Below are 57,671 nucleotides of genomic sequence, written 5' to 3' on the forward strand. Positions count from 1 at the left end.
CGCCGGATGAAAATTCAGTGGCAGGTCACTTCTTCCATCCCTTGGTGTCCACCTATTTTGGTGGACACCTCATGCCAAAGCTCACTCAATTGCAGAAGGTGCGGGGAAAATCGCGCTTACGATCGTTCAGAAAACATTGCCTGTTTTTGGAGGCGCAGGCGGTGTTTCGCCATGCCATTAACCAAGTACCGGTTTTGAGGCATTCTCTCACTCAACTCACCCAGCTTCACCGCCAAAACTGCATACGTTGGAACTCGACCACTGCCCAATGTGGTCATTGATTTGCGGCCCATTCAGAGCGCCAAGACAGCGCCCTTTTGCGTGACAGTTAAACTCAAACGGATGTCGGTGGCCGAGAACCCAGCCATCACTGCAAATTCCCCCGCCTCTATCCGCCAACGCCGCTCGGTCGTGTCGAAGAAGGCAAATGTTCGGGCGTCAAGTATGAAACGCAACCTTCGTTTCTCACCGGGTTCCAGGGCAATTTTCGAGAAGGCTTTCAGCTCTTTAACCGGTCTGGGTATAGATGCTTCAACATCGCCGACATAGATTTGCACCACTGCCGAACCTGGCCGCTCGCTGATGTTGGTCAATTCCAGTGTCACTGTCACCGCGCCGGCAGCGTCTGGTAGCCCTACCGTCAGGTCCGACATCGCAAAGCTTGAATAACCGAGACCATGACCGAACGGGAACAGCGGCTTAATGCCGTGGCGGTCGTAGTGCCGATAACCGACGAACACACCTTCGTCATATCGCACATGGCCGTCCTTACCTGGATAGACCGCGTCATCCTCAGTATGTGTGGGGTTGTCAGCCCAGCGCACGGGGAAGGTCTGTGCCAGTCGGCCCGAGGGCTCGGCCTTGCCGAGGAGCACATCGGCGATCGCGTTGCCAGCCTCCTGTCCGGGATACCAGCATTGCAGTACTGCACGAGCACCGGAAAGCCAGGGCATTTCCACCGGTCCACCGGTTTGTAGTACGACGATCGTGTTCGGATTGGCCGCAATTACCGCCTCAACAAGCTGGTTCTGCAGACCGGGAAGTGCAATACCGCGAAGATCGGAGCCCTCGGTATCCCAGTCGCCCGTTCTGCCCACGAAGACTACCGCATGATCAGCCTTTGCCGCGACGGCTGCTGCCTCGGCAATCTCCGCTTCGGCCGAAAATCTGCCTATTCCTACCCGAATTGCGGCGATATAGAGGTTGACGTGGTCGTGCCGGGCGTACTCGGCGACGACCTCGTATGTACGGCCGGCTTCGAGCGTGATTTCACCCACGACCTCTTCGCAGCCTTCTTCAAAGAATGTGGTACCACGTATCCAGGAAGCCCAAGCGTCCACCACAAGTCTGCCGTCCACATAGACCCGGCCAAGCCCGGCCGAGGTTAGTCCGACGCGATAGACGCCGGCTTCCGAGGCTGTGAAGATGGTGCGCATTCTAGCCGAAAAGCGAAGGGGATCGACAAAGCCCTCGGCCACGGGGGGCAACCATACACCAAGGCTCGACGGTTCCTCGACGACCTTCACCGGTTCGCCAGCTAGCTCCCTTCCTTGGAAAAACTCGAAGGTTGTGGGGTTTTCGATTAGCGGCTGAAACCGATAATTGTTGCAGCCCTGAGCGTAGCACAGATTCTCCTCACCCAGCGCGTCCACCAGCCCCTGCCACGGACTGATGACATAGTGAGGGTTCAACTGCGCCGAGCCGCCTCCCATCACCTGCGCGACCTTGGCATTGGGTCCAATGATGGCGACCATACCTTGCTGAGCCAATGGCAGGATCCCGTCATTCTGTAGCAGAACTGCGCTTTCCGCTCCCGCGCGCCTGATCAATGCCCTATGTTTCGGTTGATCAATGGCGTACTCCTTAAACTCGCGATGATCGTTGATAGCGCCGGTGCGTTCCATCAAAGTCAGGATATTGCGCACACAGGCGCGGATCGTCTCGACACTAACCTCGCCGCCTTCGACCGCAGCCAGTAGCTTGGAGCCGCGATCGCGAGTCGGGCCCGGCATCTCCAGATCCAGCCCGGCATTCACGGTGGGTGCGGTCGAACGCGAGCCGAACCAGTCCGACATCACCACGCCGTTAAAACCCCAGTCACCGCGCAGAACCTCGTTCAACAGCCAATGGCTTTCCGCCGTGTAAGTACCGTTTAGCTTGTTATACGAAGACATCACGGCCCAGACCTTTGCCCGCTTCACCGCCGTCTCAAAGGGTATCAGGTAGACTTCGCGCAGCGTGCGTTCATCGATATCTGAAGAGATGGTTGTACGTTCAATCTCGGACTCGTTGCCGACGAAATGTTTTATCGTGGCACCGACTTTCGTGGACTGCAGACCTTCGATATAGCCGACTGCAAGTTCCGCCGTCAGGATCGGATCCTCAGAGAAGCACTCAAAGTTGCGGCCGTTTGTGACGCTACGCTGGATGTTAACGGTGGGGGCTAACGAGACGTGGGCACCTTTTGAAAGAACCTCGTCACCTAGGGCACTGCCGATTTCCTTGGCTAGATCCGGGTTCCAACTCGCTCCGATGGCGATGCCCACCGGGAAAGCCGCTGCAGTCACACCTCCGACAAAAGACCCCGCCCCGCGGGCGCCGTTGGGGCCGTCGGTCAAGCGCAATCTCCCTATCCCTAGGCGGTCGATGGGCGGTAAAGACCAGAACGTATCGCCGGAAAGTAGCGAGACCTGCTCCGCCAAGGTCATATTATCGAGCAATGCTTTCTTATCAATCATCTTCTCTGCTTCTTGAATCTCAATACTTACCTGTCCCAGATCAACATCTCAAGATGCATATCGGGGAAGCTGGTGATCTCGGCGCCATGGAGCCGTCCATCCATAAAAAGGACGCCCGTTTGTTCATCAAGGCGTCGCGTCCCGCCGTCGCGAGGACGACGACATGTTCGAAGCCTTCACATAGCCGAGATGCGGTCACCGCTTTCCATTGAAAACAAGGAACATCGCGGCAATCGATTTCAGCAGTGAAAGTTGTGCCGGCTGCGGCAGCGCCGGTTCTGTTACGGAGTTATTCCTCCGCAAGTTTGTGAGACAGTTCGAACATTAGCAAGCTTTATCAGACAATCTGTTGACAGACAACCTCGGTCGCGCAGCTTTCGTGTCGTCATTGATGATTCGATGCTTCCCTCGGAGGCGGATCCCGATTGATGAAGTTTCTTCACCGCCTATGGACAAGGATCGACCACAATGGACAGGCTGTTGTCCCGTTTCCGGCTACAGAGTAATCATTTTCGTACTGTCTTTCATAATCAGCATTTGCGCGGTGGGGTTTTCGGGGCACTACGCCGCGGGTCTCCTACAAGGCCGCCTGGAAACCTCGAGCGAGGTGATGCAGGTGCTCTCGGGTTTCCGTGACGTCTCCGCCTCGTCCGTCTGCATCGCCCTCACGCCGTGCTTGAATCCTCCCTACATATGCAGGCATTCCCGGTTGATATCGATCCAGATTGTCTGAGAGCTACCAGTATTCGTTGATCCTGCCGTTATAGCTTTGCCTGCTCGTCTGCACAAATTTAGATATCGAGAGATCAAAAACGGGCGCCTGGAGGAGAGCCGTGGCAGTACCGCATTCGTACCGGCTGGTCGTGTCAGACAGCCGAAGACTTGCGGATTCTCTACCATCATGGATGGCCTCGGCTCAGAGAGGGATCGGAGGCTGTCACGTATTTTTTTCCGCTTTCGGCATGTTAAAGGATGCCAGGCGATCTTGCTGCCAATTATTTTTCTGGCTGCGAGCGACCGCTTTCTGCCGGCACTCAAATTCCCCTGGTGAAGCAGGGCTATCGCATATGAGCGATGATAGAGATGAGGAACTGATCGTCCCACCCTGCCTTCTTGATCTTTCGACGAATGGAGGCCTTATCTGGATGGGCCCGGATGAGGTTGAGGGCAATCTTTCGTAACAGAGCAATGTTTGCCGGTCCGTGATCCTTACGGTTTCTGGCGGCATCCTCGCGGAACTGGACGTCGAGCACCCAGTGCAGTTTGTTTTCGATCTGCCAATGAGTTCTGGTTACCTCGATCAGGGCGGCAGCCGACATGACGGTGGAGAGCAGGAAGTAGCGGACATGGCTGGTCAGACGGCCATCGGCATGACGGCTTGTGGCCTCGACGGAGCCGATGGCCTGCAGGCCGGGGAAGTCGATGTCATTGACGGCGACGATGCAGGCACGGCGTCTTTCGCAGCGGTCATGGTCATTCTCGGCGGCGGTCTGGACGCCGAGTGGCTCGACGTCGTCCAGACGAGCAATCGTCTGTGCCAGGAGGCCGGGCTGATTGGCCTTCAACGCCAGGGCATAGTCGCCGCCGGCGGAAAGGATGGCATGAGCGGTATCGGCGCGGCAATGCAGGGCATCGGCGGTGACGATGGCACCTTCCAGCGACAAAAGCGCAAGCGCATCGAGCGCCCCTTGGACCTCGTTGCGGCCCGGCGCGGTCTGTTGGCCGATGACCAGGCCGCAACCGGCAGCCCAGACCTTGACGAGGGGCAGCGGCGTCGCCTCGTACCGCCTTGCCGTCGACCGCCACCACGCCTTCCATGCCCTTTGCAAAGGCTTCGGTAAAGCGGCTTCGAAGGCAACCTGATTGAGGCAGCGGAAAACGGTGGAGAAGGTGCCATGGCCGGCGATGCCATAGGGCAGCGGCACGATCGTCTTGAGCCACTTCTTTTTGGAAACGCCGAATCGGCCATGTCGGCGCAGCTTTCGGCGCCGCAAACGATCGCGGCAATGGCAATGAACAGGATCGACATCAGCGGATGACGTGTGTTGCGCCCCGAGGGTCGGGCAGATCTTTAAAACAGGTGGCAAATCGATTCATCCGTACCTCCAAATTATCGGAGAGTTCTTGAGTCGATTTGCCTCAGCAAAACAACTCCTTACCATCCATATGCGATTCTCCTGCCTGGTGAAGCTGTCTCGTCTGGCCGTCACTTCAATCGCCCGCAACCGGCGCCTTAAGGTAGTCGAGAAACGTCCGGAGAGCGGACGGCACCTGTCGATGCGAAACGTAGTATGCATGAAAACCCGGCCCGGTAGAGGTCCAGTCCGGCAGCACGACTTCGAGTGAACCGGCCGCAAGTTTGTCCTCGACCCGGGCCTGCAGGCAATAAAAGAGACCGCCTCCCTCCTCCGCCATGCGGATAGATAGTTCCGAATCTCCGAGCGTGAGAAGTCCCGGAACGTCGAGAGAAACCATGCGATCGCCGTCGCCAAGTTCCCATTTGCAGAGGTGATCCGTACCGGTTCGGATCCGGATGCACTCGTGCGTCAAGAGATCTTCCGGCCGCGCGGGCCGCCCTCGTTCGTTGAGATAGGCCGGAGAACCGACTACGATCCATTCGAGTTCGGATGTCAGACGCGACGCGATCATCCCCTCGGGAACCGTTCCCCCATAACGGATGCCCGCGTCAAAACCTTCGGCGACCATATCGATGAAGCGATCCTCGACGCTGACTTCGACCTCGACATCTGGGTAGCTCTTGCGAAAACTGTGCAGTCGAGGAGCGATCAGCAGCTCGGCGGCGTCACGCAGGGTGGTCACTCTCACTCTGCCCGTAGGCCCGCTCCTGAAACTGTCTAGGAGATCCATCGCAGCTTGAATGCCGAGGAAACGGGGCTCCAGTTCGGCAAGCAGCACTTCGCCGGCGGCGGTGAGACTGATGCTCCTGCTTGTCCGATGAAACAGACGGACGCCCAGACGGGCCTCCAAACCCCTGATCGAGTGGCTGAGGGCAGACCCGGAAACGCCGCGAAGCGCGGCGGCCTTTCGGAACCCCCCCGCACGCGCGATCGCGACGAAAGTTTCAAGGTCGGCCAGATCGGCCCGCGTTGATACCATGAGTTATGGATACTCGCACTTGTACTGAAAAAGATCGCCCTTGCCGGCGCCGACCTTGCTTCAGGCCGGCCGGCACCTTCAATCCTTATTTAACTGGCCCTGTATTTGGTATGTGATGGCCGAGGAAGCAGTCAAAAATTTGACCTAGTGATCCATGTTGGATCCTGCGAAGGACGGCGGAGATGGCCCGGTCGCTGAAAAACGAAAACGTCCGGGATTAGATCGTCATGCAATGAAGATCTTCGTGTCCACAGCCACGAGAGACGGCACCGGTTGGTTCCGCGAGGCGGTCTAACAGTCCCGGAGGTTCTAGTTCTGAGCTCTCGAAAACGCGGGCTACCAGTCCTGCCGGGTTGGATGGACGAAATGTCGTTGATCGTGATCTCCGGGGGCTGGTCTAGTGCATAGACCACGGCTTCAGCCACCGACGACGGCGGAATACCCTGCTTGTTGAGCTCTCCGGCGATCTTTCTGCCCGTCTCGTCATGAACCTTGTCGGCCCAGCCGGTATCGATCACGCCAGGGCTGATCATAGACACTTGGATCCCGCTACCCACGCCCACCTCCTTCCTGAGGCTTTCGGTAATACCGCGTATGAAGAACTTCGTGGCTCCGTAAACCCCTGCCGCCTCGCCGACATGAACGCCGGCGATAGAGCTCATATTCAGGATGCGGCCGGACCGGCGCTCCAACATCGACGGCAGCACCGCGGCGATCGCATGCAGATAGCCACGCAGGTTGGTATCGATCATCTTGTTCCAATCGCCGACGGCGGCATCCTTCCAATAGGAAAAGAGCATGAGGCCGGCATTGTTGACCAATATATCGACCGGGCCGTACGTCGTTGTGGCGAACGCGACGAGGGCCTTGGTACTCTCAAAATCCGTGGCATCAGCAACCTTGTAGCTGGCAATACCTCCCGAACCGGTGATGTCTTCGACGATCTGACTGAGGCGTTCCTCATTGCGGCCGGCAAGGACGACGCGCGCACCTTTTTCCGCCAATCCTCTGGCGGTCGCCGCTCCAATGCCCGAGGAAGCCCCTGTGACGATGGCGACCTTGTTTTTCAGATGTGACATGACGTGCTCCTTCACTGCGGTTGGGTCAATTCGGCTTGCCGCGCGGCTTTGACGGGCTCGGGGGTCGTCCGGTTTTCCAACACCTGCCGCTTGGTTTTCTGATCTCCGCCGACGATATGGTCGATGCCGTTCATGAGGGCCTCGAAGCCCTGCTTGGCGACGAGCGTCTTGTCGTTTTTTTGTTGGCCACCGAGCTTCGTACCGCCCATTCCAGCGTTCGCGTGGAAGTCGCTGTTGGTGGCGCCCGGAAGGAGTGCCGTCACCGTGACCCCGGTCGAGCGCAACTCCTCGCGCAGAGATTCCGCGACCATGTAACCGAATGCCTTCGACGGGCCGTAAACGGTTTCGTATGGCGTGGGCAGGGTCGCCGAAACCGAGGAGGTGATGAGAATCCTGCCGCGGCCGTTCTTGACCATATGTTGGACGACGCGTTTGGCCATATGGACGGTCCCGGTTACATTGATCGCAAGCAGGCGAAGCTCATCCTCGAGATCGTTATCGACAAAGGCGCCGCCAATACCGATACCGACGTTCAGAGCCGCGGCTTCCAAGGGGCGCCCCAGCCCCTGCGTAAAGGTCCAGAACCTCTCGACGCCATCGTACGTCGAGGCATCCGCTTTGAACGGATATGCTTCGGCATCAAGGCTTCGTAGCGCATCGGCGGCCTCGTTCACCTTGTCGCTTGAGCCTGAAATGGCGACATCGAATCCATTCTTGGCGAATTGTTTGGCAAGCTCGAAGCCTATTCCAGATGAGCCGCCCGTGATCATTGCGAGTGGTTTATTCCCTGTCATGATTTCACTCCTTTGGTTTGGTCAGCACCACGATCGTCTCGAGGCGCTGGTGACCAAATGCCCGTGGAGCCGATTGGTTACATGAGCAAAATTGATCGGGGCGGCGAGTGAAAATCATCCACCGATCTGGCAGGGACCAGGAGTGCGTTACCTTTTTGGTCCCGTCCGCGGTCGAACTGGCCAGGCATTCCCTACGTCACGAAGGCCCTTGAGTGAACACGGCTCATCGGTGCGTGCGATCCCGCTCACTTCAAGTAGCCGTCGCGCTACCCTATTCTTATAGTGCGATCGAACGGTCGTTCGCAGCCCGCGGATATGATCCGACGACCCAAGCGCCCGAGTAGCGTTGATGGACTTCTCTGCGCTGGTGCCATCGGCCGGCACGCTTCTCGGAGAAAAATTCCACGGCGACGGCTTGTCCGGCACACCTTCCAGCGGTGACGGTCCAATGACGGGAAAGACAAAAAATGAGCGAGAGAATGAACAGCGTCGTTGCTCCTGGCCGCGTTGCGGTCATCACGGGAGCTGCGAAGGGCATCGGCTTGGCAATCGCGAGGGCTCTCGCGGCCCGCGGCATGAAGCTCGCGCTGCTGGATCTCGACGCCGACGCACTTGAGGATGTTACTTCGACACTCGACACGGACATCCTGATCGTGAGCGGCGACGTATCAGATTTGTCGGCACTGACCAGGTTGCGGGACGAAACGATTTCGCGGTTTGGCGACGTGGCCGTCCTAGTAAACAACGCGGGCATAACGCAAGGAGCCGGCCCTTGGGACAATCCTGCAAAGTGGCGACGCCAGATCGATGTAAACTTCGGAGGTGTTCTGGCCGCGCAACACGTCTTCGTGCCCTACATGATCGAAGCCGGTCGCCAGTCGGCCGTTGTCAACCTCGGCTCCAAGGAAGGTATTACGACTCCTCCAGGTAACGCCGCATATTCGGTGGCAAAGGCAGCTGTCAAAGTCCTGACCGAACAGCTGTCGCACGAGCTTCTGAAGGAGACGGGAGGTCGTGTTTCGGCTCATCTCCTCGTCCCTGGCTACACGTGGACACCCATGAACATCGCACTCAAGCCGCAGGGCATTGCGAAACCCGATGAGGCATGGACCGCAGAGCAACTGGTGGAATACTTCCTGGTCCGTCTGCTCGACGAGAATTTTTACATCATCTGTCCGGATAACGCGGTTACGTCTGCGATAGATGCCAGACGGATCCGCTGGGCGGCCGATGACATGATTCTGAACCGACCCGCGCTTTCACGTTGGCACCCCGACTGGATGGATAAATTCGCAGCCTGGTTGAAGGCAGGCCACTGACGGTGGAATGTTTGTAGAGGAGAGTAATCCAATGCCCAGACCCTATGTAATCTGTCACATGATGTCGCCGCTGGATGGCCGATTGATCGTCAATGATTGGGCCGAGGCAACCGGCCATTCGGTCGATGAGCTCGTGAAGATCTATGACGGCCTGCATGAGAAGATCGGTGCCGACGCCTGGCTTTCGGGAAGAGCGACGGGAGAAGAGTTCGCGGACGCCGTCGACCGCCCCTATCAAGCAACCGGCACAGCCGCGCGACCGATCCATATCGCCAACCCGGACGCCGGCGAGTTCGCTGTCATCGTGGATAAGGACGGTCGGCTACGCTGGGACAAGAGCGACATTGAGGGAGCTCACCTTGTGGTCCTGACAGGATCTGACGTGGATGATGCTTACCTGGCGGGCCTCACCCAGGCTGGCGTTTCCTATATCGTCTCGGAGAAAGATGGCGTCGATCTGAAAAACGCGCTTGACCTTCTTGGAACCGAGTTCGGTGTGAAGCGCTTGATGCTGGAAGGCGGGGCGCAAACCAATGGCCATTTCTTGAAGGCGGGTCTTGTTGACGAGGTCAGCCTGGTCATCTTCCCTGCGATCGGAGGCAAGTCGAATACACCGGCCATATTCGAGGGCGGCGAGGATGGGCTTGCCGGCAGGGCGAGGCTCACGTTTATCAGCGCCGAAGCCGCTGGCCTCGGCTCCGTGCATCTGAGATATCGCGTTGGACGTCCATAAGAGACGTCCGTAGGAGAAGATTGTGGAAGGGCTCCCTCCTGCCGTCGTCGAAATGATCGTCGAGGAGCAGGGCGCGATACTCCTGAGCAAGCAACCTTGTTTCGAGATCATCGCGCAGCGCAGAGAGCCGGAAGAACTGGCGTAGTCTGCCCGTGGTGTCTCTCCGATTAGGCGGTGTGATGAACGGTATGTGACGCCGACATTAATGCCCGCGGCGGTGACCGCGATATGAGCGTCAAGGCGTTGCTCGAGTGCAGCTCGACAAACAAACAAGGTGAGACGCGTATTGCCGCACGTAACGATGCTCCCCACAAAAATGTCGGGCCTACTACACCTGCTGTCAGGTTTGTCAGGTGCGCGCCATGGTGCTGTTCCGCCCGACTTCCTACCGCGCTCTCGTGGAAGTCCTTGAAGCATAGGCACAAGATTCCTTCTGAGGCTCGATCCGGCCAGAGTGGCATGAGTCTTGAAACTTTCTCGTCGCGCGGCGGCAGCTGTCTTCTCCCGAGAAAGCGCGCGAGTCAAAGTCGAATTGCAGGTGAACGCATGGTGACGCAGTAGAACTTTGTGGATGCGGTTCGACCCGGGGAGAACAAAACTCCGGGCAGAGGTTTGGGAGGGTTGTTTGTCTGTGTCTGACAAAATTGCGATCTTCGGTATGGCGAGCGTTTTTTCGGTCACCCATGCGCTATTCGCAGTCGCTCAAGAGGCCAGGGCCGTGACTAACCCCCTGGCCTATATGCTGCAACCTATCACAAAATCCCAGGGGATGCTGAAAACCTTCGAACAAAGCCGGGAGACATTTCCGGGCGAGGTTCTGCTCGATATGAACGCTACCTATCTCGACCGACAGATCTACAATCCGGCCACGGCGCGCTACGACCACGTTAAACTGCGCGGCTATCAAGACGCCCGCCAGACCGGCTTATCCGGTGCCGACACGCCATTGGTTGGACCGACCATCGATCTACGGCCCGGTCAGACGGTGCGGGTAACGCTTCACAACCTGTTCCCTCAGGATTCCACCTGCGGCATCGGCGGTGGCAGTGCCAATACCCCCCATTGCTTCAACGGTACCAACCTGCATTCGCACGGTCTCTGGGTAAATCCGTCTGGCAATGGCGATAATGTGCTGATCTCAATCCGTCCCGGCGTTTCGTTCCAATATGAATACAACATCGCCGTTGAGCATCCCGCCGGCACCTTCTGGTATCACCCACACCTACACGGATCAACCGCATTGCAGGTGTCGAGTGGCATGTCCGGGGCGTTGATCATCCGTGGCGATCGCATGCCGACACCGACCGAGACTGGCGATATCGACCGCCTATTGAAGCAGCCGGGCGGCTCCGATATCGCCGAACGGGTTTTGGTGCTACAGCAGATTCAATATGCTTGCACCGATAACAATGGCGACATCACTTATGATTGCCAGCCAGGACAGGTGGGCGGCATCGAAAGCTACGATCAGTTCGGACCTGGCAGTTGGCCGGCTTCGGGCCGCTTCACCAGCGTCAACGGCCAGGTGCTTGGTCAGTTGGCATTAGCGGAGGCTGGCTCGGTCGAGCGGTGGCGGATGATACACGCCGGGGTTCGCGACACCATCAATTTCGAAATCCGGCGCAAGACCGGGACGACCGCGTTCCGCACGCTTGCGGCAGCGGACACCGACAGATGGATCGATCAGAATTGCGGCAAGGATACTATTCCGTATGGGGTGGTGGCCCAGGACGGGCTGACAATGGCGCAGGTGCAGATGCGGCAGCAAGCGATCCTGCAACCGGGCTACCGCGTTGACGCGCTGGTGGTGTTGCCAGGAGCGGGTGACTACTGCATCATCGATGGCGCCGCACCGGCAGCGGCCAGCGTCAACCAGGAGGCTCCAAGCCGACGGCTTCTCGGCATAGTCACTGCAGTAGGCGGCCATGCCGTCAATGGCGAGATCGGCACCTATCTGCAGGATTGGCTGATTTCGGCGGCTGAGCGCACGATGTCACAGAATGTCGCCGGCAAGGTTATCGATGACCTCAAGAACGAGATGTCGCTCTCAAGCTTTATTCCCCATCCGGACATCGACGCGGGCGAGGTCACCGGCGAGCAGCAACTGGTGTTTAACATCGATGTGAAACAGCCGGGTGCCACCTTCTTCGAGGTTGACGGCAAACCTTATGATCCCAACCGCATCGACCGGACGTTGCCGCTGAGCGGAGTCGACGAATGGACGCTCCGCTCGGATTTCGTCAGCCACCCATTCCATATCCATGTCAATCCGTTTCAGATCATCAAAATTGTCGATGCGGCCGGCAACGATGTCAGCGCGCTTGGCGCCGATGACGACGGCGATCCGCAATATCCAGGCTTGAAAAATGTCTGGAAGGACACGCTGTGGATCAAGAATCCCGGCACCGATCCGTCGGCGCGCTACACGATCACCGTGCGGACGCACTACCAGCGCTATATCGGCGAGTTCGTTCTGCATTGCCACATCCTCGATCATGAGGACCAGGGCATGATGCAGAACATCAGGATCACCCTGCCGGACGGCCAGGGTGGCACCGTTTCCGGCCATCATTAGGGCGTCGATCGCCATTGGGAGGAACTATGAGCTTCACTGGCACTTGGAGTTATCGCAGCCTGATCAACAATCCCGATTTATCGGTTGATTTCAATGCACTGGAATTTGGCCAGGGAACGCTGGTGCTGACCGAGTTGGCTCGGCGCAAGGTCGGCGGAACCATTGGTGGGCCCGGGTGGTCGCTGGAATTGACCGGTACGGTGCGTCCGGGAGACCCTGTCGAGCTGCAATTCACTGGAAAGGGCGATGTGGCCGGCGAGACCTGGATCTACAGCTATCGCGGCTACATCGTGCCGAACTGGCCGAATGGCGTCGATCAAAGGGACGCCATTGTCGGTAGCATCGTCCGCGACGTCCCGCATTCGCATGGGGTCGCCGCAGCCGGCTACGTTGCCTCCTGGTATGCCGTGCGACAGTGATGCTCCAGCATTTGCCGCAGCTCGAAGACATTCGGATCAACATTCACCGGCCAGGGTCTGGGTCGACGGACCGATGCCTCACATTTGAACCGCGTGCTCTGGCGGTTCAGCGGGATGTGCTGCCCGAACTTGTCGAACACGATCGTCGCCAGCAACTGAGGGCCGATGAAGCCGCGCGGGCGTCGCATGGAACGGTGCGGGAGCCTGACTGATCGCCTCGCAATCGCGGCAGGTAAATTTCTCGCGCACCGTCTCGATCACCTTGAATCGGCGCGGGATATCCTCCAGCGTTTCCGTCACGTCCTCGCCCAGCTTCGACAGCCGCGAGCCGCCACAGCAGGCACATGCCGTCGGCGCTTCGATGACGATGCGTGCGCGCTCGACGTCTTTGGGCCACGCCTTGCGCACTGGACGCTTGCGGGCGAAGGCGCGCACGGACTGCGTTCTGGCCGCGGCCTCTTGGACGCTCAGTTCGTCCTCGGCGGCCTACGCCACGAGCTCTTCGAGCTGCAAATTCCAACTGATCGATCAGCCGCTGCGTGCGCTCGCGGCGCGGCCCGTGCTTCTCGCGCTCCAGCTTGCCGATCAGCAACTGCAAATGCACGTTGAGCGCCTCAATGTTCGACAGCCGCGCCTTCGCGTTGGCCGCTTCCGCCTCAGCTTGCAGCCGCGCAGCAGGTTCGGCCAGCAGCGCCGGATGAGCGCTGGCAAGGTCCGATGGCAGGGTAAGCGGCGGCAATGTCATAACGACATTGAATCAGATTTCTCAACAATCTCAATGTAAAAATTCAGTCAAACCCGGCTGGGGCGCCAGGTTTCCTGCCGTGCGCGCCAGTCAATTCCCTCCAGCGACAACGGATGTTGATGCCCCTCCTGGTGAGGCTGAATGATTCTCAGATCGAGTTGATGAATGGTACGGTTGCGAAGGTCGCGAACCGCGTTGACGACCGCCGGGGAATTTTGGAACAAATATGCTCCGGTTGATTGCTGGTCGATGAGCAGGCGCTTCCGCCTGATTTGAACGTAAATCCAATTGACGGGAATATCGAGCCTGGCGGCAAGTTGTACGGCGCTGAGCAAACTAGGTTCGTGTGTCCATCTGTTGCGCTGTGCCTTTACCTAGATGCCCGCTGCAAGGCGGAGGCGTTGCACAGTGATTGGCAAAACCTTCTCCTCACAATTGGGCGAATGGTGTCCTTTGCGCGTCAGTATTTCAGGCTTCGACATATCCCTGTGTCGCAGACACGGGTATCAGCAAGGTCGATCCACCACGATGTTCAACCTCATACGACGGCGCGAAGTTGCCGCCTCTACGTCCCACCTCACGGATCACATTAAAGGAGCGTCCAAATAACGGATGGCTCGGATCCAGCACCTCGATCTTGTCCGGTGATGATTCGTCAGACTCACAAGCAGGGATATTTCTGTAGACCTTCGAGCAGATAACCGAGCTGCGCCGGTGTGATCACCACCGTGCCGTCAGCGGCTGACGGCCAGATGAAGCGGCCGCGCTCCAGCTTCTTCGTGAACAGACAAGCGCCCTGGCCGTCACGCTAGATAAACCTTCCTCGCTCCAATTTTTTCGTGAACAGGCAGGCCCCCTGGCCATCGTGCCAAACGACCTTGATCAGATCGCCGCGTTTGCCCCAAGGCGGCGCATCCTCGGATGCTTACTTTTGTCCGGAAAGCTTGCCGTTTTGGCCGCATTGAACTCATCAAATAAGGATTTGCGCCGCGCGGACGAGCACGCGGCGCTTTTATTCGGCAGGGAAAGCAGCTTCGTCTAAGCCTTTGGCCATATTCGATGAATTCTTGCTCCACAATCTCTGACGGGCCAGCGCCGGCAGGGCAGAGGAGATTAATCCTTCAAGAGGCTTTTGTTCTCAGTCGTCGGCACGTACTGGAAAGTGTCTTGTCCTTGCTCAATGGCCGGACCGGAGCCGCCTTCGTAAGCGAGGTTCCAGCTCGTGACTATCTCAGTGTTGTTGCCGTTGACCTGTGCGTAGCCGGTCCATCCGGTTGCGGAATTGCAGTTCTCCGTCGAATTGTTCCAGCCGACCGAAAATGCGATGAACGTCCCGTTTACCCTTCCTGTTAGCGGATAGGGCGAGTTCTGGCATCCGGTGCCCTGGGCTCTGTTTACATATTGGCCGGAGACGTTTCCGAACGAGTCGACTTGAATGATCATCGTCGAGCCGGACTGGTTCTGCCAACTGCTGGAAGCCGATGCGATGCTTGAAAAATCCTTGAAGTTGCTTGCATCGAAAGCAAGAGCTGAGGTTGCTACAGCAAACACAAGTGCTGCAACTGCATTAGTACGGATCATGGTTTTTCCTCCTGATGTGCGCCGACCGTCGGCGATCGTACCGAAGGTTGCATATAAACTCGTAATAATCAATCAATCCGAGTAGCAATTTCCCGGGTTGAGAAAACCGAAAGACGGGCCGCGCGTTGCGTGGCGCGGCCCGAGAACGAGCATCAGGAGTGAAGACTTACACGATGCAAATTACGAACGGGATAGCGCAACGCTAATATCTTGACCATCATTGGAACGGACAAACTGCATGGCCGCAACCCCGAGAGCTACCTCACGGACGTCCTAACCCAGATCAAAGATTAACCGGTAGATAGGCTTGAAGACCTGTTGCCGTGGAATATGCTTCCGACGGTCTCCACTGCGCAAAAGGCCGCCTGATGGCTCGTTCGATGCATATCTGCACGATCGAAGACGTGGCCACCATGACCGGCGAGAACCTCGAACTGCTCAGAGAGATCGTATCCATCCGAGCAGGGCCGCGGGATTTTGGGCGCCGCGCGTAGTAACTTCGGTTCATGGAGATCGGATCGAACTGCACGGAGATCGGGTGAGAATCGGCGCCGACGGTACGCCATCACATGACCGCGACAGACCCGATCATCCGCCAACACTTGCCGATCGTGCATGAGGCGATGCATCACGTCACCCATATGACCGTGCGCAACCGCGGCACCTTCGGCGGCAGCGTCGCGCATGCGGATCCAGCGACCGAGATGCCGATGATGACACGGTTCCTCGGTGGGACGGTCATCGCCTCCTCTCAGCGCGGCAGACGCGAAATACCTGCAGCCGATTTTTTTGTCGGATCGCTGGTCAACTCGTTGGAACCGGACGAGTTTGTAATTCGCGTCGAGCTCGACGCGATGAGACCGGATGCCGGATGGGGATTTGAGGAGTTTGCAAAACGCCACGGGGACTTCGCACTCGCTTGCTTTGCGACGACGCTGCATTGTGTAGATGGCAGGGCGTCTGACGTTCGCGTTGGCATGATGGGCGTTGGTGAAACCCCGCTGCGGCTTGAAGAGATCGAGGGCATCATCGAGGGGACGGATGTTTCCGAGCCGGTTCTCGATACGGTGGCGGATCGCCTGGCTGGAATCCTCACGCCCAACACGGATATCCATGCCTCTGCAGATTACCGCAGGCATCTCTCAGGCGTCCTTGCCAAACGGGCCCTTCGCGCCGCCTGGAGCCGCGCGAACCACGAAAGGCTTCAAGCAAGATGAGTGAGAAGACGATCACCGTCAGCGTCAACGAAGCGTATATGACGCGCACGATCGAAGCACGAACGCTGCTGAGCCACTTCCTGCGCCAGGATCCTTTGCCTGACCGGAACCCATGTCGGGTGCGAACATGGCGTTTGCGGTGCCTGCACCGTCATTCTCGATGGAAGGAGCGCACGCTCCTGTCTGATGCTTGCAGTGCAGGCAGACGGGAGCGAAATCGAAACCATGGCCAGGGAAGCGTCGATACTCGGACGAATCCAAGAAGCGTTCCGCCAGCATCATGGCCTGCAATGCGAATTTGTAGGCCCAGTTTCATCGTTGGCGATCATCGACCTTCTTCGCCACCATCCGCTGGAAACCGATGATAAGATCAGGGAAGCGCTCTCAGGAAACATCTGTCGTTGTACGGGCTATGAAAACATCGTCAACGCCGTCCGCGAACTGGCTAGCAAGAGAGGACCTTTAAGATGAAGATGCATTTTCTCGAGGCCGGCCGGCTTCGTATGCGCCGGTCCATTTACGTCCCTGGGGCGCTGAAGGAAGAAGCGATTGAATTGCCGGTTCACGCCACCCTGATGCGCCATCCCCAAGGCAACGCGCTGTTCGATAGCGGATGCAATCCAGAGGCCGCCATCGATCCAGGCGCGCGATGGGGTGGGTTAAGCAAGGTTATGACCCCGATCTTTTCGCCAGAGCGGACGGTCGTTCATCAGTTGAAGACTCTTGCTCTCGATCCCGAGGACATAGATGTTGTGATCTGTTCACATCTGCATCCCGATCATTGCGGCTGCAACGCGTACTTTCGGCGCGCAACGATCCTCTGCCACGAAGCGGAGGCGCAGGCCGCCACGGCAAGCGGTGCAGAAAATCAAGGCTATCTTCGAGGAGAATGGGACCAGCCCCAGGGTTTCCAGACCTTCAATGCCGAGCATGACGTCTTTGGCGACGGGCGCATCGTCTTGCTGCCCATGCCGGGTCATACCCCCGGAATGACCGTCGCCCGTGTCGAGCTGGAAAAAGATGGTTCATTTATACTCGCTTCAGATGCTGCCCCGCTCCAGGCGAGCGTCGACACCGGTATCGCTCCGAGAAATACTTGGAACATCGAACTCGCCGCAGAGGCACTCGCTCGCCTGAAAGCTCTTCGGGAGCGGGGAGCTTCTATCATTTTCGGCCACGACGACGCGCAATGGCAAGAGTTGCGAAAGGGTGTGGAGTTCTACGAATGAGCCAGCAGGACCATTCCGTCGAGCTGCGGCCCAAACTTGTCGGCAAGCGGGACAAGCGCACCGAAGATCCACGTCTGCTGACGGGTGTTGGTCAGTATGTCGATACATGGCGCCGCGGTATGTTGCATATCGCATTGCGACGCTCCGACCAGCCACATGCCCGAATCCTGAACATCGATGTCGGCGATGCGTTCTCGGTGCCCGGCGTCGTCGCGATCTATGACGCGAGCGACCTGGAAGGAGAGATCAAACCTGCCATACCGACCTCGCGTATGCCTGGTTATTACGCCACCCCCATATGGCCACTTGCACGCGGGAAAAGGTGGCCGTTCTACTGGATCGTGTCCCAGTACGTGGCGTAGGTGACGGTAGGGAGTAAAGCCGAGCGCCCGCGCGTTTCATTGCGCTGTAGCGGGTGATCGGCTTTGCGGGCGGCCATCCTCATCAGCGGCTGGAGATAGATCAGATAACCGCCCACGGTGACAAGGATGCCGATCTGGAGTAGCGGCTCGGAGATGCTGGTCCCAACGAAACTGCCCACCGGTTCCGCTTCCGCAAAGATGATCGACAGCTCAACCCCCTCGAGCGTGGATTCCGATGGCGGCGTCTCGGCCCGATGCAGAACGCGCGCCCCGAGCCAAAGCGTGCTTTTTTCGCCCACCCAGCTTCTTTAGAGGTTGGAGGTGAATTTTATCGCGCCCTTCAACACTGCGACCGCGAGATAGAGGGATACGAGAAAGAGAAGAGACCGGTATGACGCTTGCTCGGTCGCCTCATTGACGATCCGGCGCTGGAGTTCGAGAGGCGCCGCGCCGATAACGAAAAGAGCCAGGGACAGCCCTGCGACCAACGCCTGATGACGCCTTCCCATCAGCCAGATGAAGCCGAATAGTTCGGAGAGCATCGAATCCGTCGCGCCTCCGGTCTTTTGCGGGACGCGGCCGGACAATTAAATCCTGGAGGGCCAGATGTTCATCGCGCACTCACGGGTCAGAGAGAGCGCTCGACGCGCCCGGTTCGGGAGTCGTGGGATGGCCTCACCAGTAGGACGCTCACGACCGTCCCCACCATGAGGATCAGGATGATGAGGAGAAGCCTCGACACGACGGCGTCTGCGATGACCCTGACAAACATGACGGAAACTCCAGGGACGATTTCATAGTTTGAGAGAGCTCACCATGCGGTAGCCAGGGTGATGTTGTTTACCACGCCGCCGACGCCGCGGATGCTTTCCGCCGCCACCCTGGCCGCCGAGCATTCCAGCTCCGTCTCGACCTCTCCCCTCAGGGTGACTGCCCCGTTGGAGACGGTCGCATTGACGATGGGGAACCTTATTTCGAACTCGGTTTCCAGGCGGCCACGAACGGCCGTCCCTAGGGCCTCGTCGCCGGAAGCAGTACACTGCCGTCGAACATCGAGAAGCGCTCGCATCAAGTCGTGACGGCTGATTATGCCGGCGAGTCTGCCGTTCGGTGTTTGATGTCGTGGGCCTGCAGGAGTTCTGCGAGCTGGCTCGCGGTTGCGCTCGGGGCGGCGCTGACGACGGGCGTCGACATCACGTCCTTGACGCGCCAGCTTCGGGCCTTCACATAGTCCGCCAGTGCATCTTCGCGGTCGCGCGTATGCGGTACCGCCCGTCTCGCCCAGGATGACGCCACCCGGCGCAGCAGGTCTCCCCGGTGACGATGCCGGTGAGCCGCCCTTCGCCATCGATGACGGGCACCGCGCCGATCTTGCTGGCGTTGACGATCTCGACGGCTTCCCTGACGTTGTGTCCCTCGTCGAGCGTCGTCACGGGGTCGTCATGATGTCTCTAGCAAGCATCGCGCTGTCTCCTTTTCGATCGGACAATTACGGAGCCAACTTGTTGAGCGCATTGACGTGGATCAAGGCAGACACGAAGCCGCGGGAGGCATTCTTCACGCGTCGTCGTCTCTGAAGCCTTCCGACGAAGTGCGGCGTCAGGCTCGCCCGCATTGCAACTTATTGAGGATCGAGGCGTTACGGTTCGGTCTCGTCCTCGCGCGGCGTACCAAATTCTTCCCGCGCCGTCGCAAGGAGTCTTATGCAGCAACCCGTCAAGCTGGTATCCGTCGGCACCGCCGTTCCGCCACATGTCATCGACCAGCGTGACGCGGCGCGAGCCTCGCACACCGCGTTCTCATCGCGATTTGACGATTTCGAAAAGCTGGCAAGGGTGTTCGAAACCTCGGGAATTCGGCGCCGCTATGCCGTCCGGCCGATCGAGTGGTATCTCGAGACGTCGGGATGGCCCGAACGAAACCTCGCTCATATCGAGGGCGCGGGTGCAATGTTCGTCGCCGCCGCCAGCAAAGCTCTCGTGTCGGCGGGCATTGCAGCAGGCGATGTCGACACGATCGTAACCGTCTCCTCGACTGGTATTGCGACACCTAGTCTGGAAGCGAGGGTAAGCCGAGAACTGGGCTTCCGGGACGATGTCGAACGGGTTCCCGTGTTTGGCCTCGGCTGTGCCGGCGGAGTCTCTGGGCTTTCAATCGGGTCACGGCTGGCGGCATCCCGGCCAGGCTCAGTCGTGCTGGTGGTCGCCGTCGAGACCTGCACGTTGGCATTTCGCATGGACAAGCTTACGAAGGCGAACATCGTGGCGACCGCCCTCTTCGGCGACGGGGCCGCCGCCTGCGTGGTGCGTGCTAGTGAGACCGGTCTGGCCGAGGTCGAACTTGCAGGCCAGCATACGTGGCCCGACACGCTAGACATCATGGGATGGAGCGTCGATCCGGAGGGTCTGGGCGTGATCTTCGATCGTGCGATACCACCGTTCGCCGAAACTCATGTGCTGAAGGGCGTAACGTCCATACTCGCCCGATCAGATCTTGCTCCTGCCGACGTTGACCGGTTTGCGTGCCACCCCGGTGGATCAAAGGTTATCACCGCCTTGGAATCGGCGCTTAAACTAAGCCAGGGAACCCTCGACCAGGAACGTGAGGTTCTCTCGGACTATGGGAACATGTCCTCGCCAACCGCGCTGTTCGTACTCGAGAAGCTTCTTGCGCAAGGACTACCCAGGAGAACTGTCCTGACGGCGATGGGACCGGGCTTCACCCTTAGCTGCCTCTCGTTGACGGCTGCAGCATGACCCGGCGATCATTCTCCAGGACGTATTAAGATCGCATCGTTTGCAGAACGAACAGGACTCGAAACAGATAGCTGACGCTGCAAAGGCTGCGATTGCCGTGGGACACCCCAAGTCGAAGGCGAGGTTGCCACCTCGCACTCGAATCCTTTCTCCTGCGTGCCGGCGTAGCTGCGGCAGTATGGCTGGTGGTAGTCGCTACCCAATCCGGTCCTCTGTCGCACTAGGAGGAGCGTGCCCAGCGCCAATTCTGGATTTCCGGCAAGTCTTCTCCACGCTCCCGTACGAACGCCCGGTGCTCGTCGAGCTTTGCATGCAAGGCTGCCGTCACATCTGGCACCTTTTCGGCGAGGCCGGGCACGCGCGCGATCGGTCGCGATGTCTATCTGCGTGTATCTGAACCATGCGATCCAGCCATGGCACTGAATGTGCATCGGCAAACAAAAGCGGATTTACAACCAACGTTGTCAGATACGTCTCCCCCAAGCGGCATTGATGTCTCGGGGCCAGTGTCTCTCGATTACGCCTGTCATCGATCGCCGACCTCGGCAGGCCACAAGGAGTGGGAAACTTTGATCTCCTACGCACTTTGCTCATCGCTTCCCATTCCTAGCTGCATTGAAGCGTGGGGCAGAGTGACTTCAAATAGGCGCTTCAGCGGAGTCCACCGACCGAGGCACTGGATGTTCGCAACCAACTGCCGCTTTTCCGGAAGATGATGAGTTAAGGTGGCAGGAAACGGAATAAGACTGGTTGACGAGAAGCCCGGGAAAAACAACAGAAACTGGTTCGAAAGTTCTTGTTCGTTCATCAGCGCTTTTTGTTGGATTGTGAGAGCACGGATCCTGCCAACTGCTTGGTAGCAGTGCTGTATTTCGTGCTCGATAGAACCTGCGAAGCCTTGTCCTCCATCGCAGCTCCTGTCTGCTTTGAGGTGCCCGCCTGCAAGGGCTCTGTTGCAAGATCGACTCCGACTATGTCCTGATGTACCCGGCGATCCGCCCCGGCAGCTACGTCCTCATTTCCGTGACCGACACCGGCACCGGAATGACGTCCGATGTGATGGAGAGGGCTTTCGACCGTTCTTCACCGCGAAACCGACGGGCTCGGGAACGGGGCTTGGGCTGAGCATGGTCTACGGTTTCGCAAAGCAATCCGCAGGGCACCTGCAGCTCTACAGCGAACTTGGCGAAGGGACGACGGTGCGCCTCTTTCTTCCACGCGCCGACGCCGGAAAGGATTCTCATCCGAACGAGCAGCGGGCTGAGGAAGCCCCGCCTCGGGGCACGGAAACTATCCTGGTGGTCGAGGACGACGCGAGAGTTCGCCGAGTGACGGTCAGCCGCCTGCAGACGCTTGCCTACTTCGTGATCGAAGCTACGAACGGGATCGACGCGTTGAAGGAGCTGGAGGCGGGGCATGACGTAGCGCTCCTGTTCAGTGATGTGGCCATGCCGGGAATGAACGACGACGAACTGGCCCGGAATGTCCGGGAGCGCTGGCCGAGGGTGAAAATTCTCCTGACGTCGGGCTTTTCTGAACCCCATGCCGCGGACAAGGAGATCGAAGCGGGCGCCGGCTGGCTGAAGAAGCCGTACACTGCATCGGAGATGTCGACCCGTCTCAGGCTGCTGCTCGCCGCGAGGCCTAATAGCGATTCTGCTCGACAGCAGGATTTCAATTTAGAAAAATCAAACCCGAACCTCAATCGCGCTGCCGTTGCGGGGACTCATATCTTTCTTCGCGGAAGATCCCAGCCTACGTCGCCACCCAAGGTCGCTCTCCAAGAACATCAATGGTCGCCTTGTGCTCGCGACGGAGGCTCTGCAACGGGTGGTGCGGAATTTCGTTCCGAAGACGAGATCTGCGCGCAAGTCGATCAAGGAAATTGGGCTCTATGCGAAGGGCGCTCAGCGGCGCCCTTGCTGCTGAGTGTGGGCAGAGCAGTAATGTCTAGCCAATCCCGATATTCGATCACCCGACCGTCAGTCGGTCGTCGAGAGTGCTGATCCCTGGAGCGGACCATGCAGCGCGCTCCGCCGCCTGCCGTTCCGACCAGGTCTTCACCTTGCCGGAGAGGATTACCTTTCTGCCTTGGACGTCGATTCTGATTGCATCGGCCTCAAGAGCGGCGTCGCGCTGGAAAGCATCCTCGATGCGTTTCTTGACATCCACCGCCGTAATATGCGGCTTCAGCTCCACTAGGTTGGACACCCCTACTACGCCGGCGAGATCCCGCACGGCGTCGTAGGCCGCGTTCTTTTGATATTGCCACTCGACCTCTCCCCGCAAGGTGATCCACCCTTTGAGGACCCGCACCTGCACCGAATCCTTTGGCACGGAAACGTTCCAGTCGAGCATTTTGACAGCGCGCCGGGCGATGTAGTCGTCGTCTGTTTCCTTCGGCCCGAAAATCCGGACCTCGATATCGGCAGCTATTCCGCGCACGCCCTTGACGCGACTAACCACGCGCTCTGCGGCTTCTTTCTCCGCGTAGGTGCGCACGTGACCAGTCAGTGTGACGATCCCGCTATCGACCGCGACGCCGATATCAGCCGCGTCGATGCTGGGCTCGAATTCCATTTCGTCGAGAATGTTCTGTCTGAGTTGAATGTCGTTCATGACAACCTCCTTCAGGTTTGCGACGTGCCGATCGTGACAGCGCCGCAGATTTTCGTCGTTGATCTTCATCAAGCACGAGAGCGACCTTGGAATTTCAGCGGACAGAACACGGTCTGCGGGCTGCTACTGGGTCTGCACGTCAGCGGCCACGAAGAGGCGGTGGCCGTTCCTCACGACGGTGATGAGAGCACGGGCATGCTCCTTCACGAGTATTGAGAGGAGTTGCCCGACGTCCGTCACCGGCTGCTGGTCGAGAGCGACGATAACGTCGTCCGGCTGCAGGCCGGCCTGTGCCGATGATTGCACTGTGGCGTTATAACATATTGCCAAAGTCTATTTATGGGAACTGCAGTATCGAAGCCAGAAGTGCACCTGTGTTGTGGAGTCGTTAGCGGCCGTAGCCGCGCCATGACCAATTCAAAATCAGCATCGAAGGTCACCATTCCGCCTTTAGCGTCATCACTGGCACAGATATTCCTGATACTCTGTGAAGCACATCTCGCCGCTCAGTTAGAAGCGTATAAGCGGATACGGCGGAATGGCGGGGACTCCATATAGTGCGGGATCAGGCGTTGTTACACACGTGGAACCAGGATGCTGAGCGCGAACGATTCGTACGGCGCGATGAGCCTGCGCCATTAGTGCACGTCGCGCGAGGCCCGCCGCTTTATTTGATATTCAAGAGCAACGGCACCTAAGACTTATGTTCGAAAAGGTAATGACGCTAACGTGATATCGACGATCGACATAAGATGGGATCGCGATGCGCCATCGCGTGCGAGGGTCGACATGCCCTGCGCAACAGCCATGATGAGCCCCGCAAGCGCTACCGGATTTACGTCTGGGCCTATTTCGCCTTTATCTATGGCGTAGGAAATTCGAATCAGTAGCTGTGCCTCAAGATGGCGCCTGATGCCGGCAAGCATCTCCTGCAGATCCATCGAGTCTTGTGAACAGCTTATGACCGACGTTGCCAGCAAGCAGCCCCGAGGGGTTTCCTCTCCGGTAAACTTGGTAGCCGCATTGACAAGCAACTCGTGGACGACCTCCGTGAGCGACTTTCCGTCGCTGACCACGTCCTCAACTGCCGGCCCGCTCGCGAGATAGAGTTCGACAGCCTCCAGAAACAACCGCTTCTTGTCTCCGAAGGCGGTGTAGATGCTCGACGGTTTGACCCCGAGCGCGGCGGTCAATGTGGCGAGAGATGTCCCTTCATAGCCGTACCGCCAGAACAGCACCATCGCCTTTTGGAGAGCAGCATCCCGGTCAAAGGACAGGGGCCGTCCACCCTTCCTAGGCGCATGATAAAGGTCGTCAATCATAGTGATCATTATTAAACTCTTGACGGCTGTGTTCAAGTCCCATAAATGTGTTTCCTAGTGATTGATAGGAAATTAAGATATGCAAAAGCTTACTGGGAAAGTCGCGATCGTGACCGGGTCGTCGAAGGGCATTGGCGCTGGCATTGCTGAGCGCTTGGCTGCGGATGGCGCCTCTGTAATCGTGAACTACGCCCGATCGTCGGACATGGCGCAGGCCGTCGTCGATAGAATTACGGCGGCTGGCGGCTCCGCATTCGCAATCAAAGCCGACATCTCCAACCCGGCCGAAATTTCGTCCCTCGTTCGCGCTACCATCGAGAAGTTCGGAAAGTTGGACATTCTCATCAACAATGCGGCTGTCTATAAAATGGACAGCCTTGAAAGCCTAACCGCTGCGAGCATCGACGAGCACTTTGCTCTTAACGTGCGCGGCCTTCTTCTTATGACGCAGGCCGCGGCTCGCGAATTGGGTGAAGGAGGCGTGATCGTTAATATCAGCTCCGGAATGGCGCAAAGTCCTTATCCTACTGTGCACGCTTACTGCTCAACGAAGGGAGCGGTCAACACGCTCACGCGGTCTCTCGCGCTTGAGCTGGGATCTCGCAAGATTCGGGTAGTAGGGATCGCCCCCGGTTTCACCGCCACGGAAGGCAACGCCGATATCCGAGACGTTGCGTCCGATGGCTACTTGATCGGTAAAACGCCGCTAGGTCGAATAGGCGAGCCTACTGACATCGCCGCAGCAGTCTCCTTCGCGGTATCTAGCGACGCGGATTGGATAACGGGAAGCACGATCGACGTCGCGGGCGGCATGATCTTTTAGATATTACCATCGAGCGACCGCGCAACGGTCGTTCTCAATGCGATCGAATTCTATTATCCTGGGTCAAGGGATAGCACGCAGTTAAACTCATGGGGTCGTCCAATCGCAGCCGGGCGCGTCAATAGTAAGTTGTGTCGAAGCAGCGCTTCCGGGTGCATTGTTGTCATCGCGTTCCATATCGCTCGCCGCATGAAGGAGCTTGCCGGCCCGAGCGAGATCACCTTCACCGTCTTCGACGAGATCGGCTATGCCGAAGCGGCTCCGGCTCAGTGAGCCGGCCGTACACTCATGTATGATCGCCCGGATATGTCCGGGTCGATCTTAGGGACGCTTGAGTTCGCCAGCCGGTGCAAGATTTATGGTGAAAAATACAATAATAATGTGCACCATTGTGGCAACCTGGGGGAACGACATGAGGAAACTTTTAATTGGACTTGCCGCCATCGTCGTGTTGGTCTGCGGTGTAGCTGGGACATATCTTTATCATCTGTTTGAAGAGCGGAGACTCGAAGAGACACTTGCGTTGCAAGAGCGCTCGCTGGCCCTCACCGAAGCCATTCTACAAACCGGGGCCAAGCCAGACGACTGGAGCAACCGCATCTTTCTACCCGAGCGCGCGCTGAGAGGACTTGTAAGCGGGCTCAATGGGATCGAACGCGTCGTTCGCCTCGGCGATAAGGATCCCGAAGGACACTATGATGGCGCAGTCATAGTGCGGGTCGAAGAAGCGGTGCTGAGCACGAACGATGGCTCATTTCATGCCAAATTATCGCTTTCCGCTCATTATCAAGCCGATAAAAAGACGTCTTGGTGGGCAGGAACGACAGCATTTGCTGAACTCGATACCATGCTCCTTCCGCTGCCCGACAAGGACGACAAAGGCCGGAACGCAATCCGCCTTCATCTCGTCCCGTACGCAGTTAAGCCTAAATTCAATTGGGGAAATTTATCATTAAGTTCGGGGGACCTCTTAGCCGAACTAATCGCCGACGGAGCTTTTACGGGTTGGGGCAAGGAACTCGTTATTCCGGGGCCAAGCATTGTGAGTGACTTAGAACTGGACATTGGCAAAGCGAATTCCAGTCACAACAAGTTCGAAGTGAGCGGCGGGTATGATCTTGCGATTAAGATCAATCGCGACAAGCTTCATAGAAGCATTGCAGCCGAAATCCCCGTATCGACGACAAACGGCATTTGGATGCTCGGCGGAAAAACTATCGACGAGGTCTTCTCGCACTTGGCCGAAACAAAAGAAACGACTTCTGAAGCGCTTGAGCGCCGCAGGAAATCGGTTTCCGACCGTCTGCGCCCTTTCCGCGACGATCGCGATCTCGTCTATGTCCGAATCCACAATACTCCGATTTTAGAGATGGCTTCAGAGCTCCGTCAGGCAACGACGGGCTCGATCAGCAGTTCCAATGCGAGCGGAGAGATCGCTCACCCAGCCTTGCTGAAGGACGACCTCTTAGGTGAGGTCAGCCTTGTCGTCACGCCACGTGGGCCGTCATTTCTCTCCGGATTGTTCGACGTTCAGCCACCAGACATCAAGTGGGTGCCTGGGGTTGGCCTTCAAACCGCACTTCGAGTAGATGCAAGCCTGAAAGTGGAACTGCACACCCACACGAATGCCGCCTTTGTTGGAGGAGGTTTTGGCAATGATATCGATCTTCACGCCAAAACGTCACTCGATCTTCCAGTCTCGATAAAAGTGGCGAAGCAAACGGTCGCCGCCGGCTCGGCGATTGTTCTGATACCCGAGCTTGCCTGCCGACGTATAACCATTGGCGTTACCCCGAGCGCGCCTAGCGACATCGCGGCGAATGCGTGGCTTACCATTCATCAGTTGAGGATTGACGTTGAGCGCAACATCGGCGGCGGGAAACAAGCGCCTTCAATTTTGATCTCCAGCCTCCCGACATTCTACCCCTTCGGCAAAAACGAGGAGCCAAGGCCCGACGAACGCGAGTATACGAACTTCGGTCGCAGAGGTGTTGAGGTCGCATGGGATCCGAAGGACGTCGTGGTGGGGGCGGATTATCTTGAGCTCTCCGCAGGTTACTCGATAGTTCCAAAAACGGGTGATGCGGGTCCGGTTTCGAAGGAACAGTTTGACGCTTTCAAGACAGCCCTTAACGAAGCCGTTCCCGCTATTGCCTGCGAGCCCGATGACAACTTCATTCTTAAGTCTTGGAATGTCACGCTACTAGATAAGAACTTGCTTGCCAAAGCAATCATGGACGCCGTTCGGGCGGGGCAGCATGTGGCGGAGGAAACGAAAAAAGAATTGACCAAGCTCTACGAGCGGCCTTTCGACTCCCTCAAAGATCTTCCTGACAACGCCTGGCGGGAGGGGACGAAAGGCGTTCAGGGCGCAGTCGACAACGCCAAAGCTGCAGCAGATGCCGCCGCGAAGGCTGCCGCCGATCTCGCGAAGGGGATCGCCGATGCCGCTCAGAAAGCAAAGGATGATCTTGAGCGTTCCGATCTTAACCCTGGGAATTGGCATTGGTGACACTATCAGTTCCGCGAAACTTCGACCAAGTTCTCTTTGTCTGAACGCCGATGTAACTGCACCACCCGAAGAGAGCGAAATAGACGTATATTTGTATCGGTTGATAGATCCACGGCATATTCCCGGTGACGTCTCCGATACAAAACATGCTCGGTGATCCGGAAGCATACCTAAGAGCCCGTCTCGAAAGGGTTGAGTAGCTGGCGCGGTCGTGATTCCGAATTGGGTGTCGAAGCCTAATCGGAGAGACCTGATGTGGACGCCAGCTACCCGTCGCCAGCATAACCGAGAAAGCCTGCGTTATGAAACCGATCTGACGGATCGCGAGTGGAATTTGATTGCGCCGATGATGCCGGCTGCGGCGAAGACGGGACGTCCGCGCGGATGGCCGCTGCGCGAGATCATGAATGCAATCTTCTATGTCATGCGCGGCGGCATCGGCTGGCGGCTTCTGCCGTCCGACTTTCCGCCGAGAAGCACGGTGTTCCGGTGGTTCTGCCGGTTCCGCGACGACTGCCTGTTCGAGAAGATCAATCACCAGCTTCTGATGCAGGATCGGCAGCGATGCGGACGCGAGGCCTCGCCCACGGCCTCGGTCATCGACAGCCAGACGGTCAAGACCTGCGAGAGCGGCGGGCCGCGCGGCTATGATGCGGGCAAGAAGATCAAGGGCCGCAAGCGCCATGCACTGGTCGACACCGACGGTCGGGCGCTGGTGCTGTTCCCGCATCCGGCCAATATCCAGGACCGCGACGGAGCGGGCCCGGTGCTGCAAGCCTCGCGGCGGCCATTTCCATTTGTCGGCAAGGTCTTCGCCGATGCAGGCTACCAAGGCCCGCGCGTGGCCGAAGCCACGTCCATTGCAGTCGAAATTGTCAGGCGAAAGCCCGATCAGATCGGCTTCGCCGTGCAGCCGAGGCGATGGGTGGTCGAGCGCTTCTTCGCCTGGATCAGCCGTAACCGCAGGCTATGGAAGGACGCCGAGGCGACCATCGAATCCGCCACCGCTTTCCTCTACGCGGCAGCCGTCATGATCCTCGTCAGACGCATCGCACGCCAATCATGACCAGTTTCGGCACGGACTCTTAGTGGCACGGTTTTTTACCTGCTCAGTGCCGACCATAGCTCTGTCGAGGTTTTTAGACGCAAATGCTCGTCACCCTTGAGATCTCCATGATCTCTTTGAAAAGTACCCGATTGCCCTATCGTCCAAGAGGTCAGCTTCAATATTGAAAGCCGCCGCCACGATGTCGTCCATTTCCTTGGCTCGATCAACCGTTGCGTAACGCGCTTCGAGCCTTTGCTGTTGCAGGTCTATGGTGTCCTTCCAATAGCGGGTGCCTTTTATATCTGCGTGTGTGTCAACGAAGCGGGCAAGGGGTCCCCCGGCCCCCCAGCCAACGAAACCTGGACATGCGCGGCAGAACTCGTAGAGTTTTTCGTCACGAGTCGCGATCCACACATCGTGCTCGATCACTCCAAACATGAACTGCTCTCGTGAATTATTCACGATATCAGCGGCGGAGATCAGTTTTAGGTCATTAGCACCGTTCAGCGCGATACGGTGTAGCTCTTGGACCCGGGTCAAGCCTTTGGCGCCGCCCTTCTTCAGTTTCGTGAAATTGTTCACAGTGGCCGACTTCCGCGTCCTCACAACGTCAGTCATACCCTTTTCAGGAGCGAATACGTATCGCGCGATCGACAATTCCTTCAGGCTGATGAGGTTAAGGACTTCCTCGCAGTAGTCGATGTAGAGCGTGAATTTTTCAAACCCGTCCAACGCTTCCAGGCGATAAATAATGTTTAAGGCCAGCAGTGACGCATAAGAGCAGGCGATGGTCGTCTGACGCTCCGGTGATAGTGCACTGAAGGCCTCGGGCTCAAAACTTTCGCCGGCGAAAGGAACCTTCACTGAGTTAGGGTCATCCCGGAACTTGGGCAGGTAGTCTCTGCAAAACCTTTCGAACGCAGCCTCGACCGGAGCCCGTCGCCCCGGCGGAAGCTCCTGGTAGGCAGCAGCAGGCGATATGAAAACGCCGTATTTTGACGTCGTCTCGATCAACCTTGCCAGATCGACAATGCCTGCGTCTTTCAAGTCCTTATGCCGCTGCGATCCGTTATACGCGATTTCAATCGTCAGCAGGATGTTGGTGTCCACCATCACATTTGTCTGCCTTCGGTTCCGGTAATTCTCGCGGATTAAGCCTTTGTTGATCTTAATTATTTCGGGAGAGCTGGAAGAGGATTTGAAAGTGTGTACGGTCATATTCTCTGTTTCTGCATTGAGCGTCTATTCATTTGCCCGGTCGCCATACATTCGCCACCGCCAATACACCTAAGTAACAACCTTACGTTACTAATTCTCTAGGTTCTTGGGCGACGAGACGAGCTTCGCTCGCAGGTCCGGACTAATCATCACAGTGCCTGAACACTGCGCGACGTTCTCAGCGAGAGCGTCGCATTGCGGGAGCCTAAATTCTCATTCCGTTCGCCCTTAGCGTATGCTTCGCACGCCTCTTGTTCCCCCAATAAACGACGAGTTTGGTGAGTGGTACACGACGCTGATCGAGGCCGTTCAGGACGATATTGTAAGGGCAGTCGGGGCTTCTAGAAGCCAAACGGCAGCAACTTCCTTTCCCTCCCCTTCTCATCCGACACCTTGCACAACAGAATGGCCCAGAAGGCCGTGCCCGCAAGATGAAGCGACAAAGACAATTCTCGAAGACTTGGCGCTACACGAGCTGCGCGTGGCCCGAAAAAACTCAGCAGGATCTGGCACGCGCACTCTATGTGAAGCAGCCGGCTGTCGCAAAGCTGGAGCAGCGTGGCGATATCTATGTCAGCAGCCTGCGACGCTATATGGAGGCTTTGGGCGGCACGTTCGAGATCACCGCGAAATTCCCCGACGCCTCGGTCAACATCTAGATTTTCAGCGAAGTGGCCACTGAGAAGTAACATCGCTTTGAACCAATAGCGCCTCCGACCAGACATTTACCCAGATCGCTCAATGAAAATTCCGGCTCTTCACCTTCAGCGTATCGATATGAAGATCGGGTGTGAACATGTCCCGCGGAACGACCGGCTTTAGCCGATCACGTGAATCCGGCCCACCCCCATGGGCAAACTCGTCGCCTCTCCCGGTCGGCAGCCTGAACTCCGTATCTCGATCGGCAAGGCCAACCAGATCGGCTGAGAGATCGAAGAGTTGCTGGGCGACGAGATGGACCACCTCCCCTTCTCGCTGGATCCGCCCGTTGATCGCCATCATTGAGGATCCCAGTACGATACGCCGACGCTTCTCGAATAGCGACGGCCACACAACGACGTTGGCCGGACCCGTCTCGTCCTCGATGGTGATGAACATCACACCCTTGGCCGATCCCGGCTTCTGCCGCACCAGCACGAGTCCAGCGGTGTAAACCCATCGGCCATCCCGAGCATTCATCGCCTCGGCACAGGTGATGATATTGCGTACCGACAGGCCCTTGCGCAGAAAGGCGACCGGATGCTGGCGCAAAGTCAGCCCGATGTGGCTGTAGTCCTCGATCACGTTGTGGCCGTCGTTCATCTGCCGAAGTGCCACCTCCGGCTCCTGTTGCTCGGCAATTGCTGTTGCCTCACGTTCGGCGGCGGCGGCAAACAGGGGTAACGGCTCGTCGCGCAGCGCCTTGATCGCCCAAAGCGCATCGCGTCGTTCGAGTTTCAGCGATGGCAGAAAGGCGTCGGCCTCCGCGAGTTGAACAAGCGCTTCGGTCGGCACGCTAGACCGGCGCCACATGTCATCGACTGAGGCGAACGGGTTGTTCATGCGCGCTGCAACGATCCGTGCGGCGTCCGCGACAGCCAGCCCTTTCACCTGCCGAAACCCGAGGCGCACAGCATGACGATCGCTGCCTCCAATCCTTTCCAGCGTGCAGTCCCATCGCGAGCGGTTGACGCAGACCGGCCGCACCTCGACGCCATGCTTGATCGCGTCCCCGACGATCTGGGCCGGAGCATAAAATCCCATTGGCTGGCTGTTGAGAAGGGCTGCACAAAAGACGTCGGGGCAATGGCACTTGATGTAGTTCGAAGCGTAGGCAATCAACGCAAAGGAGGCCGCATGACTTTCCGGAAAGCCGTATGAGCCAAAGCCCTCCAACTGCGAAAAGGTCTTTTCGGCGAACTCGGCCGAATATCCGTTCTTGACCATGCCTGACACCAGCTTGTCCTTGAAGCGCGAGACGCCGCCGGTGAACTTGAAGGTCGCCATGGATTTGCGCAGCTGGTCGGCCTCACCACCGGTAAAGCCGGCACAGACCATGGCGACGCGCATCGCTGACTCTTGAAACAGCGGCACGCCAAGTGTCTTGCCGAGCACCGCCTCCAACTCGGGTGTCGGATACTCGACGGGCTCCTTGCCTTCGCGACGACGGAGATAGGGATGCACCATGTCGCCCTGGATTGGGCCCGGCCGCACGATCGCCACCTGAACAACGAGATCGTAGAACGTGCGCGGTTTTAACCGCGGCAGCATCGCCATCTGCGCACGGCTTTCGATCTGGAAGGTGCCGAGCGTGTCAGCCTTGCGGATCATTGCATAGGTCGCCGCATCCTCTTGGCTGATTTTCGAGAGATCAAGATCCTGCCCTTTGTGCTCGCGGATGAGATCAAAAGCCTTGGCCATGCAGGTGAGCATCCCGAGCGCCAAGACATCCACCTTCATGAACTTCAGAGCCTCGACATCGTCCTTGTCCCATTCGATGATCTGCCGGTCTTTCATCGTCGCCGGCTCGATCGGTACAAGATCGTCCAGCCGGTCATGGGTGAGGACAAAGCCGCCGGGGTGCTGGCCGAGATGACGCGGCGCGCCCATCAGCTGCTGTGCCAGTTTCAGGGTGAGCGCTAAGCGCCGGTCGTCCGGGTTGAGATTGAGTTCCCTGATGTTTCGGTCGGGAATTTCTTCCGACCAGGACCACATGCCTGACGACAGCGCCTTGATGACATCTTCAGGCAGGCCAAGCGCCTTGCCGACATCGCGGATTGCGCCCTTGGCCCGGTATCGGGTGACGGTCGCACAAAGTGCCGCCTTCTCCTTGGTATAAGTCTTGTAGATCCACTGGATGACCTCCTCGCGCCGTTCGTGCTCGAAGTCGACATCGATATCCGGCGGCTCGTCGCGTTCCTGGCTGACGAAACGCTCGAAGAGGAGATCATTGGTCGAGGGGTCGATCGATGTGATGCCGAGAATATAGCAGACGGCGCTGTTGGCCGCCGATCCCCTGCCCTGACAGAGAATGCCCTGGCTTCTGGCAAAGCGCACGATCGAAAACACCGTCAGGAAGTACGGCGCGTATTTCATGGTGCGGATGAGATCGAGCTCGTGGCGTACGGTCTTCAACACGTCCGGCGGCAGACCTTCCGGGTACCGGTCCGGCGCACATTCCCAGACATAATGCTCGAGAGACGCCTGGGCGTCCTTGCCCGGAACGATGGCTTCCTCCGGGTACTGGTAGGTCAGCTCCTCAAGCGAGAACTTGCAGCGATGCACGATTTCCAGGGTTCGCGCGAGTGCTTGCGCGTAGCGCGGAAACAGGCGTGCCATTTCCTCCGGTGGCTTGAGGTAGCGGTCGGCGTGGCGTTCGCGCTCGAAACCGACATCGTCGATCGTGGTGTTGTGCCGGATACAGGTAACGATGTCCTGCAATTGCCGCCGGCCCGGCTCATGAAACAGCACATCATTGGTGACGACGGTTCTGACCTTGAACCGAGCCGCCATGTTGGAAATCTCATGCAGCCGCAACTGGTCGTTCGGTCGCCGACGCAGACAGAGAGAGACGTAAGCGCGATCACCAAACAGCTCAGCCATTTTTCGAAGCTGGATCGCGCAAAGATCATCCGGCAGATCCGGCACCAAAATGCCGATCATCCCCTCGGAGTAAGCGACGATATCGTCCCAGTGCAGGATGCAGTTGTTCTTGCCGCCGCGCGATTTGCCCAGCGTGATGAGGCGCGTCAGGCGCGAATAGGCGGATCGGTCCATCGGATAGACCAGCACAGACATCCCATCCGCGAGATCGAGCCGACAGCCGACGACCAGGCGCAGACCCGTGGCGCGAGATGCTTCCAGGGCGCGGACGATCCCGGCCAGCGAATTGCGATCGACGACGCCGAGTGCTTCGATGCCGAGCTGTTTCGCCGTCTCGAACAATTCCTGTGCAGAGGAGGCGCCGCGCAGAAAGGAAAAGTGGGTCGTGACCTGCAGCTCGGCGTAGCTCATGCGAAGATCCCGTGGCAGAACCAGCGATGGGACCCGGTCTCGGGATCCACTCCGTCGCCGGAGCGGAACACCCACAGGCGCTCGCCTGCCTCGTCCTCGATGAGAAAGTAGTCCCGCACCGCCTCCATCTCGGCGTCACGCTGCCACCACTCCCCGAAGATGCGTTCCGGGCCGTCGGCGCGTTTGACCTTACGGCGCTTGCCGCGCCAGACGATGGAAACAGGCGGCCGGTCCGGCATCAGCGCAATCGCCTCGATCAGTTCGGGTCGTGGCAAAAGCCGGACTGGACGGCGCCAATGGCTCACCCAGGCAACAGGGATCGGTTCAGCAACGGGACTGATCCGCCGGACGGAACGTTCCGGCACATCGGATGCAACCGGCGCGACGCGATAGACCCGCTGGCCCCGATTTCCATAGATATCGATGAGCGGTGTCACATCGGTGATGTCATCCTCGACCAGAGCAGAGACTTTCTGCGCCTCCTCCAATGGCTCTACCATGACGGCGACAAGGGTGAGCCTCTCGATCCCGAAACCCGGCTCGATCTTTTCCGTCCGGTCCCGAAACAGTTTCGTCAGCCAGGCAACGTCGCGGGCAGGTTTGGCAGTGCCTGCGCGAATGGCTTGTCTGGTGCCGTCGACCTTCTCGACGATCAGGTCGGCGCGGCGCACCCCAAGGCCGCGCTTCTGAAGCTCATCGACCAGTTGGACGACGAGGCGGCCGACATATTTGTTGATCGTTTCGGCAGCGCCAATTGGTTCAGCGAAGGCTTTCGAGACTTCGACCAGCTCAGGCGTCCGGATTGGCTTGATCGGCTCGGCGATGCGACAGAGCATCTGGTCGAGACGGCGCCCAACCTCCGGCCCAAAGCGCAACGTCAGCGGCGCGCGCGGGGTATTGGCAAGCTCCCCGATCGTCTGAAATCCGAGAATGCGGAGATCGCTGACAATCGTTGCCGGCAGGCGCAGGAGCGATATAGGCAGCTTTTCGACGGCCCGCACTGTCTCACCCGGCGGAATGACAATCGTCTCGCGCTTGATTGCGCGGGCGCAGGCATGGGCTGCACCCCAGCTGTCGGCGACCGCCACGCGGGCAGTCAGCTTCCTGCCCAGAAACTGGTTGGCGATCTTTGTCACCATTGGCAGCTCGCCGCCCTGCAGGTGGTCGGCGCCTTCGGTGTCCATCACGATGCCGTCGATCCCGTCAATCGCGACGATCGGCGAATAGATTGTTAGTGCCCACAGTGTGATGCGTTCGAGGGCTACCCGATCGGCTTCGATATCCGCGTCGACCATCATCAGGCCATGAAACAGCGACTGCGCCTTTGCCGCCGGCATGCCGACATGCACGCCTGCCACCCGGGCAGCCGGGTCGGCAGCCGAAACCCATCGCTTCGACCCGCTTCTTGCGATCACGGCAATTGGCTGTTCAGGCGAAATGGAGGGATCCGCCCGCCGAATACGATCCGTCGGCAGATCCGGAAGATAGATCGAGACGACCCTTGTCATCACACGCCCTCACGAGAAACTCAGCACACTCACCCGCTTTCACGCGCATCAATTCAAGAAACCATTGAGGCCTGCCCACCCCCGGTACCGGCAGCTCTTCCGATGGCATCACACTGACCCGCCATCTGGTTGTTGACGCCGTCGGCTGGCCAAAATCATTCGCCTCGGTCTGCCGTCGCCATCGCCGGACGGCAAGAGCCATCGTCCCGGTTCGCTCGGCGGCTAGCTGCAATCGGCGGGAACTGACCATCGGCAGGCGGACAAGTTCGCCGACGACCGCTCCGAGACCGCCGAACGACAGTCCCTCCTCCATATTGGCCAGAACATCCTCTTCCCTGTCGGACTCGACAAAAATCACCCGGTCGGGATGGAGGCCCACCTGGGCAAGCGCCGGAAAGAATAGATCCGGTCGGGTCAAACACCAAACGACGGGGCCTTTGGTTCGCGCGGCAATGCCGGCCACACAGAGTGCCGCCGCCGCGCCATCAACAGTACCGGAACCGCCGCCCGCGAACTCATGCAGCGCTCCATGGGCGAGACCACCGCCCGGCAGGACCGCATCGATCTCCGACAGACCGAAGGGCAGACAGCCGGCACGTCTGGCCTGCGCACCCTCCATTGATGCGATGCGCTCGCGCAGATTGGCGATCACATCGGAAACCTCCTCAGGGGCCCTCGTGGCACGGGCAGCATTCATCGTTCACGGCTCCCTTCAAGGTCGCGTTGGCGGGATCGACATCATGTCGGGCGGGCGATATGTTCACTATCTGTTCTTGTGCCAGCAAAGAGTCAAGACACATTGAGCGTAGGAATATTCGCCTAGCATTAGCGATCTTGAAGATTGCGAACGGAATCAATCGCGTAAGGCCGAAAAGAATTTTTGGCGCAGTTTCCGGGCGTTTGGGCCCTGCCGGTGGATAGCGGGGAAAGAAGTCAGTTCGTCGCAATGTTCTTAAGCTTTTTGTGCTGCACTTCAGCCATGACAAAGCCTCCCAGGTCAAACCCACCTAGAACAAAGCCGCTTCTTCGTGACGGCGAAGCTCCGATCCGCTCGAAGCCACGCAGGAAACGCAATCCGGCACAGCCACAGCTGCTTTTCGATCCCATGCCCGATCGGGTTGAGCCAGCGCTGGCTGAGCTGAAGGCACATCCGCCAAAAGGTGATCAGTGGAGCTGGGAGCTGAAATGGGACGGCTATCGCCTGGCGGTCCATATCGAGCCGCAAGGTGTGCGCATCCTTACACGTGGTGGCCATGATTGGACGCATCGCTTTCCTGATATAGCAGAGGCCGCTCGGGCGCTCGGGCCGGCGACGATGATCATCGATGGCGAGGCGGTGGTGCTTGACCAAGAAGGGCGACCGGATTTTGAGCTGCTGCAGCAATCGCTCGGCGCTTCTGGAAAGGCCGCTGGCAACCGCGCCTCGGACGCCATTCTCTACGCCTTCGATCTAATTTATCTCGACGGCCATGATCTGCGCGGGATCGAATACCGCTCGCGCCGGCATCTTCTTGAGGATACGCTCACCGAGAAAGATGGCGCCATCCGTCTTTCGGAGACGTTCGACGCGGATCCCGCTGTCCTGCTTGAGAACGTTTGCCGCCTTGGTCTCGAAGGCATCGTCGGCAAGAACCTCGATCAGCCCTATCGCTCCGGCCGCACCGGCGACTGGGTGAAGGTCAAATGCGTTGAGAGCGAAGCCTTCATGATCGTCGGCTATGAGCCATCCACGGCGTCGCTTGGCGGCTTCGGGTCTCTCGTGCTTGCCGCCTACCGCGACCATGATCTTGTTCATGTTGGGAGCGTCGGCACGGGCTTCAAGCAAGCCGAGATGGATAGGCTGCGCAAGACGCTCGACAATCTGCGCTGGAAGCAAAAGCAGCCACCTGTGTCCTTCGCCGGGAAAGCTGACATCGTCTGGGTCGCGCCGACCTTGATCGCCGAGATCGAGTTTCGGGCCTGGACCGGAGACGGCAAACTGCGGCATCCATCCTACAAGGGCTTGCGGGAACGTCAGGACAATGCCGACGTCTTCACGCTCGACTAGCGAAATCGGTATCGTCCGTTAGATTGTCTTCCACGACCTTGCGAACGTGGATGGCGTTGGATGTGCAATCTCTACCGGATGGAAGACAAGGACTGGGTCGCGAAGTGGGCCCAGGATGCCGAAAGCCTGATCAATCTGATGCCGGCCTATCAGATGAACCCCGACCAGATGGGGCCGGTCGTCCGCAACACGGCTGACGGAAGAAAGCAGCTCGTGCATGCGCGCTGGGGCCTGCCATCGCCGATTTTCGTGCAAAAGAAGGCTGCGGAAGCTCGGGCGGAGAAACTGAGAGCCAAGGGTCAGGCAGTCGAAATGGACGAGCTCATCCGCATGGAACCGGACCGGGGCGTGACCAATGTCCGCAAGCTTAACCTTCCCCACTGGACACGATGGTTTGGCATCGAGCATCGATGCCTGGTCCCGGTCACAAGCTTTGCCGAACCGGATCCGGCAAGCCAGGAAACCGGCGGCAAGGTACCCAATACCTGGTTTGCCCGCGATGAGGCGAAATCGCTGATGTTCTTTGCGGGCATTCATGTGCCGCAGTGGAAAAGCGTGCGGAAGGTCAGGGACGGCCTGACCACTGACGACCTCTATGGGTTTCTCACCACGGATCCCAACGATCTCGTCAAGCCCATCCACGAGAAGGCCATGCCGGTACTGTTGCTGACAAAGGAAGAAACCGACATCTGGATGCGGGCGCCTTGGGACGAGGCAAAGCACCTCGCTCGACCACTACAGAATGATGCGCTCATCATTTCTTCACGCGAACCATACGGATCTACGATCGTGTCGAAATCCGGAGAGCCGGTGGAACAGGGTAGTCTGCTTTGACGCCTGATCTCAGACCACGAATCTGTCGTAAAACGAAAAAGCCTGCAGCGGGAGGAGGTGCGGCAGGCTTTTCGAAAGAATTGAACAACGGCTGGGAGGAGGAGTGCCGCTGTTCCGTCAGACGTCCCTTGGGAGGAGGGGTGGGTCGCCTGAAACACGAAGCCCTGCGGGAGGAGGTGCATTGCTTCGATGCCCTGAGGATACCAGAGGCTTCTTTGATCGCCAGCATTCAGATCGCAATGCAGCCATGCGTATGCTGCATTGCAACATAAATCTTTTGCTTATTTTTCGGCCACTATGATGAAGGCACAGCTTTCTGCGTACTCGGCTCAAAGCCGAGAACGAACTCGATCACCTTGGTGGATGACATTTCGCACGGCTTCAGCAGCGAGCCTGATGCAGCCAATCGATAGAAGTTGAAGCTGATGATATCTGTTCCGCCAAGCTCCTCGCCATAGAGCCAAGTCCGCTTTCCGTCCTCCGACCGCTTGACGGTCACGCCCCATGCTCGACCACCGAAATTCCCGTGAATATAGCCGTCAGATAGTCTGGCAAGCGCGGCTTCAAATGAGGCAGAAACAGCAGACGCTTCTTTGCTGGAGGTCAGGGCGCCAGGCATTCGTCACAAATCCCACAGCCATCGTCATCCATGCTCGATGCCGGGCGCAACTTTCGACAGCAGGGACAGATTGCTGCGTCCGGAGTGCAGGTGTCTTCCCGTTCCGGCGGAAGAATTTCGATGCACACCTTCGACACCATATCGGCCGCGCTTTGATCCATGGCGATGCTCCAATTCAGGCCCATACCAGAGATAGTGAGCATCGACGCCTGCACAAGCCGGCAGGTTGCTGCCAGGAGCGTGCCGATCCCAGCCATATCGTCGAGCGACCTTCTTGACGATCTCCTTGCGACCTTGTTCATTCCTGTCATGTTCAAGCCCGCAAACGCCGTGCAGATCAAAGTTTCCATCGACGAGATCCAGCCGCAAGTCTGGCGTCGGTTAGTCCTGCCCATCGACTGGAATCTTCAGCACCTGCATCTCGGAATTCAGGCTGCCTTCAACTGGTGGAACTATCATCTCTACGAGTTTCGGATTGGTGGTCTACGCTATGGTGATATCGAGGTCCTCACAGAGGACGCGACCGACGACGATCCTCGCGTCTTCGATCAGACAGAGGTTCGCTTGCTGGACTTTGAAGAAGGTTCTGTCTTCAGCTATAACTATGATTTCGGGGATGGCTGGCGGCACACCGTTGCGGTCGAGGAATTCCTGACACTCGCGCCTTCGCCAAAACAGGGAAGCTGCATTGCTGGCGAAAGGGCGCGGCCACCCGAAGATGTTGGCGGCGTTTCCGGCTATGAGCGCTTCCTGGAGATCATCGCCGACAAGGAAGATCCGGAATATACTGAAACTATCCGGTGGTGCGGCGGCTACTTCGATCCGGAATGGCTCGATCTTGCGGTGGTGGACAAGGATCTCCGCAACGCTTTGCGCTCGTCAAACGGCGCCTGTACCAACCAAAACCCAAACCCATGTCCACGAAATGAATTGGATGAGGTTCAAGATAGACGCCTTGAAGGGATATGAACCAACGACCCGCCAGAATTTCGGATGCAAGGCGGTAAATAAATCAGCCAGATCAAGCATCTGGTCTGCTATGGGCTGTCCGGAAGGGGACCGCAACCTGTCAGGCCGTTTGTTGGAGTGCAGCGGGTAAAGCAAACGTTCCGCGTTGAGAGCGGCTCGCTCACGCTCCTCAGGGGCCATTTGCGACAACCCTCGATGCTGCGCTAGAGCTTCGCCGAAGCGACCATTCGCATACTTGCTCGCTTTATGATCTTCAGTCGGGCATCAGGAAATAGAATTCCTAGGTGCAAACGGACAACCGGCGCGATAGGTAATGAAGAACAAGACCGTTTATGAGTTCCTGGCCCCATGTCCGATATTTCCAATCTAATCCTGTCCCTGACACCCGAAGATGGCTCCACCATTGGCAACGGGGCGATGCTTGCGCTGCTGCGCGAGCACATGCCGGACCTTGCCGAAGACGACTACATCGCCGCGCGCGATGCGCTGATCGATGAGGGCGTGCTGGGGAGTGGCCAGGGACGTGGCGGGTCGATCTTCCGTGTCACGGATGAACCGGACGATGATAAAGACGACCTAGACGAGGATGAGAGTGACGAGGACGACCAGTTCGAACTGATCCACACCGAAGAGGCCGCCTCGCGTCAGCGAAGGGCCAAGGCCGGGAAGAAGGTCGCGCGCAGGGCGGACGGGCTCGTGGAGGTGCTGTCCTACCGCCACGGCGAGACGCGGGTGAACAACCCCGAGGTCGGGATGGTCCATGCCGGTACAGATCCAGATGGCGACAAGACGGTCTGGGCCTATGACCCGCATCTCGACCCGGTGCTGAATTTTGACTCTGCGCGCGCGGGAATCGAGAAGCTGATCGACGACGCGCTGGCCAGCGAAGATCCCGAGCGGATGGAGGACGCGCTGCGGGAACTGAAGCGGCTGCAGGCGCCCTATTTGAACTGGACTGGCAAGGCAGAGCGATTGAGCTTCGAGGTCGATACCGTCTCGCTCCATGTCCATGAACGGGTGGACCCGGCGACGATCCTCGCCAATGCGGCGAAGCGGCTGAAGGGCAAGGATGCGCCGACCCAGTGGCGGCAGCCGGACCTGTTCGCCGCACCGTTCGAGAACCTGCCGCTGCGCCAAGCACTGGATTTCTATCACCATGAAAAGGGCTGGTCGAACCGGCTGGTGGCGGGCGACAGCCTTCTGGTCATGAACTCGCTTCTGGCCAAGGAGAGCATGCGCGGCAAGGTGCAGATGATCTACATCGATCCGCCCTATGGCATCAAATACGGATCAAACTTCCAGCCCTTCACGAACAAAAGAAAGCTGTCAGACTCGGATAAAGATGAGGACCTCAACCAAGAACCCGAGATGATCAAGGCCTTTCGGGACACGTGGGAACTCGGCATCCATTCATACCTCACCTATTTGCGTGACCGCTTAATATTGGCAAGAGAGCTGCTGAACGATAGTGGAGCAGTCTTCGTGCAGATATCTGATGAGAATGTACATTTGGTCAGGGGAGTGCTTGACGAAATATTCGGCGTTACAAATTTTGTCTCGCAGATATCATTCTCGAAAACAGGATCTGTGACTGGCAGCCACCTCGGAAAGGTTTGCGACATCCTGTTGTTTTACGCGAAGAACAAAGATCGCCTGAAGTACCGAACTCTCTATGAAAAAAAGCCGGATATGGATGGCGACTATTCTGAAGACCCGCTGAAATCGGATGGCTTCAGAAGTACGACCACCTGCCCATACAATTTCATGGGAAAGAGCTGGCCGTGCGGCGCGAATGAACATTGGAAGGTGCCGATCGAAGGACTTGATCGCGCGGCTAAAGCTGGGCGGATAGTTCCGAAAACTACGTCGCTTCGTTTGAAGAAATTTGCGACTGATTTCGAATACAAGGTGTTTCACTCAGTTTGGCTTGGGTTTGGTGGCGCATCCAACATGCAATACGTCGTCGAAACCAACACCCGCATTGTAGAGCGCTGCATATTGATGACGACAGATCCAGGTGATCTAGTGTTAGATATTACCTGCGGCTCCGGAACTACGGCGTTTACAGCTGAAAAATGGGGGCGCCGCTGGATCACTTGCGATACCTCACGTATTGCCATCACGCTCGCAAAGCAGCGGCTGATGACTGCCAGCTTTGACTACTACATTCTAAAATACCCGCACGAAGGATTGAAGGGCGGATTTGATCATGAAACTGCAAAGCGCATTAGCCTGGGGTCGATTGGCAGCAATACGGATATCGACAAGATATTTGATGAAGACCATCCCAAAATCGCCGCGGCGCTGGCCGATCTGATCAGTGCGCTGGCCGCCACTCCACCAAAGCCACTCAAGCCCAGCCAAGGCGTGCGCAAGGGTGAGCCAGTAGACTTCGCCAAAGGTGACACCCTGCACGAATGGGAAGTGCCGTTAGACTGGCCCGACGCATGGCCCGATACAGCCCGTGCGCCCTTCGAAAGCTTCCACAAAGCCCGGCAGGCGATGCTGCGCCGCATGGACCAGAGCATAAGTGACCACGCCGAGCAGGAAACGCTTTACGACAAGCCGCGCATCGACAAATCCAAATTGCGCATCTGCGGGCCATTCTCAGTCGAGGCGGTGCCGGCGCCTACCGTCCTGTCGCTGGACGACAGCTTGCCCCCACAAGAGGCCGACGAAACCGTCGCCCGCTCCGGCGAGACGTCGCGCCAAGCGCTCTGGCGCGACGAACTGCTGAAGACCGGCGTGCGTGGCAAGGGCGGCGCCATGCTCCGCTTCGCCGAATTCGAGACGCTGCCGGGGCTGAAACACATACACGCCAGCGGATTGCTGGCCGAGACGGGCGAACGCGTCGTCGTCAGCTTCGGCCCCGAGCACGCGGCGCTGGAGCAGCGGCAGGTGGAACTGGCGCTGACCGAAGCCGAGACCCTGCGCCCGTCGCCGAAATTCATCCTATTCTGCGCCTTCACCTTTGACCCTGAGGCTGCGAAAGACATCGCCGAGGTGAACTGGCCGGGCGTAACGCTGCTCAAGGCGCAGATGAACACCGACCTTTTGACCGAAGACTTGAAGAAGGGCCGCAGTTCCAACCAGTCCTTCTGGCTGATGGGCCAGCCCGATGTGGACCTGCGCAAGCGCAAGGACGGGCTGTGGGAGGTTCAGGTCAACGGTTTCGACTATTTCGATCCGCGCAAGGGCGATCTGGTCTCGGGCGGCACCAAGCAGATCGCCATGTGGTCGCTTGACGTGGATTACGACAACCGATCCTTGATGCCGCATCAGGTGTTCTTCCCGATAGCGGATGCGAAGGGCGGCTGGAACCGCCTGCGCAAAACCGTGAGGGCAGAGCTGGACGAAGACCTGCTGGAGCAGTTCCACGGCACCGTCTCGCTGCCCTTCGAAGCGGGCGAGAACCGACGCATCGCGGTCAAGATCGTGGACGACCGCGGGATCGAGTCGCTCAAGATCATGTCGCTGGAGGGATAAGCCCATGTCCCTCATCATCAATTCGCCCTTCGTTTGCCCGGCGCAGCATTGGGTCGAGGCCAAGGGCGGCAAGCTGGAGATCAAGCCCGAGCGGCGGCCGGCAAGCTACGAGGTCTTTGACGCGCGCAACAACACCAAACGCACAGAGGTGCTGGATCTGGTGAACACGATCCGCATCCGCGTGGATCAGTGGCGCGAAGACGGCTGGCCCGGCGTGACCATCGTCACCCGCAAGCTGTTGGAGCACTGGCACGACCACGAAGCGCGACAGCATCCGTTCTATTTCTGCCAGCTTGAGGCCATCGAGACGCTGATCTGGTGGGTCGAGGGTGCGGCAGGCTACAAGCAGGGCATCGCGATCCCCGGCGATGGCGGAGTATGGGAGCGTCTCTGCAACAAGATGGCGACGGGCGCGGGAAAGACCACGGTGATGGCGATGATCATCACCTGGCAGGTGCTGAACGCGCTGACCTATCCGAAGCGGAACAAGGATTTCAGCCGTGCGGTGTTCATCGTGGCGCCCGGCCTAACCGTGAAGGAACGGCTGCAGGTGCTATTGCCCAGCGAGGGCAGCTATTACGACGAGTTCAACCTGTGCCCGTCCGAGGCCCTGCGCCAGAAACTGAACCAGGCGGAGGTGATGATCGAGAACTGGCACACGCTAATGCCGCTGAAGGAAGCGGACCGCTCGGTGGTGAAGAAGGGGCGCGAATCCGACGAAGCCTTCACACGGCGCGTGCTGGGCAAGCTGGCGGCGCACAAGGACATCATCGTCATCAACGACGAGGCACACCACGCCTATCGCAAGCCGCCCGAGGTGAAGATCAGCAAGAAGCATGCCGAGGAGCATGGCATCGACCTCGACGAGGCAACGCGCTGGATCGAGGGGCTCGACCGCATCCACAAGACCCGGCGCATCCAGCGCTGCTTCGACCTGTCGGCAACGCCCTTCGCGCCGACGGGTAAGAAGAGCACCGATACTGCGCTGTTCGACTGGATCATCTCGGATTTCGGCCTAAACGACGCGATCGAGGCCGGGCTGGTGAAGACCCCGCGCGTGGTGGTCAGGGACGATGCGGTTCCGGATGCTAAGACGCTGCGCTCGAAACTCTACCACATTTACCGCGACCCGACCGTTTCCGAAGATCTGAACCGCAAGGCCGAAGCGCATGAAGCGCTGCCGAAGCTGGTCCAGGACGCCTATACGCTGCTCGGCGCCGACTGGCGGGAAACTCGGGCGCAATGGCAGGAGGCCGGGCATCATTCCCCGCCGGTCATGCTGACGGTCTGCAACCGCACCGAAACCGCAGCCCGCATCGAGACCTATTTCAACAAGGGCGATGCGCACTGGCCGGAATTGCACGCACCGACCCGAACGCTCCGGGTCGATTCCAAGGTGCTGGAGAAGGCTGAGATCGGCGAGACCGCGACCTCCGACAAGGATTACGAGGCGCGGCTGAAGGCAATCATCGACGCTGCGACCATCCCCGAGACCCGCCGCCAGCAGTTCCGCGCCCTGAAGAAGGAAGAACTGCTGCGTGAGATCGTGGACAACGTCGGAAAGCGGGATGGGGCCGGACAGGATCTGCAGAACGTCATATCGGTTGCGATGCTGTCGGAGGGATGGGACGCCAAGAACGTCACGCACATCATGGGTCTCCGGGCCTTCACCTCGCAGCTGCTCTGCGAACAGGTCGTCGGGCGCGGATTGCGTCGGGTGTCCTATGACACGGACGAGAATGGCCTGTTCCTGCCCGAATACGTCAACGTTTTCGGTGTGCCGCTTTCCATTTCGGAAACAGGCGAAGGCGGGGAAGCTCCACCGCCTCCGAAACCGACCACTCAGATCGAAGTCCTGCCCGAGCGGGCCCACCTGGAACTTCGCTGGCCGAACGTGCTGCGGGTTGAAACGGTCGTGAGACCACAACTTGCCATGGACTGGGGCAAGGTAACACCGCTCGTGCTCGACCCTGCCAGCACGCCAATCAGCGCGGAATTGGCCCCCGCGCTCGGCGGCGCGACCGACATGGGCAAGGTGACAGCCATCGACCTCGAGAAACTGCCTGACGGCTTTCGTCTGCAACGTCTCGTCTTTCAGGCAGCACGGAAGGCCTTCGCCGAACTCAGCCACGGTTTTTCGGGTAACTACGAGTATCTCGCAGCGCAGCTGGTCAAGATCGTTGAGGCGTTCCTCAACTCCGACCGCCTCGACATCCCGTCGCTGTTCCACTCCGACCCGCTTCGGCGGCGGATTCTGATCGCACTCAACATCGACCTCGTCGTTCAGCATGTGCTGAGCAACGTGACAGAGCAGAACACGGAACGTCTGACGCCGGTGTTCGACGAGGAAAACCCGATCGGCGCCACCGGCCAGATGCGGACCTGGTACACCACCAAGCCGTGCTTTCCGACAACCAAGTCGCATATCAGCCACCTGGTTGGGGATTCATCCTGGGAGGGACATGCAGCGAACATCTTCGAGAAGCGCGACGACGTCATCGCTTATGCCAAGAACGATCATCTCGGCTTCCAGATCTACTACATGTGGGCGGGTTCGCGGCGACGCTATGTTCCGGACTTCCTTGTGCGCCTCACAGGTGGGACGATGCTGGCGCTGGAAGTCAAGGGCACTGACAGCCCTCAGGACAAGGCAAAAAGGCTCGCGCTCGACGAGTGGATCGGGGCAATCAATGCTTCAGGTGGCTTCGGTCGCTGGGATTGGGACGTAGCGTTCGCGCCCCATCAGATTGAGGACATTATCCGTAGGACAGCGGGCCATCGGTTTGCCGCACATTCCCTAGTCAGGCTGCGGCGTGCTTTCACGGCCGCGAGAATCGATATTCCCGCAGGCACAGAAGGAGTCATCGTCGATAGCTATCCGTCGCGAGATGCATACGAGGTTGAGGTTTCGCTTGCCCCGGCTTTGACAGTAACGGTCTTCGGGAGTGATCTGGAGCCGATCGATGCATGACACCCCGCCTTGGCAGCCATTGGGCGAGCAATCGTGGATTGAGAACCCCCAAGACCTTCGCATTGCCGACAATAAGGTCGCTGACTACCTTCTCAACAACAACCATTCAATAGGAGCAGCGAAGGCCAAATTTTTTGAAGGCGTTGGCCACAAACGTGAAGACATTGAGTCATTTAAGGAAACGATGCGAGAGCACGCTGCTTGCAATCCTGTCGCTTCAGTAGAGAAACATGCCTTCGGAATGAAGCTAGTCGTTGACTGCTTTGTCGGGATGCCGAATGGCCGCAGTTATTGCATTAGGACGGTTTGGAATGATCACGGAGACGGCCTACCACCTATTTTGATTACCGCGCATCCAATCGATTTAGCCTAAGCAGGCGCTATTTCGGGACGAGGAATCAAACCAACATCCACGCTGGGTGACTCGAATGAGTGCGCAATGGAGACCAATGACTAGGCGGGACCTCAAGGGTTCCATCTGGCTGAACAAACTGCCATTCACTGACGGAAGCATACGGGCGTAATGAACCTATAGAAACAGACAGAGATTACTGAAACGAACGGCTGATCTTGGAATTGGAGACCAGGCACCCTTTGGGCCCGGAGACGGACCAACCGGTCTTGGCGTGACGGTCGAGATCTGCAGATCTCGATAGAGATGCGGCCTGTAATCAAGCAGCCCTAACGATTTCCATACAGAGTCCCACGGAGCGATATTCAACCCGGACGTTTTTGACGGGCCGGCCCGCACTGCAGGTGGGGCTCGAAGCGCTTTATCGCATGTGGTTACCTGCGCTGGCTCAGCACCTTAGTCGTGTCAGGTAGTCCGCGCATAACCCTTCGTGCAGCCGCTGGTACTCCTTGTCAGTTGCTTGATGCTGAAGGCATTGGGATATCCCAGACGACCTCCGCCAGTTTACTCAGAAACTCCTGACGCTCTGTGACAGCTACCGCATTCCAAGTTTGCCAGCTTTCAAGCTTGCGCACGGTTGCCGTAATCCTGTCGTCCTTGCCCACCTCGTGCGCTGCAGCATCCGCCTGACACTTCGTTAGCAGAAATTTCGACTGCTCATACGCTACGATTTTTCCGGAATACCGGCCGTTCTGAAGCGCCCTGTTGATCGCTTTCTCGATGAGTAACAGGTTGCCGAGACACTGGCGAATATGAATATCGGCGGCACCCTCGCCAAACTCTTCCATAGCCTCGAAAGAAGCATTCGATGCCAAGATGTGCTCAATGTCGTTGCCGCCGGCCGTGTAGTCGGACAGGCGGTCGCGCGATGCACTCGAGCCGTATGCCTGCAGGTCGATATACTGCGTGAGCTTTGCCAGTAGATAGCGGAGACGGAAGCCGCGGAGCTGCCAGGTCTTCAAACCAAGCAACGTCCTCCGGAATTCAAGGGCCAGCGTTTGACGCTCGGCACGCAAGGTTTTCTCCAAAAACAGTTCAAGCTGCGCATCAGAGATTTTGTTGAGCTGATGCGCAGCTTCGATAATACGTCTCTCATACTCTTTACCTGACGTGCCGGTCAGTAGCCAAACGAACATGGTTTTCTCCAGATCGTCGGCAAGTTTGCTGAAATTCGCAGGGGACAGGGAGCGACCAGCAAGCAGGAGAATAAAGTGCTGCTTTATGGACTTTCCTCCGAGCAGACGGGTGTTGATGATTCCTGCCTCTTCTTCGCCAGCGACGTTCTGTCCCTTCGCGAAGTGAGCATACGCCTTGGCAGCGTCAAGCAGCTTTCCGGCAAAAGCGAGCGGTTTTTTTTCGTGATTGGTTTGCTCCGCGTTCTTCCGAAACCAATCGTAGATCGCGTCTTCACGAAGCCTTCCGTCTACGTCATGCGCCGCAAGCAGATAGTACCTCAAGAACCGTAGCGGCTTTTCGTTCGCCTGATAGATAGCATCGGTGAGCTGTTTCCACACAGCTTTCAGCTTGCTAAACTCCTCACCTTTTGCGTTCATGAAAAGGAGGTTCTTGAGCAAGTCCATGGCGTCGAGGCCGACGCCACGATCATTGATCGTCTCAAATATTTTCAACGCCACGGCTACGGTCGGAGTTTCGATCCGGATGATCTTCACCTTGTTGGTGAAGTAGCCGTAGAAACGGCGTACTTCGGCTGGATCGTTTTTAAGCGTGGTCTCAATAAATTCCTTGATTGTCAGATATGCATTGTAGAGATTTCGGATTGACCTCGTTCCATCGCTGGGGGCGTCGGTGCCTGCACCTTCCGCATACCTTCTTAGGACGTCGCCCGCATCTTCGTATTGAAGGTCGAGCCTTAGACTTTGCGTTGTCTCGCCCTGCCAGTTGGTGGAGCTGTAAATTATCTGTCCGGGAAGTTCCTCTGGAACATCTGCCTTTAAAGCGACCAGCTTATCGCGGAGCGCGCATAATGTGAGATAGGCGGTTGTAGTTCGCTGCTGACCGTCGATGAGGTCGAAAACATCGCCGGCCTCGCGACAAACAACAACGGTCCCGATGAAATACTCAGGCGCGTCGTTCTTACTGGCATTCTGGTACTCGCTGTAGATGTCGCTCAGAAATTGTTCGACCTCTTCGCCACCCTCACCGCGAGGGTCCGTCTCACCCCAAACGTACTCCCGCTGATAATCGGGAACGCGGTAAAAGTCTTGGAAAAGAGATTTAATGTTTCGGTCTTGCGGATCGATCTGTTTGTTCATGCATAAAGCCCCGTGTGATAATCTGCTTGTTCCCTTTCAGGACAAGATTAGTCAACTCCCCTACGCGTTAGCGCGCCCAGGCATTTCAAAAGCCCTTGGACGCAGAGTCACCGTGAATCAATGTGCCGACTAGCTCGGCCGGTGTTCCGGGTTGAGGGTGGAACCACAACTCTATGGGAGTGATCGGCCCGTTGACTTTTGTGACAATCTCGATCGCTTGGGTGATCAGACGTTCTGGAAGTTCGCCATAGAACAGGTAAATAGCGCGATGGTAGCCTACGAGGCGACAGTATTCAGATAGCGTTAGAATATCCTTACATATGCCGCCAAGCCGCGCAGAACCAGGTTTCACCTCAATGATGGCATGATTGTTGTCCATCGATCCGGGGATGTGAACAAGCAGATCCGGCGACGCGAGACGGGCGCCGGTTGCCTTGATCAGAGCGTGTCCTTGTTTGTCTACTTCACCGTTCAACACGAACGCAGTGTCCGACGGCCAGATCTGCCGAAGTTGGTGATATAATTCATAGCAATATACGCGTTCGCGAAATTTGGGATCGCTTCCATGGACTGGTAGATGAAAGTAGAGGCCTCCGATGGAAGCCGTAGCCTGACAAAAAACGTCGTTAAGTTGCTGCACCTTAACCTCAACACTTTCGAGGAGATTGGCCGGCGTTGCGCCGGCGGCCATGGCTTATGTTTCAGGGATCGCGCGTCACTGGAGCCAATCGGAACATTGTGCCAACTACGGGCATATGGATCCAGAGTTCAGAGCAACGCCGTCCGGTGATTGATTCCACCGCACCTGCATAGGCAGCAAGTTGCGGCGCGTGGCCAACGGCTCGTTCTTCCCAAAGCTCGAAACGGCCGGGAAAGCTCTTGTGGTCGATAATAGCGAAATCAATCCCGGTTTCGACCAGCATATCAATACGGCCCTTGAGAAGCTGATCGGCTGCGGGTGACGTGACGGGCACTTCAGCAATGCACCTGGTCACCGGCCATCGGCCGCGGCGCCAGGTTGCTAGTCGGTCACTGGCGATAAGCGCATCATCTGCTTTGAAGCCAATCACGTTCCAACGCGTCAGGATAGACGACGCGTCGGCAAGGCGCTGACTTCGGTCGCGGTCTGGATCATCATAGCCGATGATGGAATGGAGCGCTTCGCCTAGCGCTGCAATGTCGGCGATCCCGTGTATCGGGAGCCTTCCGCCAAGGTCAACCCTTTCGACGACCTTCCAGCTTCCACCTACCGCCTCGCTTGGTTTCAGAAACAAGGGCGGACGGACCTGCGGCTCGGTCGTTCGCGCTCGCACGTAGGTGGGCAGCCTGCCACGCTCCGTCAATTCGCCACTCGTCGCAAGCGCCTTCACATTGACTGTGAAATTCTGGTTCCCAACCCCAAGCTGGTTATCGTCGTTCTGGGGAGGAACGACATGCGCTGCGGCCTCCGGCGCATTGAGCAGGCTCAGCCAATTGAGCGGGCCTTTCGCCGGCGGAGCAAAGATCAGATAGTCGCGGGCTCGCGTGGCGCCAACATAGAGAAGCCTGGTGTCTTCCTCGACAGCGCGTTGCAAAGCACGCCGCCCCGTCTCTGAGTTCGCTACCTCAACATCGATCGTGCCGCCTTTTCCACTCTGACCATACGGCCACGGCCAGAAGCGAATCCACCGCTCCGCCAGAGGGTTGCGCCAATCAAGCTCGCCGGTCGTCTCGGCGACCGGCTCGAACAGCCGCGCCTTCGATTCCCAGGCAAGTCCGGTCAAGATCGTCATTGGCCATTCAAGGCCTTTCGATCCGTGATAGGTCATGACCTGGATCGCATCACTGGCAAGGCTTGGGGGGCGCTTCGGCTCCGCTCCGTCGAGCGCAAGCAGCAGCCCCTGCAGGGTCGCAGGCGAGCCGGATGCAGCGCACTCTTCCTCATAGGCGCGTGAGAAACCGCGCAACGCCTCGAGGTCGTCGAAGCGCATCGCGGTATCGCCCCAGCTCTCGATATGGCTCAACAGTGCTGGCAACGCGAGTACGGCGTCGACCAGTTCGGCCGGCGTGAAATTGAGCAATTGACCTGCGAGCCTATCAAGCGCATCCGATATCGGCACGGCTGCCCGGAGCGCTGCGTCGGCATCATCAGAGGTAGCAGCCTGCAGCCATGCATTGGAACCGGCATCATCAGCGAAGAAGCGGGCGAGCTCCGCGAGGGCAAGGCGATCCGTCGCGTCAGCCACGCGCCGACAAGCGGCGAGCACGAATTCCACATGGGGTGTACGCGCAAGTCCCGATCGTTCAACTGCCACCGGAAGTCCAGCACGGCTAAGGGCGAGGGCAAAACGTCCGACATCGGTATTGGAACGGCAGAGAATGGCGATGTCACCTGGCGTGATTGGCCTGTGATCGTGCTTGTCGTCTTCGACAAGCCAGTTGTCGGCTTCGGCCAGACATTGCCGGATTCCCTCCGCGAGGGCTTGTGCCTGCTCGTCGACTTTGCCCATCAGCCACCACCATCCTGCTGAAGGCTTGTCAAAGCCAGCGTCGGATCGCGCCGCATCCGAAAACGCGTGCTTCGCCGCCGGCAGTCCCATCCGTTCGAAGACCGGCGTAAACATGGCATTGAAGAGATCGACCAGGCTTTTGCGGCTTCGCCATGATTTGGACAGGACCGGATTGTCCTCGGGCTTCCCCCCAGCGCCGAGAAACGCAGCCTGGGTCAGCTCGGTGTCGGCGCCGCGAAAGCCGTAGATGGCCTGCTTCGGATCACCAACCCAGGTGCTCTCGTCGACCAGCTCCCCAAGAAGTGTGAACACGGCAAGCTGCAAGGGACTCGAATCCTGGAACTCATCGACGAAGACACGGCTGACACGTTCCTTGAGCCTTGCGGCCAGGTGAGGTGTTTTGAGGATCTCTAGCGCGAGAGCTTCCTGATCCGTAAAATCCAATAGCCCACGCTCGGCCTTCCAATCCTGGTAAGCGGTCAACGCCTCGGCGGCGCAATGAAACGTCTCCGTGATGAACTGCTCGCATTCGAACCGGAGCCGCGGATGCTCGCTGTGCCGCCCCGCCGCGGCGATAAGATGGATCAACGCCTGATTATAAGGCTGTCCGTCCTTGGTGGGCGCGCATTTCACCTTGGTCAAACGCGCCCAAGTCGACCAACTGAGCGTTTCGCCGCGTAAAATGCGTTCATGCGCCGCCCTGATCGTCTCGACCGAATCCGCTCCCGTGCTGCTCACGATGGCCGGGCGCATTTCGAAGGCATCCTTCAACGCGTTGGCCAGTGCTGCGTCGAGGTCCGCGGCGTCTGCCGCGGGAGGTGGAAAGCATGCCAGAAAGGCCTCAATTGATCGCTGCGCCGACGAGGCTAACTGGTCAGCCTCAATTCCATTTGCCCGCGCGAGGGTCGCGATACTGCGCACAGTCCGGCGCCAGTCAGGCGGTTCTCCCGTCCCCGGCGCACGAGGATCATTGTAGCCGAAGTGGTCCGCGAGTTCGTTCAGGACCTCGGCACGTGCGGCGATTGCACCGTCCGCGGCCACGCTGAACACCAGCGACATGTTGGATTCACCGATGACAGCGGTCGACGGCGAGCGCCCCAGGTCGATGACAAATTCGCTGACGATTTGGCTGCAAACGGCGTTGACAGTGCCGAAGCGCGCACCGAGCAACTGGGCAGCTGCGTCCGCCTTGCCTTGCTCAAATAGTTTGGCACGGGCGCGTTCGACAAGTTCATCCGCCGCCTTGATGGTGAACGTCGTCGCAAGGATCTGTTCGGGCGTACGCACCAGAACCTCGTCGGCGATGTCATTGACGATCCTCGTCGTCTTTCCGGCGCCAGCGGCGGCGGTAATGGTCGTCAGTCGCGACATCAAACAAGCTCCTCGTAGACGCGACAGAGGCCGCGCAAATTGCAGAAGCGGCAGGGTTCTTTCGCTGCATCAATCGCAAGCCCAGCAGGTCGCAGATCACCTGTATCGGGGAAGCCGGCCGCAATCAGAGTCCCCTTCGTGGTGAGATCGTGCCAGAGACGCCAATCGTTTTTCACATGGCCAAGCGTAGCGAGGTCATCTATATCCGCTTCAATAGGATTGCCGGTCAGAATGGAGCCCGGACCCGCTACTATGCGTCGCTGGCGCAGCAGAAAATAGCCTCCCGGAGCACCCGTCCCGTCGCTGGCCGAAAGCCCGCGATAGATGGCTAGCTGGATGGCACGCCCGGACGCGACTTCCTCCCTATATCGCCGTTCGGAGCGGGTCCATTTGAGGTCCAGAACTGCGATCCGGTCGCCGCGACGAACCAGGAGGTCGAGTCTGCCCTGAAGCAGGAGCTGCCCCTGGATACCTTCCCGATCGAGCTCCGACCCGACGATCTCCAGACCTTGAGCATGGAGCAGGCGAACAAGCGCCTCCAAGGCACGTGGCACCATTTCGCGAGCGGCCGCGAGTTCTCCGGCATGTTCGGGCTGGAGGAGCGGAGCTGCGATCTCGGGAAGCAGGCTTTCGAAATGCCTGATTGCTTCCGTCCTGATACCGGCTTCGGCCGGTGGTGCGCCCGGAAGGAGCAGCCGGCGGGCGATCTCGTGGGCGAGATTTCCGAAGAGCTGGTCGGTGCCTGGGATTTCTGCAAAACGACCCGGCCGAAGATTGAGAATATCCTGGGCGAACCAGCTCAATTGACAGTTCAACATCCGTGTCAGCGAAGTCGCGCTCTCACGACGGGTGTCGGTAAGGCGTGTCGTTCCCGGCGGTATTGTCCAGACTGGAACCCCTGCTGGCGGCTGCACTTGCCGTCCAACAAGCTGGCGAGGAAGTATCCTGCCGGCGAGCATGGCATCGGGTTCACGCAGCAGCCGTTCCGCCTTGAAGGTGATCGCCGCCCCGCTTTCTTTCAGCAGAGGCCGCAAACGATGCGCCATTGGATGAAGGGTCGTCTGCGCGTCGCGCGCAAGCGCTGGGCGCACGAGAATGAGGTTTCCGTGGCAACGCCGGATGACACTGCTATGGGCGGCCTCGATCCGACGCGCAATCGCTGGTGAAGCATCGATCTCCACTCCATTGGCAATGAGCGCTTCACGCTCGGCATTGTCCCATGGTGTGATGGCAATCTTTTCGCCAGGACCGACAAAGTTCCACCAGATGACACGCAGGGCCGAGGACCACAATGCTCCTGGCGCCTTGATGGCACGAACAGCACCAGCTTCCGCAAAATGGTCCGGATTGGGAACGCCCTCCGACAGGACTTGCAAGACAACCCGCTCGAGAAGGAGGGCGGGAATGACCGAAAGCTCCAGGCGGCTCAGGGCGTCAGACACAGCAGCCGCAGCATTCGAAACTGCCATCAGCAAGCGGTCGCCATCGCCACCGTCCGAACGCATCGCCCAAGCGGCCACTCTCCCGCAGATCGCCAACGCCTCCGACAGTGGCATCCCCTCGCCTCTCGCAAAGCGCCCGACCTCCGTCCATGCGCGCCATTCCGCAAGCGTCGTGTCGGTTTTACGGCGCGCTGTATCCGCGTCGGATCGCGTATTGATTTCGAGCAGGCGATCCTCGATTTGGACCCATGCTTCGCGCCAGACGCGGCCACCGACCCCCGGCTCTTCGCTGAGCGCGCGTGCGAGCCGACGCGCGGCCCAGGCCGCAACAGGTGGCCTGGGAAGGAGAAAGAGGTTTAATAGCGCGCGGGGATCGAACGGCTGCCACGCGGCGGCGAAAGCCAGAGGAAGAACCTGCAGTGCTCCACGCCAGGGTGATGAGGCGGAGAGCCCGAGGGCTGGAATGCCCCTCGCCCGCAAAGCATGGTCCAGGAGCGCCGTATCGCCGTCGGAAGCGAGAATGACGCTTCCGCGCAGGTCCTCCGACGGCAAGGCTGCTAACCAGTCGGCGATCGTTTCAGCAGCCATGAGCTCCGTATCGGCTTCCACCATTGTAAGAGTGCCGTCGCCTGCCAGTGGCTGGACGGGCTCCCCTGATAGAACCCTCTGCACTATGCGCAGGTCAGAGCCCTCTGCCGCCAGGTCGGGCTGCTCGTGTTGGAAGATCGTGACCCCGACGGATTCGAGAGCCTTAACAATGCGTGCCCACAGTGGCGGCAAAAGATCCCGCCGGTCTGCCAAACCGAGTTGGTGAATTCTTAGGCCAGGCCTTGTCTTAAGGACGTCGAGCAAAGCTATGGCGCGATCTTCCAAGCCCGCCGGCAATGTTGGCTCGACTGCCTCTGCGGCAGCGAGATCGTCTAGGCGATTGCTACCGGTCGCGGTACCGTGCCAGCCACCGCCCACCAGCGTATCGCGCCACTCAAGGAGGGTGGCGGCCGTAGACCAGGGATCCCTCGAAAATGACGAGGCCCAGAAACGATCGCCACCGCAAGCACGGAGCTTTGCGAGATAAGTCGAAATGCGCACCGCCTTCGAAACGCTCGGTGCAAGCATTCCTAGCTGGGTTTCAAGCGTCTGAACCAGACCCAAGGGTCCAACGACATCCTCATCCAAACTTCCGGATGCGTCGTGCGCGTCGGGATAAACTCGACCATCTGCTGCCAAGCCGAAGATGAGATGCATGTCCTACCCCTGATTCCCCCTACCCCAGATTGCACTATGCCGGCTCTCGACGCGAGTCATTATCACTGGAGCCCGACGGTGGACCGATTGGGTAGCCCGAGCGAGAACTTTCCGCCTTCCCGTCACCGCAAGCCACTAAATGTCAGAAGGACGCAGGTCTTTGTTCGCCTGCGTCCGCCGCCTGTCAGTTGAAGAACTTTCGGAAGATGGACTTGAACCAGCCAAATAGACCTCCGGCTGTTGGTCCCATCGTTTCTGCAATAGGGGAAGGCGCGGGCGGTCGCTTAAGAAGCCGATCCTTCTCTCGGCCGGCCTCGATTGCAGCCCGTGACATCTTGTTGGCCCAAACTATCATCCCTTGATCGATGACGTAGTGCGAAGCACAGGCAAAGTCGTGATTGCCGATCGATGGCCAGAGCGATGCGTTGTCGCCGTGCATAGTTAACTTGTATTCGGTCGCGACCAGAGGCGTCGATACTTCCTCACCGCACCCGCACGCGCAATTGTGGAGTGCGACGCGACACTCCCGCGAAACATACAAAACCCCGTCGTCGAGAGTTTCAGGTATCTCCGCTGTGAAGACTGTTCTCAGCCTTTTAATCCGCGTCATATCGCAGCCCTGTTCGAGATATTGTTCCCCTCGATCATGTAAACCGAATTCATCTCATTACGCTCATCACGAAAATAGTCCGCCCACCGCTGCCAGCGCATGATGGCCATGATTGCGTTTAGCGAGTTGATGGCCGCGATCTGGATATCCGTTCGGTAGACATCGTCATCTTCTACGTCATCGCCGAAGGGAAGCAGCCTCTCGACCTCGCTCCAGTCGGTGCCTGGGCGGATGAACGTCGCCCTCGCGCATCCGTCCAGCCTGCCATCCTCCAGGCCAACGCCGATCCCGGTGTCGATAAACGGGATCGCCAACCGGACCAGTCCCTCAGCGATTTCGCGCCGCGACGAGCCCTTATCGATGCAGACAAAGACGAAGTCGAAGCCCGAGAGCTCGTCAACATTGCCATATGTAACGCGGACCGGGTGGGAAACGATGCCCTTGTGAATACGCGCGTAAACCTGCGTGTAGTAGTTCACCTTGAAAGGGAACTCCTTGAGCAATTCCCTTTCAGGCGAGCCAGGCGACCGGAACAAATTGTGATTAAGAAGCTGATCCCCGTCATACAGGTGGATCTCCGTGACCCATGTCTTGGCAAGAAGGTCGAGCAGGTAGGACCCGGTCCCGCCAAGGCCTATGATGGCGACCCGTCCCATAAGCTTTCGGTTTACCGCGCCTATACGGTATCGGGCCGAGGCAGAGTCAGGAATTGCGAATGGACTGTCGTCATTTGAGATCAACCCGCGGGCATGCGTCCTGGCGTTAGCCGTTCGGTCCAAAGATCTCGCGGCACCGCCGATCAATCCCTCGTAAGCTACTACCTTGTCGTAGATAGTCTCGTAGCGATGAGTGATCTCCGGCTTCGACGACAAATAATAGCTAACATCAATATCAGCGAAGCGCTGCTGAACGGCACCGTTGACGATATTGTTCATCGGCTTTCCATCGCGATGACATGGCATCCCACCTGCGAAATACATGGTGTGATCGCCCTGCGGCGTCGAGGTCAACCCAGAGGACGCTTCAAGCGAAAGGGCACAGGTGAGGACGCCGCGGGCCAAGGAGCCATCGACCGTCACATAAGGAATGCTACGGACAATCAAATGACCGTTGCTCACCTCAAGCTCGAAGCCTTCGTCTTCGAGTTGCTTCAGAAACGGGTCACGACTTATCAGATCGACGGACATTGAACACCA

The 57,671-nt window shown here is 58.4% G+C and carries 52 protein-coding genes and 4 pseudogenes (1 of these 56 running past the window's edge); 25 read left to right on the plus strand and 31 right to left on the minus strand.

The window, feature by feature from the left end; all coding sequences use genetic code 11:
* Positions 1-281 (plus strand): hypothetical protein (locus EV130_RS32985; protein ID WP_207900914.1); only part of this gene is annotated, 281 nt, incomplete at its 5' end.
* A gap of 12 nt (positions 282-293) precedes the next feature.
* Here the strand turns inward: EV130_RS32985 and EV130_RS29975 are convergent.
* The gene (locus tag EV130_RS29975; RefSeq protein ID WP_004674391.1) at positions 294-2,738 is read right to left on the minus strand and encodes a beta-glucosidase; all 2,445 of its coding nucleotides are present in this window, start codon (positions 2,736-2,738) and stop codon (positions 294-296) included.
* A gap of 468 nt (positions 2,739-3,206) precedes the next feature.
* On the opposite strand from EV130_RS29975, the pseudogene EV130_RS33665 reads away from it, so the two are divergent.
* A pseudogene (locus EV130_RS33665) lies at positions 3,207-3,387 on the plus strand (hypothetical protein); the annotation flags it as partial.
* 409 nt (positions 3,388-3,796) lie between these two features.
* Here the strand turns inward: EV130_RS33665 and EV130_RS29990 are convergent.
* The 4 genes from EV130_RS29990 to EV130_RS30005 all read right to left on the minus strand — a co-directional run bounded on the left by EV130_RS29990 (position 3,797) and on the right by EV130_RS30005 (position 7,728).
* The gene (locus EV130_RS29990; RefSeq protein WP_237353332.1) at positions 3,797-4,663 is read right to left on the minus strand and encodes an ISAs1 family transposase; all 867 of its coding nucleotides are present in this window, start codon (positions 4,661-4,663) and stop codon (positions 3,797-3,799) included.
* A gap of 286 nt (positions 4,664-4,949) precedes the next feature.
* Entirely contained in the window at positions 4,950-5,855 is a 906-nt protein-coding gene (locus tag EV130_RS29995) for a LysR family transcriptional regulator (protein ID WP_004674388.1), read from the minus strand.
* Positions 5,856-5,986: 131 nt separating this feature from the next.
* Positions 5,987-6,934 carry an SDR family oxidoreductase gene (locus EV130_RS30000; protein ID WP_004674385.1) on the minus strand — a complete coding sequence of 316 codons (948 nt, stop codon included), beginning with the start codon at positions 6,932-6,934 and terminating at the stop codon, positions 5,987-5,989.
* 11 nt (positions 6,935-6,945) lie between these two features.
* A complete protein-coding gene (locus tag EV130_RS30005; protein WP_004674384.1) occupies positions 6,946-7,728 on the minus strand; it encodes an SDR family NAD(P)-dependent oxidoreductase in 783 nt (260 codons plus the stop codon).
* Between the two features lie 467 nt (positions 7,729-8,195).
* Here EV130_RS30005 and EV130_RS30010 point away from each other — a divergent pair, with 467 nt between their 5' ends.
* The 5 genes from EV130_RS30010 (at position 8,196) to EV130_RS30025 (ending at position 12,774) form a co-directional block, all read left to right on the plus strand.
* Positions 8,196-9,047 (plus strand): SDR family NAD(P)-dependent oxidoreductase, encoded by an 852-nt coding sequence (locus EV130_RS30010; protein WP_004674382.1) that lies wholly within the window; start codon positions 8,196-8,198, stop codon positions 9,045-9,047.
* Between the two features lie 31 nt (positions 9,048-9,078).
* Positions 9,079-9,780: a RibD family protein gene (locus EV130_RS30015; protein ID WP_004674381.1), complete on the plus strand. Its 702-nt coding sequence runs from the start codon at positions 9,079-9,081 to the stop codon at positions 9,778-9,780.
* 22 nt (positions 9,781-9,802) lie between these two features.
* On the plus strand, positions 9,803-9,925 hold the full coding sequence (locus tag EV130_RS33905; protein ID WP_009982859.1) for a hypothetical protein: 123 nt from the start codon (positions 9,803-9,805) through the stop codon (positions 9,923-9,925).
* 480 nt (positions 9,926-10,405) lie between these two features.
* A complete protein-coding gene (locus EV130_RS30020; protein ID WP_018446454.1) occupies positions 10,406-12,355 on the plus strand; it encodes a multicopper oxidase family protein in 1,950 nt (649 codons plus the stop codon).
* A 26-nt stretch (positions 12,356-12,381) separates the two neighbouring features.
* Positions 12,382-12,774, plus strand: a complete 393-nt coding sequence (locus EV130_RS30025) for a hypothetical protein (protein WP_004674379.1) — start codon at positions 12,382-12,384, stop codon at positions 12,772-12,774.
* Positions 12,775-12,816: 42 nt separating this feature from the next.
* On the opposite strand, the pseudogene EV130_RS30030 reads toward EV130_RS30025, so the two are convergent.
* The 4 genes and pseudogenes from EV130_RS30030 to EV130_RS30050 form a co-directional block, all read right to left on the minus strand.
* Positions 12,817-13,519: pseudogene (locus tag EV130_RS30030) on the minus strand (transposase domain-containing protein); the annotation flags it as partial.
* A gap of 47 nt (positions 13,520-13,566) precedes the next feature.
* Positions 13,567-13,854, minus strand: a complete 288-nt coding sequence (locus EV130_RS30035) for a hypothetical protein (RefSeq protein WP_010031604.1) — start codon at positions 13,852-13,854, stop codon at positions 13,567-13,569.
* Between the two features lie 326 nt (positions 13,855-14,180).
* Positions 14,181-14,408 (minus strand): annotated as a pseudogene (gene tnpB, locus EV130_RS34305) (IS66 family insertion sequence element accessory protein TnpB); the annotation flags it as partial.
* A 224-nt stretch (positions 14,409-14,632) separates the two neighbouring features.
* A complete protein-coding gene (locus EV130_RS30050; protein WP_004674376.1) occupies positions 14,633-15,100 on the minus strand; it encodes an avidin/streptavidin family protein in 468 nt (155 codons plus the stop codon).
* A gap of 195 nt (positions 15,101-15,295) precedes the next feature.
* Between EV130_RS30050 and EV130_RS34310 the strand changes: the two are divergent.
* The 5 genes and pseudogenes from EV130_RS34310 to EV130_RS30075 all read left to right on the plus strand — a co-directional run.
* Positions 15,296-15,469: pseudogene (locus tag EV130_RS34310) on the plus strand (transposase domain-containing protein); the annotation flags it as partial.
* A gap of 200 nt (positions 15,470-15,669) precedes the next feature.
* Positions 15,670-16,317 carry an FAD binding domain-containing protein gene (locus EV130_RS30060; RefSeq protein WP_004674374.1) on the plus strand — a complete coding sequence of 216 codons (648 nt, stop codon included), beginning with the start codon at positions 15,670-15,672 and terminating at the stop codon, positions 16,315-16,317.
* Between the two features lie 186 nt (positions 16,318-16,503).
* The gene (locus tag EV130_RS34085) at positions 16,504-16,788 is read left to right on the plus strand and encodes a (2Fe-2S)-binding protein (RefSeq protein WP_004674373.1); all 285 of its coding nucleotides are present in this window, start codon (positions 16,504-16,506) and stop codon (positions 16,786-16,788) included.
* Positions 16,785-17,546 (plus strand): N-acyl homoserine lactonase family protein, encoded by a 762-nt coding sequence (locus EV130_RS30070; RefSeq protein WP_004674371.1) that lies wholly within the window; start codon positions 16,785-16,787, stop codon positions 17,544-17,546. Before EV130_RS34085 ends, EV130_RS30070 begins: the two co-directional genes overlap by 4 nt.
* Complete coding sequence (locus EV130_RS30075) at positions 17,543-17,908, plus strand: aldehyde dehydrogenase large subunit (RefSeq protein WP_004674370.1); 366 nt, start codon at positions 17,543-17,545, stop codon at positions 17,906-17,908. Before EV130_RS30070 ends, EV130_RS30075 begins: the two co-directional genes overlap by 4 nt.
* On the opposite strand, the gene EV130_RS30080 is transcribed toward EV130_RS30075, so the two are convergent.
* The 5 genes from EV130_RS30080 to EV130_RS30095 form a co-directional block, all read right to left on the minus strand.
* Entirely contained in the window at positions 17,878-18,207 is a 330-nt protein-coding gene (locus EV130_RS30080; protein ID WP_009992643.1) for a hypothetical protein, read from the minus strand. The two genes, EV130_RS30075 and EV130_RS30080, sit on opposite strands and share 31 nt — an antisense overlap.
* A gap of 9 nt (positions 18,208-18,216) precedes the next feature.
* The gene (locus EV130_RS30085) at positions 18,217-18,450 is read right to left on the minus strand and encodes a hypothetical protein (protein WP_004674368.1); all 234 of its coding nucleotides are present in this window, start codon (positions 18,448-18,450) and stop codon (positions 18,217-18,219) included.
* Positions 18,451-18,536: 86 nt separating this feature from the next.
* Positions 18,537-18,680 (minus strand): hypothetical protein, encoded by a 144-nt coding sequence (locus EV130_RS32775; protein ID WP_010033181.1) that lies wholly within the window; start codon positions 18,678-18,680, stop codon positions 18,537-18,539.
* A gap of 39 nt (positions 18,681-18,719) precedes the next feature.
* Entirely contained in the window at positions 18,720-18,977 is a 258-nt protein-coding gene (locus EV130_RS30090) for a BON domain-containing protein (RefSeq protein ID WP_004674366.1), read from the minus strand.
* A 154-nt stretch (positions 18,978-19,131) separates the two neighbouring features.
* Positions 19,132-19,341, minus strand: a complete 210-nt coding sequence (locus tag EV130_RS30095; protein WP_008534154.1) for a CBS domain-containing protein — start codon at positions 19,339-19,341, stop codon at positions 19,132-19,134.
* Between the two features lie 270 nt (positions 19,342-19,611).
* Here EV130_RS30095 and EV130_RS30100 point away from each other — a divergent pair, with 270 nt between their 5' ends.
* The gene (locus EV130_RS30100; protein ID WP_004674362.1) at positions 19,612-20,664 is read left to right on the plus strand and encodes a type III polyketide synthase; all 1,053 of its coding nucleotides are present in this window, start codon (positions 19,612-19,614) and stop codon (positions 20,662-20,664) included.
* Positions 20,665-20,884: 220 nt separating this feature from the next.
* Here the strand turns inward: EV130_RS30100 and EV130_RS32785 are convergent, their stop codons facing one another.
* The gene (locus EV130_RS32785) at positions 20,885-21,022 is read right to left on the minus strand and encodes a hypothetical protein (protein WP_257784652.1); all 138 of its coding nucleotides are present in this window, start codon (positions 21,020-21,022) and stop codon (positions 20,885-20,887) included.
* Between the two features lie 769 nt (positions 21,023-21,791).
* On the opposite strand from EV130_RS32785, the gene EV130_RS30110 reads away from it, so the two are divergent.
* Positions 21,792-22,670, plus strand: coding sequence for a response regulator (locus tag EV130_RS30110; protein WP_004674359.1), 879 nt, complete (start codon positions 21,792-21,794; stop codon positions 22,668-22,670).
* Here the strand turns inward: EV130_RS30110 and EV130_RS30115 are convergent.
* The 3 genes from EV130_RS30115 to EV130_RS30125 all read right to left on the minus strand — a co-directional run bounded on the left by EV130_RS30115 (position 22,636) and on the right by EV130_RS30125 (position 24,641).
* Positions 22,636-23,283 carry a BON domain-containing protein gene (locus tag EV130_RS30115; RefSeq protein ID WP_004674356.1) on the minus strand — a complete coding sequence of 216 codons (648 nt, stop codon included), beginning with the start codon at positions 23,281-23,283 and terminating at the stop codon, positions 22,636-22,638. The genes EV130_RS30110 and EV130_RS30115 overlap by 35 nt on opposite strands.
* A 123-nt stretch (positions 23,284-23,406) precedes the next feature.
* Entirely contained in the window at positions 23,407-23,589 is a 183-nt protein-coding gene (locus EV130_RS30120) for a PDZ domain-containing protein (protein WP_010030806.1), read from the minus strand.
* A 395-nt stretch (positions 23,590-23,984) separates the two neighbouring features.
* Positions 23,985-24,641, minus strand: a complete 657-nt coding sequence (locus EV130_RS30125) for a TetR/AcrR family transcriptional regulator (RefSeq protein ID WP_018247134.1) — start codon at positions 24,639-24,641, stop codon at positions 23,985-23,987.
* Positions 24,642-24,684: 43 nt separating this feature from the next.
* Between EV130_RS30125 and EV130_RS30130 the strand changes: the two genes are divergently transcribed.
* The 4 genes from EV130_RS30130 (at position 24,685) to EV130_RS30140 (ending at position 29,006) form a co-directional block, all read left to right on the plus strand.
* Entirely contained in the window at positions 24,685-25,428 is a 744-nt protein-coding gene (locus EV130_RS30130; RefSeq protein WP_018247133.1) for an SDR family NAD(P)-dependent oxidoreductase, read from the plus strand.
* A gap of 129 nt (positions 25,429-25,557) precedes the next feature.
* Complete coding sequence (locus tag EV130_RS32790) at positions 25,558-25,701, plus strand: hypothetical protein (RefSeq protein WP_155774532.1); 144 nt, start codon at positions 25,558-25,560, stop codon at positions 25,699-25,701.
* 139 nt (positions 25,702-25,840) lie between these two features.
* On the plus strand, positions 25,841-27,940 hold the full coding sequence (locus tag EV130_RS30135; RefSeq protein ID WP_225881307.1) for a hypothetical protein: 2,100 nt from the start codon (positions 25,841-25,843) through the stop codon (positions 27,938-27,940).
* A 253-nt stretch (positions 27,941-28,193) separates the two neighbouring features.
* The gene (locus EV130_RS30140) at positions 28,194-29,006 is read left to right on the plus strand and encodes an IS5 family transposase (RefSeq protein WP_018247132.1); all 813 of its coding nucleotides are present in this window, start codon (positions 28,194-28,196) and stop codon (positions 29,004-29,006) included.
* A gap of 90 nt (positions 29,007-29,096) precedes the next feature.
* Here EV130_RS30140 and EV130_RS30145 read toward each other — a convergent pair whose 3' ends face one another.
* Positions 29,097-30,206 carry a hypothetical protein gene (locus EV130_RS30145; RefSeq protein ID WP_018247131.1) on the minus strand — a complete coding sequence of 370 codons (1,110 nt, stop codon included), beginning with the start codon at positions 30,204-30,206 and terminating at the stop codon, positions 29,097-29,099.
* A gap of 431 nt (positions 30,207-30,637) precedes the next feature.
* Here EV130_RS30145 and EV130_RS30150 point away from each other — a divergent pair, with 431 nt between their 5' ends.
* Positions 30,638-30,865 carry a helix-turn-helix domain-containing protein gene (locus EV130_RS30150; RefSeq protein ID WP_004680466.1) on the plus strand — a complete coding sequence of 76 codons (228 nt, stop codon included), beginning with the start codon at positions 30,638-30,640 and terminating at the stop codon, positions 30,863-30,865.
* Between the two features lie 79 nt (positions 30,866-30,944).
* On the opposite strand, the gene EV130_RS30155 is transcribed toward EV130_RS30150, so the two are convergent.
* The 3 genes from EV130_RS30155 to EV130_RS30165 are packed head-to-tail and all read right to left on the minus strand — an operon-like array spanning position 30,945 to position 36,404.
* On the minus strand, positions 30,945-34,199 hold the full coding sequence (locus EV130_RS30155) for an error-prone DNA polymerase (RefSeq protein ID WP_004680467.1): 3,255 nt from the start codon (positions 34,197-34,199) through the stop codon (positions 30,945-30,947).
* On the minus strand, positions 34,196-35,707 hold the full coding sequence (locus EV130_RS30160) for a Y-family DNA polymerase (protein ID WP_004680468.1): 1,512 nt from the start codon (positions 35,705-35,707) through the stop codon (positions 34,196-34,198). Before EV130_RS30160 ends, EV130_RS30155 begins: the two co-directional genes overlap by 4 nt.
* Entirely contained in the window at positions 35,628-36,404 is a 777-nt protein-coding gene (locus EV130_RS30165) for an ImuA family protein (RefSeq protein WP_004680469.1), read from the minus strand. The genes EV130_RS30160 and EV130_RS30165 overlap by 80 nt, the downstream gene beginning before the upstream one ends.
* Before the next feature lie 282 nt (positions 36,405-36,686).
* Here EV130_RS30165 and ligD point away from each other — a divergent pair, with 282 nt between their 5' ends.
* Positions 36,687-37,754 carry a non-homologous end-joining DNA ligase gene (gene ligD / locus EV130_RS30170; protein WP_018247130.1) on the plus strand — a complete coding sequence of 356 codons (1,068 nt, stop codon included), beginning with the start codon at positions 36,687-36,689 and terminating at the stop codon, positions 37,752-37,754.
* Between the two features lie 60 nt (positions 37,755-37,814).
* Positions 37,815-38,588: an SOS response-associated peptidase family protein gene (locus EV130_RS30175; RefSeq protein WP_010031308.1), complete on the plus strand. Its 774-nt coding sequence runs from the start codon at positions 37,815-37,817 to the stop codon at positions 38,586-38,588.
* A gap of 295 nt (positions 38,589-38,883) precedes the next feature.
* On the opposite strand, the gene EV130_RS30180 is transcribed toward EV130_RS30175, so the two are convergent.
* Positions 38,884-39,207 (minus strand): hypothetical protein, encoded by a 324-nt coding sequence (locus EV130_RS30180; RefSeq protein ID WP_004680472.1) that lies wholly within the window; start codon positions 39,205-39,207, stop codon positions 38,884-38,886.
* Positions 39,192-39,557, minus strand: a complete 366-nt coding sequence (locus tag EV130_RS30185; protein ID WP_165918594.1) for a hypothetical protein — start codon at positions 39,555-39,557, stop codon at positions 39,192-39,194. The genes EV130_RS30180 and EV130_RS30185 overlap by 16 nt, the downstream gene beginning before the upstream one ends.
* Between EV130_RS30185 and EV130_RS30190 the strand changes: the two genes are divergently transcribed.
* From EV130_RS30190 to EV130_RS30205, 4 genes are all read left to right on the plus strand, one after another.
* Complete coding sequence (locus EV130_RS30190) at positions 39,538-40,176, plus strand: plasmid pRiA4b ORF-3 family protein (RefSeq protein ID WP_245305025.1); 639 nt, start codon at positions 39,538-39,540, stop codon at positions 40,174-40,176. The two genes, EV130_RS30185 and EV130_RS30190, sit on opposite strands and share 20 nt — an antisense overlap.
* 348 nt (positions 40,177-40,524) lie before the next feature.
* Positions 40,525-43,662 (plus strand): site-specific DNA-methyltransferase, encoded by a 3,138-nt coding sequence (locus tag EV130_RS30195; protein WP_004680475.1) that lies wholly within the window; start codon positions 40,525-40,527, stop codon positions 43,660-43,662.
* Positions 43,663-43,666: 4 nt separating this feature from the next.
* On the plus strand, positions 43,667-46,633 hold the full coding sequence (locus tag EV130_RS30200) for a BPTD_3080 family restriction endonuclease (protein WP_004680476.1): 2,967 nt from the start codon (positions 43,667-43,669) through the stop codon (positions 46,631-46,633).
* A complete protein-coding gene (locus tag EV130_RS30205; RefSeq protein WP_004680477.1) occupies positions 46,626-47,006 on the plus strand; it encodes a DUF6883 domain-containing protein in 381 nt (126 codons plus the stop codon). Before EV130_RS30200 ends, EV130_RS30205 begins: the two co-directional genes overlap by 8 nt.
* Before the next feature lie 491 nt (positions 47,007-47,497).
* On the opposite strand, the gene EV130_RS30210 is transcribed toward EV130_RS30205, so the two are convergent.
* The 7 genes from EV130_RS30210 to EV130_RS30240 all read right to left on the minus strand — a co-directional run.
* A complete protein-coding gene (locus EV130_RS30210; protein WP_004680478.1) occupies positions 47,498-49,318 on the minus strand; it encodes a DUF262 domain-containing protein in 1,821 nt (606 codons plus the stop codon).
* A gap of 85 nt (positions 49,319-49,403) precedes the next feature.
* Positions 49,404-50,009, minus strand: a complete 606-nt coding sequence (locus EV130_RS30215; protein WP_004680479.1) for a hypothetical protein — start codon at positions 50,007-50,009, stop codon at positions 49,404-49,406.
* 10 nt (positions 50,010-50,019) lie between these two features.
* Complete coding sequence (locus EV130_RS30220; RefSeq protein ID WP_004680480.1) at positions 50,020-53,178, minus strand: UvrD-helicase domain-containing protein; 3,159 nt, start codon at positions 53,176-53,178, stop codon at positions 50,020-50,022.
* Entirely contained in the window at positions 53,178-55,865 is a 2,688-nt protein-coding gene (locus EV130_RS30225; RefSeq protein ID WP_004680481.1) for a PD-(D/E)XK nuclease family protein, read from the minus strand. Before EV130_RS30225 ends, EV130_RS30220 begins: the two co-directional genes overlap by 1 nt.
* Before the next feature lie 184 nt (positions 55,866-56,049).
* Positions 56,050-56,475 (minus strand): ubiquitination-like system serine protease family protein, encoded by a 426-nt coding sequence (locus EV130_RS33680; protein ID WP_010034424.1) that lies wholly within the window; start codon positions 56,473-56,475, stop codon positions 56,050-56,052.
* Positions 56,472-57,662 (minus strand): ThiF family adenylyltransferase, encoded by a 1,191-nt coding sequence (locus EV130_RS30235; RefSeq protein WP_004680483.1) that lies wholly within the window; start codon positions 57,660-57,662, stop codon positions 56,472-56,474. Before EV130_RS30235 ends, EV130_RS33680 begins: the two co-directional genes overlap by 4 nt.
* On the minus strand, positions 57,637-57,671 hold the final stretch of the coding sequence (locus EV130_RS30240; RefSeq protein ID WP_004680484.1) for a multiubiquitin domain-containing protein. Its footprint extends 625 nt past the window's final position; the window shows 35 of its 660 coding nt (coding positions 626-660); its start codon lies off the right edge, out of view; the stop codon is at positions 57,637-57,639. Before EV130_RS30240 ends, EV130_RS30235 begins: the two co-directional genes overlap by 26 nt.

The sequence above is a fragment of the Rhizobium azibense genome, from assembly GCF_004342325.1.
GTDB lineage: Bacteria > Pseudomonadota > Alphaproteobacteria > Rhizobiales > Rhizobiaceae > Rhizobium > Rhizobium etli_B.

Coding starts and splice junctions, on each gene's coding strand:
- EV130_RS29975 (WP_004674391.1), bottom strand. CDS start 2,738: ATGATTGATAAGAAAGCATTGCTCGATAATATGACCTTGGCGGAGCAG.
- EV130_RS29995 (WP_004674388.1), bottom strand. CDS start 5,855: ATGGTATCAACGCGGGCCGATCTGGCCGACCTTGAAACTTTCGTCGCG.
- EV130_RS30000 (WP_004674385.1), bottom strand. CDS start 6,934: ATGTCACATCTGAAAAACAAGGTCGCCATCGTCACAGGGGCTTCCTCG.
- EV130_RS30005 (WP_004674384.1), bottom strand. CDS start 7,728: ATGACAGGGAATAAACCACTCGCAATGATCACGGGCGGCTCATCTGGA.
- EV130_RS30010 (WP_004674382.1), top strand. CDS start 8,196: ATGAGCGAGAGAATGAACAGCGTCGTTGCTCCTGGCCGCGTTGCGGTC.
- EV130_RS30015 (WP_004674381.1), top strand. CDS start 9,079: ATGCCCAGACCCTATGTAATCTGTCACATGATGTCGCCGCTGGATGGC.
- EV130_RS30025 (WP_004674379.1), top strand. CDS start 12,382: ATGAGCTTCACTGGCACTTGGAGTTATCGCAGCCTGATCAACAATCCC.
- EV130_RS30050 (WP_004674376.1), bottom strand. CDS start 15,100: ATGATCCGTACTAATGCAGTTGCAGCACTTGTGTTTGCTGTAGCAACC.
- EV130_RS30060 (WP_004674374.1), top strand. CDS start 15,670: ATGACCGCGACAGACCCGATCATCCGCCAACACTTGCCGATCGTGCAT.
- EV130_RS34085 (WP_004674373.1), top strand. CDS start 16,504: ATGCTTGCAGTGCAGGCAGACGGGAGCGAAATCGAAACCATGGCCAGG.
- EV130_RS30070 (WP_004674371.1), top strand. CDS start 16,785: ATGAAGATGCATTTTCTCGAGGCCGGCCGGCTTCGTATGCGCCGGTCC.
- EV130_RS30075 (WP_004674370.1), top strand. CDS start 17,543: ATGAGCCAGCAGGACCATTCCGTCGAGCTGCGGCCCAAACTTGTCGGC.
- EV130_RS30085 (WP_004674368.1), bottom strand. CDS start 18,450: ATGCTCTCCGAACTATTCGGCTTCATCTGGCTGATGGGAAGGCGTCAT.
- EV130_RS32775 (WP_010033181.1), bottom strand. CDS start 18,680: ATGTTTGTCAGGGTCATCGCAGACGCCGTCGTGTCGAGGCTTCTCCTC.
- EV130_RS30090 (WP_004674366.1), bottom strand. CDS start 18,977: ATGCGAGCGCTTCTCGATGTTCGACGGCAGTGTACTGCTTCCGGCGAC.
- EV130_RS30100 (WP_004674362.1), top strand. CDS start 19,612: ATGCAGCAACCCGTCAAGCTGGTATCCGTCGGCACCGCCGTTCCGCCA.
- EV130_RS30110 (WP_004674359.1), top strand. CDS start 21,792: ATGGTCTACGGTTTCGCAAAGCAATCCGCAGGGCACCTGCAGCTCTAC.
- EV130_RS30115 (WP_004674356.1), bottom strand. CDS start 23,283: ATGAACGACATTCAACTCAGACAGAACATTCTCGACGAAATGGAATTC.
- EV130_RS30130 (WP_018247133.1), top strand. CDS start 24,685: ATGCAAAAGCTTACTGGGAAAGTCGCGATCGTGACCGGGTCGTCGAAG.
- EV130_RS30135 (WP_225881307.1), top strand. CDS start 25,841: ATGAGGAAACTTTTAATTGGACTTGCCGCCATCGTCGTGTTGGTCTGC.
- EV130_RS30140 (WP_018247132.1), top strand. CDS start 28,194: ATGTGGACGCCAGCTACCCGTCGCCAGCATAACCGAGAAAGCCTGCGT.
- EV130_RS30145 (WP_018247131.1), bottom strand. CDS start 30,206: ATGACCGTACACACTTTCAAATCCTCTTCCAGCTCTCCCGAAATAATT.
- EV130_RS30150 (WP_004680466.1), top strand. CDS start 30,638: ATGAAGCGACAAAGACAATTCTCGAAGACTTGGCGCTACACGAGCTGC.
- EV130_RS30155 (WP_004680467.1), bottom strand. CDS start 34,199: ATGAGCTACGCCGAGCTGCAGGTCACGACCCACTTTTCCTTTCTGCGC.
- EV130_RS30160 (WP_004680468.1), bottom strand. CDS start 35,707: ATGACAAGGGTCGTCTCGATCTATCTTCCGGATCTGCCGACGGATCGT.
- EV130_RS30165 (WP_004680469.1), bottom strand. CDS start 36,404: ATGAATGCTGCCCGTGCCACGAGGGCCCCTGAGGAGGTTTCCGATGTG.
- ligD (WP_018247130.1), top strand. CDS start 36,687: ATGACAAAGCCTCCCAGGTCAAACCCACCTAGAACAAAGCCGCTTCTT.
- EV130_RS30175 (WP_010031308.1), top strand. CDS start 37,815: ATGTGCAATCTCTACCGGATGGAAGACAAGGACTGGGTCGCGAAGTGG.
- EV130_RS30180 (WP_004680472.1), bottom strand. CDS start 39,207: ATGCCTGGCGCCCTGACCTCCAGCAAAGAAGCGTCTGCTGTTTCTGCC.
- EV130_RS30185 (WP_165918594.1), bottom strand. CDS start 39,557: ATGGAAACTTTGATCTGCACGGCGTTTGCGGGCTTGAACATGACAGGA.
- EV130_RS30195 (WP_004680475.1), top strand. CDS start 40,525: ATGTCCGATATTTCCAATCTAATCCTGTCCCTGACACCCGAAGATGGC.
- EV130_RS30200 (WP_004680476.1), top strand. CDS start 43,667: ATGTCCCTCATCATCAATTCGCCCTTCGTTTGCCCGGCGCAGCATTGG.
- EV130_RS30205 (WP_004680477.1), top strand. CDS start 46,626: ATGCATGACACCCCGCCTTGGCAGCCATTGGGCGAGCAATCGTGGATT.
- EV130_RS30210 (WP_004680478.1), bottom strand. CDS start 49,318: ATGAACAAACAGATCGATCCGCAAGACCGAAACATTAAATCTCTTTTC.
- EV130_RS30215 (WP_004680479.1), bottom strand. CDS start 50,009: ATGGCCGCCGGCGCAACGCCGGCCAATCTCCTCGAAAGTGTTGAGGTT.
- EV130_RS30220 (WP_004680480.1), bottom strand. CDS start 53,178: ATGTCGCGACTGACGACCATTACCGCCGCCGCTGGCGCCGGAAAGACG.
- EV130_RS30225 (WP_004680481.1), bottom strand. CDS start 55,865: ATGCATCTCATCTTCGGCTTGGCAGCAGATGGTCGAGTTTATCCCGAC.
- EV130_RS33680 (WP_010034424.1), bottom strand. CDS start 56,475: ATGACGCGGATTAAAAGGCTGAGAACAGTCTTCACAGCGGAGATACCT.
- EV130_RS30235 (WP_004680483.1), bottom strand. CDS start 57,662: ATGTCCGTCGATCTGATAAGTCGTGACCCGTTTCTGAAGCAACTCGAA.